Origin of the sequence: Sphingomonas sp. BK580, from assembly GCF_014194975.1 — a bacterium.
In the GTDB taxonomy this organism is placed as follows: domain Bacteria; phylum Pseudomonadota; class Alphaproteobacteria; order Sphingomonadales; family Sphingomonadaceae; genus Sphingomonas.
Genome location: NZ_JACIAY010000016.1, coordinates 1 through 55,811 on the forward strand (window position 1 = coordinate 1; position 55,811 = coordinate 55,811).

The window sequence follows — 55,811 nt, forward strand, 5'->3', positions numbered from 1 at the left end:
GTGCTCAGCCGCGCGATCCTGGCGGGTGCCTCGGGGCAGCTGCGCAACAAGGCCTCGACCGCGGGCAACCTGCTCCAGCGGACGCGCTGTCCGTACTTCTACGACACCAACATGGCGTGCAACAAGCGCAAGCCGGGCGACGGCTGCGCCGCGATCGGCGGCTATTCGCGCCAGCTCGGCGTCATCGGCGTGAGCTCGTCGTGCATCGCCACCTTCCCCGGCGACATGGCCGTGGCGATGCGCGTGCTCGACGCGGTGGTGGAGACGGTCGACGCGAACGGGCAGCGCCGCAGCATCCCGATCGCCGACTTCTACCGGCTGTGGGGCGACCATCCCGAGCAGGACACCACGCTGCGCCCCGGCGAGCTGATCACCGCGGTGGTGCTGCCCAGGCCGCTCGGGGGCCAGCATTTCTACGAGAAGGTGCGCGACCGTGCCTCCTACGCCTACGCGCTGGTGTCGGTTGCGGCGGTGATCCAGCGCGACGGCGGCGGGCGGGTGGCGTTCGGCGGCGTGGCGCCCAAGCCGTGGCGGGTCGAGGAAGCGGAGGCGCTGCTGCCGCAGGGGGCCGAAGCGGTGACCGCGCGCGCCTTCCAGGGCGCCACGCCGACCAAGGACAATGCGTTCAAGCTGCCACTGGCGACGCGCGCGCTCGCCGCGGTCCTCGCCCAGGCGGGCACGCCGGCGCGGAAGAAAGGGTGAGGCCATGAAGTTCGACACGCCAGCCGGTACCAACCCGATCGACGCGATGAAGATCGTCGGCCGCGCGCATGACCGCGTCGACGGCCCGCTCAAGACCAGTGGCCGTGCGCGCTACGCCTATGAACATCACGAGGTCGCCGCCAACCAGGCCTATGGCTATGTCGTCGGGGCGGCGGTGGCCAAGGGCCGCATCCGCACGCTCGACATCGCCGCCGCCAAGGCGGCGCCGGGCGTGATCGCGGTGGTGACCGCCGCCGACGCGGGCAAGCTCGGGAAGGGCAAGTACAACACGGTCAAGCTGTTCGGCGGCCCCGATGTCGACCATTATCACCAGGCGATCGCGCTGGTGGTGGCGGAGACGTTCGAGCAGGCGCGCGCCGCCGCCGCGCTGGTGCGCGTCGACTACGCGCGCGCGAAAGGCCGGTTCGACCTCGACAGCGCGCTGAAGACCGCGCCGCTCACCGGCGGCGACAGCGACGAGGGCAGCGGCGCCCCGCCGGTCGACCGCACCGGCGCGTTCGAGCAGGCCTTCGCCGCCGCGCCGGTCAGGCTCGACCAGCGCTATACCACGCCCGATCACAGCCACGCCATGATGGAGCCCTTCGCGTCGCTGGCGATGTGGCAGGGCGATGAGCTGACGGTGTGGACCTCCAACCAGATGATCGACTGGGGTCGCGGCGATCTCGCCACCACGCTCAACATGCCCAAGGAGAAGGTGCGGCTGATCTCGCCGTATGTCGGCGGCGGGTTCGGCGGGAAGCTGTTCCTGCGCGCCGACGCGGTGCTGGCGGCGCTCGGCGCGCGCGCGGCGGGGCGTCCGGTCAAGGTCACGCTCACCCGCCCGCAGATGGCGAACAACGCCACCCATCGCCCCGCGACGCGGCAGCGCATCCGCATCGGTGCCACCCCGGATGGCACGATCACCGCGATCGCGCACGAGAGCGGCTCGGGCGACCAGCCCGGCGGCAGCCCCGAGACCGCGGTCAACCAGACCAAGTTGCTGTACGCCGGCAAGAACCGGCTCACCGCGATGCGGCTGGCGGTGCTCGACCTGCCCGAGGGCAACGCGATGCGCGCGCCGGGCGAGGCGCCGGGCATGATGGCGCTGGAGATCGCGATCGACGAGATGGCCGAGCAGCTCAGGCTTGACCCCGTCGACTTCCGCGTCCGCAACGACACGATGGTCGACCCCGAGAAGCCCGAGCGGCGCTTCTCCGAGCGCCAGCTCGTGCGCTGCCTGCGCGAGGGCGCCGAGCGCTTCGGCTGGTCGCGGCGCAGCGCGACGCCGGCGCAGGTACGCGACGGGCGTTGGCTGGTGGGCATGGGCGTGGCCTCTGCGTTCCGCAACCACATCAACTATCCCTCGGGCGCGCGCGTGCGGCTCGGGCGCGACGGACGCGTGACGGTCGAGACCGACATGACCGATATCGGCACGGGCAGCTACACGATCATCGCGCAGACCGCGGCCGAGATGATGGGCGTGCCGATGGAGCAGGTCAGCGTGAAGCTCGGCGACTCTGCCTTCCCGGTCTCCGCCGGGTCGGGCGGCCAGTTCGGCGCGGCCAATGCCACCGCCGGCGTCTATGCCGCCTGCGTGAAGCTGCGCGAGGCGGTGGCGCAGCGCGTCGGCGTCAACTCGGCCGACGCGCGCTTCGCCGGCGGCAGGGTGGTCTCCGGCAACCGCTCGGTACCGCTCGCCGAGGCGGCGGCGCAGGGTGAGCTGACCGGCGAGGATCGGATCGAATATGGCGGGCTCGACAAGACCTGGCAGCTCTCCACCTTCGGCGCGCATTTCGTCGAGGTCGGCGTCGACGCGTACACCGGCGCGACGCGGCTGCGTCGCATGCTCGCGGTGTGCGCGGCCGGCCGGATCATCAACCCGAAGTCGGCGCGCAGCCAAGTGATCGGAGCGATGACGATGGGGGTCGGCTCGGCACTGATGGAGGAGTTGGCGGTCGACACGCGCTTCGGTTTGTTCGTCAACCACGACCTCGCCACCTATGAGGTACCGGTCCACGCGGACATACCACACCAGGACGTGGTCTTCCTCGACGAGGCGGACGACAAGGCCAACCCGATGAAGGCCAAGGGGGTCGGCGAGCTCGGCCTGTGCGGGGTCGGCGCCGCGGTGGCCAACGCGATCTACAACGCCACCGGCGTCCGCGTGCGTGACTATCCGGTCACACTCGACAAACATCTGTCACAATTGCCGGCGCTCGCCTGAGCCGCTCCGCCGCGCACGTGGCACGCGTCCGTTCGAGAGAGCGGGCGCGTCCTCGCGTCTGGCGTGTGCCGTGGGAGGAGCGCCCGATCGCAAGTGCCTGTAACTCCTTCTCCTTGCGCGGGCAGAGCATGAAAACGGCCGACATCGATAAAGATGAATAAAGAAATTCGCTGAATTAATTAGCTGCTCAAGTCTATGTTGTCCGATCAATACGGGCTGAGATTATACCGCAGGCTCGGTTGACAGGCCCGCTCTACTTGATAGCGTTATCACATCTGGCGACCTCACAGAGGCGCTGGTGGTGCCAGCGGTAGGGTTCCGTGGCAGCGCACTATGGGGGGGATGATGAAGCGCCTTAACGTCTTGTCGAAGCTTGCTCTGTCCACGTCGCTCGGGGCGCTGGCGATCGCCGCCGCGCCCGCGTTCGCGCAGGCCACCGGCGGCGAGCCGTCGGCCACCAACGCGCAGCCCGGTGGCGGCCAGGCCGTCGACAGCGACACCGCGCGGTCGGGCTCCGTCGCGGATCAGGAGAATGGCGCGGTCGACGACATCGTCGTCACCGGCGTCCGCGCCAGCCTCGATCGCGCCATCGCGATCAAGCGCGACTCACCGGGTGTGGTCGACGCGATCTCGGCCGAGGATATCGGCAAGTTCCCCGACACCAACCTCGCCGAGTCGCTGCAGCGTATCACCGGCGTGTCGATCAACCGCGTCAACGGCGAGGGTTCGCAGGTCTCGGTCCGCGGCTTCTCGGGCGGCTTCAACCTCGTCACGATCAACGGCCGCCAGCTGCCGGCGACCAACATCGACACCAGCGGCGGCAACCTGTTCGCGCGCGGCGCGGGTCGCTCGTTCGACTTCCAGAACATCGCCTCGGAGGGTGTCAGCGCGCTCGAGGTCTACAAGACCGGGCGCGCCGCGGTGCCCACCGGCGGCATCGGCGCGACGATCAACATCAACACGCGCAAGCCGCTCGACTCGCGCGAGACAGGTGTGACCGGCTCGATCGGAGCCAAGGCGCTGTACGACACGTCGGTGGAGAAGGCGGTCGGCGACAAGCACCGCGTCACCCCCGAGGTCTCGGGCCTGCTCAACTACAAGAACGAGGAGGGCACGTTCGGCGCCGCGGTGTTCGGCAGCTATCAGCTGCGCTACTCGGCCTCGGCACAGTCGAACCCGAACTATTGGAACGTCATCCCGACGGCCGACTTCTTCACTCCGGGCACGTTCGTCAACTCGACCACGGTGCTGGACGGCAATCGGCCGACCGCGCCCTACGTGCTGGTGCCGAACGACAGCCGCTATCAGTTCTCCGAGAACCGCCGCGAGCGCATCAACTTCCAGGGCGTCCTGCAATTCCGCCCGACCGACACGCTCGAGTTCACGGTCGACAGCCTGTTCGCGCAGAACCGCCTGCGCGAGCAGCGCAGTGAGCAGACCAACTGGTTCAACCGCCCGTTCAGCGAAGTCCGCTTCGACGACAACCCGAACATGGCGACCGCGATCTTCCTGCGCGACTATCTGCCCAACGGCCCCAAGGACGAGGGCTTCGAGCAGCAGCTGGCGGCGACCAAGGCGCGACTGGCCTCGGTGGGCCTGAACGCCAAGTGGGATTTCGCTCCTAACCTGACGCTGACCCTCGATGGGCATCACTCGGTGTCGACCTCGTCTCCGGACAATCCCAACGGTACCACTGCGACGACCGTCGCGCTCGGCGCCCCGGTGATCCAGGGACACTCGCTCGACTTCAGCACCGGCTTCCCGCAGCAGGCGCAGATCATCAACGACTGCTACGTTTCGAAGCCGGGCGCCACGCCGACGGGCAATTGCAACGGCGTGCTCGACATCGGTGATCTCGGTGCCGCGCCGGCGCGCACGATCGTCTCGCGCCAGCGGCAGCAGATCGATCAGGTGCAGGCACGTCTCGGCTGGGATCTCGGCGGCGGAAGCCGCTTCGATGCCGGCGGTTCGTACACGGTGTCGAAGATGCGCTCGACCCAGACTCAGACGCAGCAGACGCTGGGTGACTGGGGTCTGCAGAACCCAGGTATTATCCAGCAGCTGGCGCCTGACCTCGTCCAGCAATATTGCCTGACCTGCAAGTTCGATCACTTCAACCCGGCCTCCGAGGGTTCGTCGCTGATCGCCTTCCGAGGTAACGCGATCGACCTCTACGACGTACTCAGCCCCTACTACTCTCAGCGCGGCGCGCCGCCGGCGCCTTCGGCCCCGGCCGATGACACGGTGCGCGAGAAGATCTGGGCGGTGTTCGGGCAATTCACCTGGAATGGCGAGGTCGCGGACCGGCCTGCCAACCTCGTGATCGGCGCGCGCTACGAGCAGACGCGTGTCCAGTCCGACGCGGTGCAAACCTACAACAATATCGTCTGGACCGCCGACAACGACTTCCGCGGCGACTCGAGCGGTGTGTTCACCACCCGTCGCCAGCGTGGCAACTATGAGAATCTGCTGCCGGCTGTCGACTTCAGCATCGAGCCGATCACCAACGTGAAGGCGCGTGTTTCCTTCAGCCGAACGCTGGCGCGCCCCGATTACGGCAATCTGTTCGCGACTGAGTCGGCGGGTGCACCGGGCCGTCCGACGGCGCTGGGCGGTATCCCGACCGGCAGCAAGGGCAACGCGAACCTGCTACCGCTGTTGTCGGATAACTTCGACGTCTCGCTGGAATGGTATTACAAGCCGTCCAGCTTTGTCTCGGTCGGCTTCTTCGACAAGCGCGTGGCCAACTTCCTTGGCACGGGCGTGATCAACCAGAACCTGTTCGGTCTGCGCGATCCCAGCTCGGGTGCGGCCGGATCGCGATCGGGAACGGCCGCGGCCTACCTCCGCTCCGCGGGGCGTGATCTCAGCGACGTGAACCTGTTCAGCTACACCGCGCTGCTGATCCAAAACAACGGCAATCAGGCCGCTGCGACCTCGCAGTTCGAAGCGAATTACGTCACCAATCCCAACGGCGGCGGGGCGCTCAATCAGGCCTTTGTCAATACGCTGCTGGCGGACGTTGACATCTCGTCCGACGCCAACGATCCGCTGTTCAACTTCTCCGTGTCGCAGCCGATCAACAACCGCGAGGGCAAGATCCACGGCTTCGAGCTGGCCTGGACCAACTTCTTCGGCAACACGGGCTTCGGCTTCGCCGGTTCGTTCACCAAGGTGAGCGGCGACGTGAACGTCGATCCTTATGCCGACCCGACGGTTAACATCTTCGCGCTGACCGGCCTGGGCAACAGCGCCAACGCCACCGCGATCTACGACAAGAACGGCATCTCGGCCCGTGTCGCCTACAACTGGCGTGACAAGTACCTCGTCGCGACCAACCAGGGTGGCAACCGCAACCCGCTGTTCGTCGCGCCGTTCGGCACGGTCGACGTCAACATCAGCTACGACCTCAACGACACGATCGCGGTGACGCTGGAAGGGATCAACCTGACCAGCGAGAGCGTCAAGACCTACGGCCGCACCGAGCGGAACCTGGTGCTGGCGCAGGAACTGAAGCCGCGCTTCCTGCTGGGCGCGCGCTACAAGTTCTGAGGATGAGGGCAGGGGGCTGCCGAGCGGCGGCCCCTTCGCTTCGCTTGCTCGGAACATGAGCCTTCCCCTGTTTCCCGTCATCCCGAACGTGTCGCAGGATCCACCGAGATGCGAGAGCCGCACCTGCGAGTGGGCGGCACGGTGGATCCCGAGACGAGTTCGGGATGGCGTCGTTTCCACTTCGGCGTGATGGTGCAAATCGTCGCTTCCGTGCTGAGAGGCTCTGGTGCACAACCGCCCCGGAGAGGGCGGCGACGCCGCGTCGAGAGAGTCGCATGAATCGAGTCCTGCTCAACAACGTCGACCATGCCGAGCTGCGCGTGGCGCCGCGCGTCGGTGCCGAGTTCGGTGACCGCGCCAACCAGATGCCGATCTACCCGGGCGAGTTCGAACAGGCACAGCGCGACTTCCCGATCCTGTTCCGCCGCGACGGAGCCGCGATCGACGCGGTCGTGCTGCTCGGCCTCGACTCGGACGAGAATCTCTTCCTCGGCGAGCAGGGCTGGACCAGCCGCTACGTCCCCGCGATGCAGCGCCGCGGTCCCTTCTCGATCGCGCTGGCGGCTGATACCGGCGGCGAGGCGGGCGAGCCGATGGTCCACGTCGATCTCGACGACCCGCGCGTCGGTGACGACTCCGGCCTGCCGCTGTTCCTGCCGCACGGTGGCGACGCGCCCTATCTCCAGCATGTCTCGGCGGCGCTGCGCACGATCTACGAGGGATCGCAGCAGGCCCGGGCGATCAATGCCGAGCTCGCCGCGGCGGGGCTGCTGCGCGACGTGGTGCTCGAGATCGATCTCGGCGACGAGGGCGGCTACAACGTGCCCGGCGTCCTCGCGGTCGACGAGGGCGCGCTCGCCGCGCTGCCCGACGGGGAGGTGGTGCGGCTTCACCGCGCCGGGCTGTTGCGGCTCGCGACCATGGCGGCGGCGTCGTTGGCGAACGTGTCGCGCCTGATCGAGCTCAAGAACAAGCGGCGGGCGGTGGCGTGACCGCGCCGATCACCGGCCGGCGCGCGCGTGAGATCGCGGCGGACGATCCCGCCGCGCACGACCTCGCCGCGCTGGTCGCCGCGGGCGAGCCGGTGGTGGTACGCGGGCTGGTCGCGGACTGGCCGCTGGTCGCGGCGGGACGCGAGGGACCGCGCGCGCTCGCCGACTATCTCCTCGAGTTCTACAACGGTCACCCGGTGGTGGGCTATACCGCGCGCGCCGAGCTGGGCGGGCGGTACTTCTACGATGCCGAGGTGACCCGGCTCGACTTCGAGGGCGAGCGCGTGCGCCTCGACGACTATCTCGCGCGCCTGCTCGCCGCGATGGACCGCGACGACGCCGAGTCCTTCTACGTCGGCTCGACCGACCTCGACCTCTTCTTCCCGGGCCTGACGGAGGCCAACCCGCTGCCGGAGGCCGGCTTCGACCGCGCGCTGCGCAGCATCTGGATCGGCAACCGCACCACCGCGGTGGCACACCACGACATGTCGAACAACGTCGCGGTGGTCGGTGCCGGGCGCCGCCGCTTCACCTTGTTCCCGCCCGATCAGGTCGCGAACCTCTACCCCGGCCCGCTGGCGCCCACGCCGGGCGGGCAGGTGGTCTCGATGGTGGACTTCCGCGATCCCGATCTCGACCGTTACCCGCGCTTCGCCGAGGCGGTCGTGGCGGCGCAGGTGGCCGAGCTCGAGCCGGGCGACGCGGTGGTCTATCCCGCGCTCTGGTGGCATCAGGTTGAGGCGCTGGGAGAGCTCAACGTCCTCGTCAACTACTGGTGGAACGAGGCGCCGGCCTTCATGGACACGCCGATGAACACGCTGCTGCACGCGCTGCTCAGCCTGCGCGACCGGCCGCCGGGCGAGAAGGCGGCGTGGCGCGCGATGTTCGACTATTACGTCTTCGGCGACCCCGAGCGCCCAGCGGCGCATCTGCCCGCGCAGGCGCGCGGCGCGCTGGCGCGGCTGGACGAACTCGGCGCGCGGCGGCTGCGCGCCGAGCTGCTGCGGAAGCTCAACCGGTGAGGCCGGTCCGCCGCGTCGTCGTCGCCGGGGGCGGCACCGCGGGCTGGCTCGCCGCCGCGATCCTGACGCGCCAGCTCGGCGCGCTGATCGAGGTGACCTTGGTCGAATCGGAGGAGATCGGCACGGTCGGGGTCGGCGAATCGACGATCCCGACGGTGCGCGCCTTCCACCAGCTGATCGGCATCGACGAGCAGGAGTTCGTCCGCGCCACCGGCGCCAGCTACAAGCTCGGCATCTCGTTCGAGGGCTGGTCGCGACCGGACGAGCGCTACCTCCACTCCTTCGGTACGCTGGGCCGATCGACCTGGATGGCGGACTTCCACCATTTCTGGCTGGAAGCGCGCGCGCAGGGCGTCGCCGAGGAGATCGGCGCCTATTGCGTCGAGCATGAGGCCGCGCGCGCCGGGCGCTTCGCCGGACCGCCGGCGGCCTCGCTCAACTACGCCTTCCACTTCGATGCCGCGCGCTATGCCCGCTACCTGCGCGAGCGCTGCGAGAGCGACGGCCTCGTCCGCGTCGAGGGGCGGATCGAGCGCGCCGAGCGCGACGCCGGCGGTGACATCGCCGCGCTGGTGATGGCCGACGGCCGCCGCGTCGAGGGCGACTTCTTCCTCGACTGTACCGGCTTCCGCGCGCTGCTGATCGGCGAGACGCTCGGGGTCGGCTACGAGGATTGGACCGACTGGCTGCCGACCGACCGCGCCATCGCGGTGCAGACCGCCGCGACCGGACCCGCGGTCCCCTACACGCGCGCGATCGCACACGACGCCGGATGGCAGTGGCGGATCCCGCTGCAGCACCGCCTCGGCAACGGCATCGTCTACAGCAGCGCCTATCTCTCCGACGACGCGGCGCGCGCGCGGCTGCTCGACACGGTGGAGGGCGAGGTGCTGATCGAGCCGCGGCTGATCCGCTTCCGCACCGGCCGCCGCGAGCGCGCGTGGGAGCGCAACTGCGTCGCGCTGAGTCTCGCCGGCGGCTTCGTCGAGCCGCTCGAGTCGACCAGCATCCACCTGATCATGATCGCGCTGACCCGACTGCTCCAGCTCTTCCCCTACGACGGGGTGACCGAGTCGCTGGCGGGGCGCTTCAACGACATGGCGCGGCGCGAGATCGAGGGCGTGCGCGACTTCATCATCCTTCACTATCACGTCAACCAGCGCGACGAGCCGTTCTGGCAGCGGCTGCGCGACATGCCGCTGCCCGAGAGCCTGGCGGCGCGGCTCGCGCTGTTCCGCGACGGCGCGCAGGCCTTCCAGGCGAGCGACGAGCTGTTCACGGTGACGTCCTGGGTGCAGGTGCTGCTCGGCCAGCGGCTCATGCCCGAGGCGCACAATCGCGTCGCGCGCATGATGCCGCCCGGCCGCCTGGCCGCCACTCTCGCGGAACTCGGTCGCGATGTGACGCGACAGGTGGCCGCGCTGCCGACACACCAGCAGTACCTCGACCGGCTCGTCGCACCGTTGCCGGCGATGAGCGTGCGCGCGGGCGGCGCGCGCTGAGCGAGGCGATCCCTCCCGGCACCGGTGGGTGACAGGAGAGACGGGCGCGGGCACAGCGGTGGCATGTCGCGCCTCGTCCCCGATCGCACGTGATCCCGCGTGCGCTACGCCGCTCGCCCGCGTGGTCGCGCTGGCTCGGCGCGCGCGTGCGCTCGATCGAGTTGCTGTTCGTGCTGGTCGCGGTGGTGGTCGGCATGGGTGCGGGGCTGCTCACGGTGCTTCAGGGTACGCTGGCACGGGCGCTGCAGCACCTGCTCTACCGCCTGCCAGATGACCTGCGGCTCAGCGGCGCGCCCGCGCTCGACGGGTGGCAGCTGCTGGTACTGCCACTCGGCGGCGCGGTGCTTGTGGCCTTCAATCGGATCGTCGGTGCGCGGCGCCGCTCGCTCGTCGACGCGGTCGAGGCCAATGCGCTGCACGGCGGTCAGCTCTCCGTCCGCGACAGCGCCATCGTCTCCGGCCAGACGATCCTGTCGAACGGCTTCGGTGCCTCGGTCGGACTGGAAGCGGCTTACGCGCAGCTCGGCGGGCTGATCGCCTCGGCGAGCGGGCGCTGGCTGGCCCTGCGCCGTATCGACGTCCGCACGCTGGTGGGAGCGGGGGCGGGCGCCGCGATCGCCGCCGCGTTCGGCGCGCCGTTGGCAGGCGCCTTCTACGCCTTCGAGGTGGTGATCGGCGCTTATACCCCGGCCGCGATCGCGCCCGTCGTCGCCGCCGCGCTGGCGGGATCGCAGGTGGCGCAGCGGCTCGGCACCGCGCCCTATATCGTCGCGGTCGAACGCGGGCCGGCGATCCATAGCTTCGGATACCTCGTCTACGGCGTGCTCGGCGTGCTGTGCGCGCTGGTCGGCATCGCGATCATGCGCTCGGTCGGCGTGGTCGAGGCGCAGACGCGCGCCCGCCTGCCCGCGTGGAGCCGGCCGGTGATCGGCGGCGCGCTGTTGGCGGCGCTGGCAGCGGTCTCGCCCCAGGTTCTGTCCGCAGGGCACAGCGCGCTCCACCTCGACATCACGGCGGCGGTGCCGCTCGCCTTCGTGGCGACGATCCTGTTGACCAAGGCACTGGCGTCGGTCGTCTCGCTCGGTTTCGGGTTCCGCGGCGGGCTCTTCTTTGCCTCGCTGTTCCTGGGTACGCTGGTGGGCCACCTCTACGCCGGCGCGCTCGGCTGGGTGGCCGGGGAGTCGATCCTCAACCCGGGCAATGCCGCGATGGTGGGCATGGCGGCGCTCGCGGTGGCGGTGATCGGCGCGCCCTTCACGATGACGATGCTGGTGCTCGAGGCGACGGGCAATTTCAGCCTCACGGGCGCGGTGCTGGCGGCGAGCCTGGTGTCGTCGACGATCGTTCGCCAGTTCTTCGGCTATTCCTTCTCGACCTGGCGCCTCCACCTGCGCGGCGAGACGATCCGCAGCGCGCGCGACGTCGGCTGGGTCAAGGCGCTCACCGCCGGGCGGATGATGCGGCGCCAGCCCAACATGGTCGCGGGCAGCACCGGCGTCGCCGAGTTTCGCCGGCGTTTCCCGCTCGGCTCGACCAAGCGCGTGATCGTGCTCGACGACGGCGACCGCTACGCCGGGATCGTCGATCCCGTCGCGGCGCACGATGGCGCGGTCGACGACGGCATGCCGGTGCTCGCGTTGGCCCAGGGCCTCGGCGAGATGCTGCGCCCCGAGATGGACATTCGCGCGGTGATGGCGCGCTTCGATGCGGCGCAGCGCGAGGAGCTGGCGGTGGTGGACGAGGACGGCAGGGTACTCGGCCTGCTCACCGAGGCGCACGTGCGGCGGCGTTACGGCGAGGAGCTGGAGAAGAGCCAGCGCGAGCTGTTCGGCGAGGTGTGATCGGGCTCGGCCAACCGCGTCGTCGCCGCGAATCCCTGATCGCTGGCCCGCTCACCGCGAACATCGGGGGCGGCTCAGTCGGGCAGCCGCGCGAAATGCCACCGCGCAGCAGAGGCTTGCCGCGGCGCTTCGACTATCTCGAAGGGCTCGATGGTCAGCGTGCCATCACGCTGCTCGTTCGTGCGGCTGCGCGCGACGCACATGTACCGCATCGAACGAAGCGGCGCTCGCACATCCGCCGGTCGCACGATGCGACGCTGGTGACCCCTACGGGACTCGAACCCGTGTTTTCGCCGTGAGAGGGCGACGTCCTAGACCGCTAGACGAAGGGGCCGTGCGCGGTGTGGAGGCGCGCTGTTAGGAGGCGGTGAAAGCGCCGTCAAGCGACTTTCGCCGCATCGCACCCGGGGCCGCACGCTTTTCTCGCGCGACCCCGTGGAGCGCCTGTCACGCCGCCTTGCGCCGCTCCGCCATCTCGGCGTTGAGCATCTCGGCCAGCAGGAAGGCCAGCTCGAGGCTCTGCCCGGCGTTGAGCCGCGGGTCGCAGTGCGTGTGATAGCGGTCGGCGAGGCTCTGCTCGGTCACGTCGATCGCGCCGCCGGTGCACTCGGTGACGTTCTGCCCCGTCATCTCGGCGTGGATGCCGCCGGCGTGCGTGCCCTCGGCGCGGTGGACCGCGAAGAAGCCGCGCACCTCGGCGAGGATGCGGTCGAACGGCCGAGTCTTGTAGCCGCTCGCCGCCTTGACGGTGTTGCCGTGCATCGGGTCGCAGCTCCACACCACCGGATGACCCTCGCGCGTCACCGCGCGCACCAGCCGCGGCAGATGCGCCTCGATCTTGTCGTAGCCGTAGCGCGTGATCAGCGTCATGCGCCCGGGCACGCGACGCGGGTTGAGCGTGTCGAGCATGCGCAGCAGCGCGTCCGGCTCGAGCGACGGCCCGCACTTGACCCCGATCGGGTTGCCGATGCCGCGCAGGAACTCGACGTGCGCCGAGCCTTCGAAGCGGGTGCGGTCGCCGATCCAGAGGAAATGCGCCGACGTGTCGTACCAGTCGCCGGTGAGCGAGTCCTGCCGCGCCAGCGCCTGCTCGAACGGGAGCAGCAGCGCCTCGTGGCTGGTGTAGAAGGTGGTCTGCGACAGCTGCGGCACCGTATCGGGGCTGATGCCGCACGCCTCCATGAAGTCGAGCGCCTCGCCGATCCGGTCGGCGGTCTCGGCGTATTTCTTCGCCCAGGGGCTGCGGCCCATGAAGTCGTGGGTCCAGCGATGCACCTGGTGAAGGTTGGCGTAGCCGCCCTGCGCGAAGGCGCGCAGCAGGTTGAGCGTCGCCGCCGACTGGGCGTAGGCGCGGACCATCCGCTCGGGATCCGGCAGGCGCGACTCGGGCGTGAAGGCGATGTCGTTGACGTTGTCGCCGCGGTAGCTCGGCAGCTCGACGCCGTCGATCACCTCGGTCGCGGTCGAGCGCGGCTTGGCGAACTGGCCCGCCATCCGGCCGACCTTCACCACCGGCAGCTTCGAGGCGAAGGTGAGCACCACCGCCATCTGCAGGATGACGCGGAACGTGTCGCGGATGTTGTTGGGGTGGAACTCGGCGAAGCTCTCGGCGCAGTCGCCGCCCTGAAGCAGGAAGGCCTTGCCCTCGGCGACCTTGGCGAGATCGGCGGTGAGGTTGCGCGCCTCACCCGCGAAGACGAGCGGCGGGAAGGTGGCGAGCCGATGCGTCGCGGCGTCCAGCGCGGCGGCGTCGGGATAGTCAGGGAGCTGGCGCGCCTCGGCCTTGGTCCAGCTGTCGGGGGCCCATGACATGGCCATCGGTAATCTTCCTTCCATTTCGCCGCGCGCCTTGAACGAAACGTGCGCGACTCGCAACGTTCATCGGTCTCGATCCGGCCTCACAAGATACCAGGATAGGCACCGCCGTCGATCAAGAGGCTCTGCCCCGTGATATAGCCCGCCTTAGCGGAGCAGAGGAAGGCGCAGGCGGCGCCGAACTCGGCGGGATCGCCGTAGCGGTGCGCGGGTATGCGCGCCGCGCCGCGTCGCGCCGCCTCGGCGACGTCCACGCCCTGCGTCTCTGCCGCTGCCGCGTGGACGCTGTCGAGCCGGCGCGTCGCGAACTGGCCGGGGAGGAGGAAGTTGATCGTGACGTCGGCGTGCGCCACCTGCCGCGCGACGCCCGCGAGGAAGCCGGTCAGCCCCGCGCGCGCGCCGCTCGACAGGTCGAGCCCGGCGAGCGGTGCCTTCACCGAGGCGGAGGTGATGCAGACGATCCGACCGAAGCCGCGCTCGACCATGCCGTCGATCACGCGCTGGGTGAGGCGGATCGGCGTGATCATGTTGGCCTCGACGCCGGCGCGCAGCGCGTCGCGGTCGATCGCGCGGAAGTCGCGCAGCGGCGGGCCGCCGTTGTTGTTGACGAGGATGTCGGGCGCGCCGCCCGCGGCGTCGACCAGCGCGGCCTGTAGCAGCTCGTCGGCGACGTCGCCGGCGACCGTCTCGACCGCGACGCCGTGCGCGGCGCGGATCGCATCGGCGGTGGCGGCGAGCGCGTCGGCGTCGCGCCCGTTGAGCACCAGCGCGCAGCCCGCGGCGGCGAGCGCCTCGGCACAGGCGCGGCCGAGCCCCTGGCTCGACGCGCAGACGATGGCGCGACGTCCCTCGATCCCGAGTTGCATGTGGCGATTCCTCCTGATGTGAGAGGTGAGGCGGCTTCACCTTCCTGCTGCTCCCCGGCGAAGGCCGGGGCGCAGTTGGGAAAGCCGTAGTGGAAGCTACCAACGTTCCCCAATTGGGCCCCGGCCTGCGCCGGGGCACAGGGAACGGACAAAGACCTATATCGTGATCTTCCAGTCCCAGCCCAGCGGATCGCCGTCCATCACCTCGACCCCCGCCGCGGCGAGTTGGTCGCGGATCGAGTCCGAGCGAGCGAAGTCCTTCTCCGCGCGCGCGGCGCGGCGGCGCTCGAGTGCCGCGGTGATGTCGGCCTCGTCGATCGTCGCGCTGGCGGGGCGGACGCGCAGCGCCTCGCGCGTCAGCGTCGACAGCCCCAGCCCGAGCAGCGCGTCGATCTCGTCGAGCAGCGCCAGGCGATCCGCCGCCGAGACCCGCTTGTCGGCGAGCAGCGAGTCCACCACCGGCAGCGCGCGGGGCGTGTTGAGGTCGTCGCTCAACGCGGCGTCGAGCTGGTCGCGATAGGTCGAGGGCGCGCCCTTGGCGACGCCGGGATCGCGCGCGCGCAGCGCCGCGACCGCGTGGACCAGCCGCTTCAAGCGCACCTGCGCCGCCGCCAGATTCTCCCAGGAGAAGTCGAGCTCGCTGCGATAATGCGCCTGCAGGCACATCAGCCGGTAGGCGAGCGGGTGGAAGCCGCGCTCGACCAGCCGATCGAGCGTCATGAACTCGCCGGACGACTTGCTCATCTTGCCGCCGCGGTCGACGACGAAATTGTTGTGCATCCAGATCTGCGCGCCGGTGTCGGCGCAGTCGCAATAGGCCTGGTTCTGCGCGATCTCGTTGGGGTGGTGGATCTCGCGATGGTCGATCCCGCCGGTGTGGATGTCGAAGGCCGCGCCGAGATAGCGCCGGCTCATCACTGAGCATTCGAGATGCCAGCCCGGCGCGCCGCGGCCCCAGGGCGAGTCCCACTCCATCTGTCGGGTCTCGCCCGGCGGAGTGCGGCGCCAGATCGCGAAGTCCTGCGGGTGGCGCTTGCCCGCCACCGCCTCGATCCGCGCGTGCGCGGCATCGTCCTGCCCGCCGGCGAGCCGACCGTAGTCGGGCACCGTGCTGGTGTCGAAGTAGAGGCCGTCGTCGAGCCCGTAGCAGTGGCGCTCGGCGATCGTCTCGCCCCAGGCGATCATCTCGGCGACGTGATCGGTGGCGCGCGGCAGATGCGTCGGCGGCACGATGTTGAGCTCGGCGAGGTTGCGCTCGAACGCCTCGGTGTAATGGCGCGCGATCGCCCAGATGTCGCGGCCGGAGGCGCGCGCGGCGGCCTCCATCTTGTCGTCGCCCGCGTCGGCGTCGGAGGTGAGGTGGCCGACGTCGGTGATGTTGATGACATGGGTGAGCGGCCACCCCTTCCAGCGGATCACGCGCGCGAGCGTGTCGGTGAAGACATAGGCGCGCAGGTTCCCGATGTGGGCATAGTGATAGACCGTCGGCCCGCACGAGTAGACGCGCACGTTCGCCGGGTCGAGCGGGCGGAAGGTCTCCGGCTCGCGGGTCAGGCTGTTGTAGAGGATCAGGGGCGCGCCGGTCATGGCGCGCCTCTTAGCTGTGCCGGCTCAGCGCGCCAAGCCGATCACCGCGGAGGCGGCATAGCCGGCGCTCGCCGTGCCGGTGAAGGCCGGCGTCATCTGCGTGTTCTGCGCGGTGGTGTTGTCGCCGAAGACGTTGTCGCTCGACAGCGCGACGCGCGCGAAGTTGCTCGCGCTCGACGGATAGGTGGCGGTGTCGGCGTAGACGGTCGCGCAGGTCGCGGACGGCAGCGCCAGCTGCGAGGTGAGCGTCGCGTACCGGCCGCCGAGCGCATTGGCCAGGCTGGAGAAGACCTCGAAGTGGATGTGCGGCCAGCGGCCGTCGTAGCAGCCGGGGAAGATCGTGGTGAAGGTCACCTGACCGTTGCTGTCGGTGACCTGCACGCCGCGAAGGTAGCTCTCCGCGGGCGCGGTGTAGAGCGAGTAATGCCCCTCGCGATCGCAGTGCCACAGGTAGATGGCATAGCCGGCGAGCGGTGCGCACGACTGGTTGACGTCGACCAGCGTGAGCGTGAGCGTCACCTGCACGCCGGTGGCCAAGGTGGTGCTGCTGAGGAAACTGGCGCGGACGTCGCTGCGCACGATCCCGGTCGCGGTGAGCACGTTCGCGGTCGAGCCGCTCGACGCGTTGGTGCCATCGGCGGGGTAGGGGCCGCCGGTCTCACTCGCGTTGAGGACGCAGCCGGTGGTCGCGTTGCCGCCGCCGCTGGCGGAGGGCGTGGGGGTCGGGGTGGGCGTCGGCGTGGGCGTGGGGCTCGGCGTCGTCGTGGTCGCGACATCCGTCTCGGCGTCGCCCGAGCCGCCGCAGCCCGCCACCAGCGCGAGCGTGCCCGCGCCGGCGAACCATCGGAGTGCGCGGCGGCGCTGTACCATCCGCCCCATCACCTGGAGGTCGTGGGCGAGGCCGCGGTCGTGGTCGTGGTCGTCGTGGTGCATGCGGGTCCCTTTCGCTGTCCGGGCTTCGCCCTCCGCCTCGTCGTCTCCTGGCCTTGCGCCGGGCTCCATGCCGCCGCGCGCACCCTGTTGGTGGTGCGCGCGGACGATGGATGCCGGCGAGGGTCCTGGCATGACGGGACGAAGGCGACTCCCGAACGTCGCGACCCTACTGCCGGCCGTGCCGCATGCCGCGATGTCGGCGTGCGACCGCGAGGTTGCCGCTTGTTTCAGCGTGCCAGCGGCAGTGTCACCGTCGCCACGGCGCCCGTCGTGTCCTCGCGGTTGGCGAGCAGGGCAGTGCCGCCGTGGCGCGCGGCGATCGAGCGCACGATCGCCAGTCCCAGCCCGGTGCCGCCGGTCGAGCGATTGCGCGACGGGTCCCCGCGCACGAACGGCTCGAACAAGCGCTCGGCCTGCGCCGGATCGATGCCGGGGCCCTGGTCTGCGACCGTGACGGTGACACGCCCGTCCTCGATCCGCCAGGCGAGTTCGGCGGAATCGCCGTAGCGCAGCGCGTTGCCGATCAGGTTCGCGAACAGGCGGCGCAGCCCGCTTGGGTCGCCGCTCACCACCGCGCGTGGACCCGCCGCGACCGCCACCGCGGCGCCGCCGACCGCCATGTCCTCGGCCAGGCTGTCGAGCAGGCTCGACAGCTCGACCAGCGTCTCCTCGCGCCGGCCGACGTCGTGGCGCGCGAAGCGGAGCACCTCGGCGATCATCGCGCGCATCTCGTCGATGTCGGCGACGGCGCGGTCACGCGCGCCGTCGGGCAACTGCTCGACCCAGAACGCAAGTCGCGACAGCGGCGTGCCGAGATCGTGCGCGATCGCGGCCAGCATGGCGGTGCGCGACTCGGCGTGGCCGGCCAGCCGGGCGTGCATGGTCGAGACCGCGTGCGCCAGTTCGCGCACCTCGCGCCCGCCCTCGGGCAAGGGCGGCAGCGGCGCGCCGGTGCCGGCGCGGTCGGCCGCGGCGGCGAGCCGCGCCAGCGGGCGCGAGATCGCGCGCGACAGCATCCACGCCGGGATCGACAGCGCTACGATGGCGACCAGCATCGCGATCAATGTGTTGAGATGCCAGCGCGTGAACAGTGGCAGCGCCGGGCTGCGCACGACGCGCCAGCCGTGCGGCAGGTGCCAGGCGACGGTGAACGAGCCGAACAGTTCGCGCCCGCCGCCGCGCGGGCTCAGCTCGGTGAAGGCGAGCACGCTGCGTGGCGTGACGTGGAGCAGCGCGGCGATCCGCGCCTGGGTCAGCGCGTCGGGCTTCTCGCGCCAGCGCGGCGCGGGCGGGGCGGCCGCGGTGAGCGTCTCCAGCGGCTCGATCCGCCACGTGCGGAAGCGGCCGGGCGGGCGAAAGCGTCGGAACTCGGGCGGTAGCGGTGGCGCCGGCAACCCTCGCAGCGCCGCGGTGATCGCCTCGAGCGGGCGCGGCGGTACGCGCGGCGGCGGCCCGCTGAAAGTCACGAAGAATAGGATCGCGGTGGCGGCGATCACCGAGGCGATCACCAGCGCGAAGATCGGCTGCGCGATCGAGCGAGCTTGCCGGTAAGGGCGAGTCATAGCCGGCGCCTCAGCGCCGCTCGACGTCGCTGGTGAACATATAGCCTTCGTTGCGCACGGTGCGGATCAGTTCCTCTCCGACCGGCGCGTCCTCGCGAGTCAGCTTGCGCCGCAACCGGCTGACCTGGACATCGATCGCGCGGTCGAAATGCTCGGCGTTGAGCCCGCGCGAGAGGTCGAGCAGCTGGTCGCGGGTGAGCACGCGCCGCGGGTGCTCGGCGAAGGCGAGCAGCAGGCGGAACTCGCCGTCGGAGAGGTTGATGACGACCTGATCGGGGTCGAACAGCTGGCGCCCGACCGGATCGAGTCGCCAGCCCGCGAAGCGCAGGTAGGGCCGTCCCGCGCTCGGCGTCGCGCTGGCCGCGGCCTGGTTGCGGCGCAGCACCGAGCGGATCCGTGCCAGCAGCTCGCGCGGGTTGGCGGGCTTGGCGACATAATCGTCCGCGCCCATCTCGAGCCCGACGATGCGGTCGACTTCCTCGCTGATCACCGACATGATGATCACCGCCGGGCTGGTCGAGCGGTCGAGCGAGCGCAAGATCGAGAGGCCGTCCTCGCCGGGCATCATCACGTCGAGCACGATCAGCGCGTAACTCTCGCGCGTGAGCCGATCGCGCATCTCGACGCCGTCGGCCGCGACGTCCACGACATAGCCGTGGCCGGCGAGGAAGGCGGCGGTGAGCTCGCGGATGCCGGGATCGTCGTCGACGATGAGGATGCGGGTGGCGAGGTCCACGGCGGTGTCCGGGGCGAGAGCGAGCGAGAGGTCGGGCATGGCAACCCGACTGGTGACCACGCGTATCGCGCGGATGACGCCGCTGCAACAAAGCGCGTTCGCACACGCCCTGTGTCGCGCGTGCAACACTTGCGCGGCGAACCGCGTTGCTCTTGGGGAGCGGGCGAGGAGTAAGGTTTGACCAGGATCGCGGTTGTCCAGACCACCAGCGGGATCGATCCCGCGCGCAACGCGGCGGCGCTGGCCGCGGCGATCGAGGAGGCGGGCGCGAACGGCGCCGAGATGGTCTTCACGCCCGAGATGTCGGGCGTGCTCGACCGCGACCGTGGGCGCGCGGCGCAGGCGATCGTGCGCGAGGGCGAGGATCAGGTACTGGTCGCGGTGCGCGAGGCGGCGACGCGCGCGGGCGTGTGGGTGCAGCTCGGCTCGCTGGCGCTGCGCCGCCACGACGCGCGCTTCGCCAATCGCAGCTTCGTCATCGACTCGCAGGGCAACATCCGAGCGCGCTACGACAAGATGCACCTGTTCGACGTCGACCTGCCCAGCGGCGAGAGCTGGCGTGAATCCGCCGCGTATGCCGCGGGCGATCGGCCAGTGTTGGTAGCGACGCCGCTCGGGCGGATGGGGCTGTCGATCTGCTACGACATGCGCTTCCCCGATCTGTACCGCGCGCTGTCGGACGGCGGCGCCACGATCCTGTCGGTGCCCGCGTCCTTCACTCGGCCGACCGGCGCGGCGCATTGGCACGTGCTGCTGCGCGCGCGCGCGATCGAGGCCGCGTGCTACGTCGTGGCGGCGGCGCAGAGCGGGGTTCACGAGGACGGGCGCGCCACGTACGGCCACTCGCTGGTGGTCGATCCCTGGGGCGAGGTGCTGCTCGACATGGGCGAGGCGCCCGGCATCGGATATGCCGAGATCGACGCGGAGGCGCAGCGTGACGTGCGCGCCCGTGTGCCCGCGTTGCAGCACCGCCGTGTCATCCCCGCGCCGATGGTGATCGGCTGAGCCGCGGTGCTTGCGGGGGCGGGCCCATGCTGCTAGAGGCGGTGTGTTCGGCGCGGGCCCCGTCCGCTGCCGCTTTAGCCGTTTGATCCGGAGTTTATCGGTTTTATGCAGATCATCGTTCGCGACAACAACGTCGACCAGGCCCTTCGCGCGCTCAAGAAGAAGCTGCAGCGCGAAGGCGTGTATCGCGAGATGAAGCTGCGTCGCCATTACGAGAAGCCGTCGGAGAAGCGTGCGCGCGAGCGCGCGGCCGCGGTTCGTCGTGCCCGCAAGCTGGAGCGCAAGCGCGCCGAGCGCGACGGCGCGCGGTGAGCGGCTTCGATCCCCGCGCTCTCGGGTGCGGGGATGAGAGGCGGGCGCGTGTCGTCCGCCTGACGGGCGCGAGCTGCCTGTCGTACGTGATCGCCGCCGGTGGCGGCGCAACCGGGGTGTCCTGAACCGATGTCGACCGTCACCGCCGTCCCGCTCCAGCCCGTCAAGCGCGCTTACGTGCTCTGGCTGGTCGCCGGCCTGCTGATCGCGCTCGTCGCCGGCGTCGCGCTGGCGCGCGCGGGCGACACCGGGATCATCACCACTCCGTCAGGGCTTCGCTACAAGGTGCTCAAGGCGGGCGACGTGAAGTCGCCGAGCCCGACCAACGCGGACGTCACGCTGGTGAACTACGAGGGGCGGCTGCTCGACGGTACCGTCTTCGACAAGTCGCAGCAGCCGACCCCGCTGCCGGTGTCGGGCGTGGTGCCGGGCTTCTCCGAGGGGCTCAAGCTGATGCACAAGGGCGGCAAGTACCGCCTCTGGATCAAGCCCGAGCTGGGTTATGGCGAGCGCTCGACCGGGCCGATCCCGCCCAACTCGACCTTGGTGTTCGACGTCGAGCTACAGGACTTCATCCCCGAGGCGACGTTGCGTCAGCTGCAGATGCAGCAGCAGATGATGGGCGGTATGCCCGGCGGCGGCATGCCCGGGATGCCGGGTGGAGCACCCGGCGGTCGCTGAGCAGGCTGACGACCGTGAGCTGAGACGGGGAGGGGCGGCCGAGAGGTCGCCCTTTCTCGTCGCGGTCGCCGGTGAACGGCGGACGCTCTGCTCGACCGGCGCCACAAAGACCACCTAGGCCTGGCGCGGGTGACGTGATCATCGACGAACGTCCGTAGCCGCCGCCAGCCCCTTGCTCAGCGCTGACCCTGGTTGATCTAGGCACGGCACGTACGGGCGCAGGCCCCGGCTCGCACGGCAGAACGACCAGGCCGTCGGCGCGTCGTGGCCACGGCTTCGGTCAGCACACCGTCGGACGCGGACAAAAAAATAGCGGCCCGAAGGCCGCTATCTCTTACTCCCGAGGGAGCGTGGTCAGCTCAGTTGCTGTCCGCGCTGTCATCCTCGTCGGCGACGACGACGATACCCGCGACCACCGCGGCGGCCGCCAGGACCGCGACGATGATGCCACCGCCAGCGACGTCGCTCTTCTTGGCCGAGGCCGAGCCGGCGCGAGCCGACTTGGCGACCGACAGGCTCGCCGCCGGGTTCGCCGGGGCCGCAACCGCCGGAGCAACCGCCATCGTGGCGGCGGCAGCAGCGAGCATGTACTTGGCAAGACGCATGTCAAACTCCCTTTGCATTCCGCCTGTCCCTTACCGAGGCGAAGATGAAAAGCAAGGGGGCGAGTGCGCGATTATGCTGAGCCTATGGTAAATAGGTCACGGCGGCTTCAGGTCTGCACGATCCAGCTGTCGCTGCCGTCGAGCGCTAATGCACTGAGTCGCCCGCTGGCATAGGCGCCGGTATCGACGCCGATCCGGTTCGCGCGCCTATCGACGTCCTCGGTGATCGTGTGGCCGTGGACGACCATCTTGGGATGCGGGCGGCGATAGTCGAGGAAGCTGCCGCGGATCCAGCGCAGGTCGGCGGCCAGCTGTTCCTCGAGCGGAACCTCGGGCCGTATGCCGGCGTGGACGAAGGCGTAATCGCCGGAGACGATGAGATCCTCGAAGCCGTCGAGAAAGGCGCGATGGGTCGCCGGCACCAGGTCGGGCAGGCGCTCCGCCAGCTCATCGTAGTCGAGCGCATCGTAGTCCTCGCGCGCGAGGCCGTAGCTCATCAGCGTCTCGCGACCGCCGACGCGGCAGAACAGTCGCAGCGCCTCGCGATCGCCGCCGAGCGCGAGGAGGAACACCTCCTCGTGATTCCCCTTGAGAAAGCGGGTCGCCGGGCGCTCGCGCGCGAGATCGAGCAGTCGCGCCACGACGCCGGCGGAGTCGGGTCCGCGATCGACGAGGTCGCCGAGGAAGATCAGCGACGTGCGCGCCGGCGACCGGCTGGCGTCGTCGGCGTCGATCAGGGCGAGCAGCCGCTCGAGCTCGTCGCGACAGCCGTGGACGTCGCCGATGGCGTACAGGCGCTCGCCCGGCGCGACGGACAGGCTCGCGGCGGGCGCGGGGCGGGAGGGGCGAAGGAACTTGGACAGCATGGTCGCGGACGGCCGGCACGGGAGCGGGGACGCGGCGCCATAGGCGCGGCGCGGGCGCGGGGCAACCGCGCCTTCGCGTGCCATAGAGCCCGGATTTGGTGCGGCGCAACACGAATCGGCTCGCGGCGTGATTACGCGCACGCTAACGGTTTGCCGCGAACCGCGACGGCCGGTACACAGCCGCCGCCATCAGGAGGACCGAATGACCATCAAGCCCGTGCGCAAGGCCATCTTCCCCGTCGCCGGACTGGGGACGCGTTTCCTCCCCGCGACCAAGGCGATGCCCAAGGAGATGCTGACGGTCGTCGACAAGCCGCTGATCCAATATGCGGTCGAGGAAGCGCTCGAGGCTGGCATCGAGCAGCTGATCTTCGTCACCGGTCGCGGCAAGGGTGCGCTGGAGGACCATTTCGACGTCTCCTTCGAACTCGAGACGACGATGCGCGCGCGCGGCAAGAGCCTGGCGGTGATCGAGACGATCCGCCAGCAGCCGGGCTCGCCGGTCTATGTCCGCCAGCAGGAGCCGCTCGGCCTCGGCCATGCGGTGTGGTGCGCGCGCGAGATCGTCGGCGACGAGCCCTTCGCGGTGCTGCTGCCGGACGAGCTGATGGTAGGCTCGCCCAACTTCCTCAAGCAGATGGTCGATGCCTACCAGCAGGTCGGCGGCAACGTGATCGGCGCGCTCGAGGTCGCCCCCGAGGAGACCAACAAGTACGGCATCATCTCGCCGGGCCAGCGCGACGGTGCGCTGACCGAGGTGACCGCGCTGGTCGAGAAGCCGGCGGCTGGTTCGGCCCCGTCCAACCTGATGATCCCCGGCCGCTACATCCTCCAGCCCGAGGTGATGCAGATCCTCGACGCCAAGGAGACGGGCGCCGGGGGCGAGATCCAGCTGACCGACGCGATGGCCAAGCTGATCGGACGCCAGCCGTTCCACGGCTTCACCTTCAATGGCGAGCGCTTCGACTGCGGCGACAAGACCGGCTTCATTATGGCGAACCTGGCGCTCGCGCTCGCGCGCGACGACATCGGCCCGGCGGTGCGCGCCTTCGCGCAGCAGCGGCTCGCGTAGACGGGCGGCACGTTCCGCCGCATCGCCTCGTCGTCCCGGCCGTGGCCGGGATGACGATGTCGGCTCAGCGACAAGCCTCTTCGAACGGTGTTCGCTGCGCGGCGACGGCGCCGCTCAGCCGGCGTCCGTCCCGCAGGCTGGGCAGCCCGGGTCCTTCGGTAGCGAGAGCGTGCGGAAGCGCAGGGCGAGCAGGTCGATCAGCACCAGCTTGCCCGCGCTGTCGTCGCCGAACGGCGCCAGCTGGCGGATGACCTCGAGCGCGGCGAGGCTGCCGACCACGCCGGTCACCGGCCCGAGCACGCCTTCCTCCGCGCAGGTGAGTCCGTCGCGCTGCGGCGCTCCGCCGACGAAACAGCGGTAGCACGGGCGATCCCGCTCCCAGCCCCGGAAGACGCCGATCTGTCCCTCGAAGCGCCCGACCGCGGCGGAGATCAGGGGCACCCGCAGCGCCAGTGCCGCGTCGGCGACCGCGAGGCGCGTGTCGAAATTGTCGCTGCCGTCGATCACCGCGTCGGCACCGTCCAGCAGGGACGCGGCGTTGGCGGCGCCGATGCGCCGCATCAGCGGTCGCACGCTCACGTGGGGGTTCAGCCGCGCCACGGCCGCGGCGGCCGCGGCCGCCTTGTACGTGCCGAGGTCGGCGGTGGTGTAGAGTGTCTGGCGCTGCAGGTTGCTGGCGTCGACGCGGTCGTCGTCGACCACGTCGAGATGCCCCACGCCCGCGGCGCCGAGATAGTGCAGCACCGGCGAGCCGATCCCACCCGCACCGATCACCACGACGCGCGCGCGGCGCAGCCGCAGCTGGCCGGCGCCGCCGACCTCCGGCAGCACGATATGGCGCGCGTAACGCGCGAGCTCGTCCGCGGTCAGCGTCACGGCCAGTCGAAGGTGATCGAGCTGCGGTACCAGCCCGCGGCAGGCACGTCGGCGACATTGCCGCGCAGCGCGCGCAGCGTCAGGCCCGAGGCATATTGCTCCACCGTGGGGCAATCGATCGCGCGCGGCACGATCCGGCGCACCTGGCCCTCGCTGCCGAGATAGACGACGAGATCGACGGTGATGCGCTTGGTGTCGGGAGTCCCGCAGCGTCCCGCGCGCACCTCGTCGCGCACGAAGGCGGTGATCTGGTCGCCCGGCTCCCAGCGATGCAGCAGCGGCACCTGCTGGAGCGCGCTCCAGTCGATCGGCGGTGCGAGCGGCGACGCCTGCAGCCACAGCGCGAGCGCGACGATCACCGGCCGGTCACCGCGCGGGACAGGCGTGCTTCGGTCTTCTGCCCGTTCGGCCGGACGAGGTCGCGACCGCGGCGCTGGTACACGTCGCCATCGATCATCGAGACTGTCCGTCCGGGCTCCCTTCACTCGCTCGCGGGCGACCGCGCCGCGATGCTACCGTAGCCGGTCGAGCCGAACCCGCCAAGGCCACGGCCCGTTTCGGACGAGAATGCCTCCACCACGCGCAGCGCGGGCCGCAGGATCGGGACGAAGACGAGCTGCGCGATACGATCGCCCGGCGCGATCACCAGCGGCTCGGAGCCGGGCGGGGTGCGCAACCACGCGCTGATGTAGATCTGGTCGGCATAGTCCGCGTCGATCAGCCCGACCGATTGACCGAGGATCAGGCCCTTCTTGTGGCCGAGGCCGGACCGCGCGAGCAGCACCGCGGCCATATAGGGGTCGTTCATCAGCAGCGCGATGCCCGAGGGGATCAGTACCGCAGGCGCCTGCGGCTGAAGCGTCAGCGGCGCGTCGATGCACGCGTGGAGGTCGATCCCTGCCGCCATGTCGGTCTGATAGCGTGGCAGCCCCCAATCGTGCAGCCGCTCGTCGATGACACGCAGTTCCACGTCGCGCGCCGCTTCCCGGTCCGTCATCGGCCCCCCTGGTCCTCCGTCTCTCTCAGCGTGCCTTAGCGCGTCGGCCGCGACGCTGCCACCGCGGCCGCGGCGGAGGGTGGAGCGGCTTGCACGCCAGGCTCACGGCGCCTCGACGAACGGTCCGATCACGGTGCCGACGAAGCCGCCAGCCCGCTGCGTGCTGAGGAAGGTCACGTCGAGACGGTCACCCAGCGTCCGCCGCTCGCCGCCGGCGGTATAGTCGAACGCCATCGTGCCGCCGTCGGCGCGGATCGTCAGCGTCACCGCGCCGCTCGCCTCGATCGGCGCGGAGGCCACGAGCGTGTCACTGTCCGCGAGGTCGCGCTTGTACAGCGCCACCACCGCGCGGCCGTCCACCCGGGTGACCGCGAACTCGAGCAGCGAGCGGTCGCTCTGCACCGCCGCCAGCCCGGCGCGCGCGCCGTCGTGCTCGGGCGCGAAGCGCAGCACGGTCGATACCGTGGCGACATGGTGCTGCTGACGCCGGCCGAGGAAAGCGGGGGTGCCGCTCAGGTCGCCGAAGCGGCCTGCGGCGTGCAGCTCGAGCGTCCCGCCGGCCAAGCGATAGAAAGGCTGGCGCGGCGTGCGGATCCCGATCCACTGCATGGCGAGTGTGGTGTCGTCGAACTCGTCGACATAGCCGAAGTCGCCGCTCGTCGGGAGCGCGCGCGGGGGGCTCGCCGGCAGCCGAGGCCGCGCCGCGACGAAGGGGATCGCGCGCCCGCGCTCGAGGATGTGCGGCCAACCGTCGCGCCACGTCACCGGCAGCAGGAAGGTCTCGCGGCCGATGGTGTAATGGCCGTCGGCATAGGGCCGCGTCGCCAGGAAGGTCGCCCACCAGTCGCCGTTCTGCGTCTCTACCAGCTTGGCGTGGCCCGCCGAGGTGACCGGGTGCGCGCGGTCCGCCGGCAGGTCCCACTGCGTCAGGATCGGATTGCCGGCATAGGGGACGAACGGCCCGCGCAGCGCGCGCGAGCGGAACACGACCTGCGAGTGATGGTCGCCGGTGCCGCCCTCCGCCGCGGTGAGATAGTAGAAGCCGTCCCTCTTGAGCAGGTGCGGCCCCTCGATCCATACCGGCTTGGTGGTGAGATCGACGCCGCCGTTGACGAGCTGCGTGCTCACGCCGACCATCTTGCCCGCGCGCCAGTCATATTCCTGTACCCACAGCGCGCGGTGGCCGTCGTAGCGCGGCGGCTCGGCGGGCGCGCGGTTGTTGACGATATAGGCGCGATCGCCTTCCCAGTAGATCGACGGATCGATCCCCTCGAACGGCAGCGAGATCGGCTTGGACCAGGGGCCGGCAGGGTCGCGCGCAGTGATGATGAAATTGCCGCCGCACGAGACACAGGTGTTGGCGATGTAGAAGATTCCGGCGTGATAGGAGATGTCGGGCGCGAACACCGCCTCCGAGACGCGCCGCCCGGTGAAGTCGAGCTGGTCGGGGCGGTCGATCGCGTTGCCGATCTGGGTCCAGTCGACCAGGTTCCTGGAGTGGAACACCGGCAGCCCTGGGAAGTGCGCGAAGGACGAGTTGACGAGATAGTAGTCGTCGCCGACTCGAGTAACCGAGGGGTCGGGGTAGTAGCCGCTGAGGATCGGGTTGCGATACTGTCCGCGAGCCAGCGGCGCCTGCTCCTGCGCGCGACCCTCGTAGGTGAAGCGCTCGAAGCGGGCCACCTGTGCGGTGGCGGCGGCGCTCGCCACGGTGAGCAGCACGCCCAGTCCCGCGCCGACATGACTCGTCGTTCGCCGCATCTCACCTCTCCTCACCGCCCGCGGTCGTGAGCCGCGATCGTAGGGGTTACCGCTAACATGACAAGCCACGCGTCCTCGGCACCGCTCGGGGAGCGCTCAGGAGGCGGGCGCCGCGGTCGACTCGCGCTCGATCAGGACGTGATCGAGCACGCGCGCCGCGCAGCGCACGCTCTTGCCCCGCGCCGCGCGCATCTCGTCGATCAGCAGCCGCAGCGCCTCGCCCGCCAGCTCCTGCACGGGCTGGCGGATCGTCGTCAGCGGCGGCCAAAGCGTGGTCGCGGCGATACTGTCGTCCATCCCGGCGACGGTCAGATCGCGCGGCACGTCGAGATGGCGACGGTGCGCCACCGAGACGACCGCCGCGGCCATGTCGTCGTTGCTGGCGAAGATCGCGCTCGGCGGTGCGGGCGCGTCGAGCAGTCGCTCGCCCGCGACCAGGCCCGAGGCGTAGCTGAAATCCCCCTGCGCGACGCAGGTCTCGACGCCCGCCTCGTGCGCGGCATCGGTGAAGCCGACGAGCCGCTCGGCGCTGGCGGACTGGTCGGGGTTCCCGACGATGAAGCCGATGCGGCGATGGCCGAGCGCGATCAGGTGGCGGGTCATGTCGTACGCGGCGCGGCGATCGTCGATGCCGACCGAGATGGCGTCGGCGACCCGCCCCGCGACGACCGCCATCGGCAGCCCGGCATCGCGCAGGATCCGCCGCACCGTCCCTGACTCGCCCAAGGGCGGCGTCAGGATCACGCCACCGATCCCGGAGCCGATCAGCTGCTCGATCTCGGCGTGGCTCGGCACGCCGCCGTGCTTGCCCTTCAGCAGGATCAGCTGTGCCGCGCGCGCCGACGCCTCCTCGAACACGCCGGCGAGGAAGCCGCTCATGAAGGCGGCGCTCGGGTTCGCGTAGATCACGCCGATGCGCAGCTCGCGCGAGGTGACGAGGCTGCGCGCCGAGAGGTTGGGGGTGTAGTTGAGCTCGCGGATCGTGGCATTGACCAGCTCGCGCGTCTGCTCGCGCACGCCCGGATCGCCGTTGATCACGCGCGAGACCGTCATCGGCGACACGCCGGCCTGTTTGGCGACGTCGATGATCGTCACGCCGCGGCGACGTCCTCTCGGCTCGGGCACGTCGGTCCTTGTCCTCGCGCCGTCGACCGCCGTCGGCGCCTCTCGCGCACCGACCTGCCTCGCGGCGGGAGGGCGCGTCAATGGCGCCGGCGCCGCCGCGATCTGCTAGCGAGCGCTTGTCAGCCGCGGGTGCAACCGCGTACGACGCTACTGGTAACGTTACCGAGGAGGGCGGGTGGCGCGGTTCCCCTATGTGCGCTGGACGATCATCGCGCTGTTCGTCGGCGCGATGGTGATCAACTATCTCGCGCGCAGCGTCCTCGGCGTCGCCGCACCCGCGATCATGGCCGAGCAGTCGATCTCTTCGGCGCAATATTCCTGGATCACCGGCGCGTTCCAGATCGGCATCATGTTCCAGCCGGTGGCGGGCTATCTGCTCGACGTGATCGGGCTCAAGATCGGCTTCACCTTGTTCGTGGCGGTGTGGTCGCTGATCACCGTCGGCCACGGGCTGGCGACCGGCTGGCTCGGGTTCGCCGGCCTGCGCGGCGCGCTCGGGCTGGTCGAGGGCTCGGCCCAGCCCGCCGGCATGAAGGTGGTGGCGGAGTGGTTCCCCGCGCGCGAGCGCGGCGTCGCGGGCGGGATCTACCAGATCGGCGCCTCGTTCGGCGCGGTGTTCGCGCCGCCGCTGGTCGCCTGGGCGGTCTTCCACCACAGCTGGCGCGCCGCCTTCTTCGTCGCCGGCGGCCTCGGGCTGCTGTGGGTCGTCGCCTGGCTGCTGTGGTACGCGCCGCCCGCGCGCCACGGGCTGATCTCGGCGGGCGAACGACAGCTGATCGCGGACGGGCAGGAGGCGGCGCTGGCGCGGCACCGCCGCCGGCCGCCGCTGGGCGAGCTGCTGCGCCGGCGCAACCTGTGGGCGATCGCCGGCGCGCGCTTCCTCGCCGATCCGGTGTGGGGCATGCTGTCGCTGTGGATGCCGCTGTACCTTGTCCAGGCGCGCCACTTCGACCTCAAGCAGATCGCGCTGTTCGCCTGGCTGCCCTTCCTCGCCGCCGACCTCGGCTGCCTGTTCGGCCCGGCGGTGGTCGCCTGGCTGCAGCGCCGCGGGATCAACCTGATCGACGCGCGGCGCGGCGCCTTTACGCTCGGCGCGGTGCTGATGACGGGCATGATCTTCGTCGGCACGGTGACCAGCCCGGTCGCGGCGGTGGCGCTGCTGTGCCTGGGCGGCTTCGCGCACCAGACGCTGTCGGTCACCGTGATCACGATGGTGTCCGACCTGTTCCCGCAGGACCAGGTGGCGACGGCGACCGGGATCTCGGGCACCGCGGCGAATCTCGGCGTGCTGATCTTCACGCTGGTGCTGGGCTCGCTGGTCGACCAGGTCGGTTACCAACCCTTCTTCATCCTGCTCGGCCTGCTCGACCTCGTCGGTGCGGCGCTGCTCTGGTCGAACATCCGAAAGCCGTCATGACCATCCGCAATCCCATCCTGCGCGGGTTCAACCCCGACCCCTCGATCGTCCGCGTCGGCGCGGACTATTATCTCGCCACCTCGACCTTCGAGTGGTTTCCCGGCGTGCAGATCCACCATTCGCGCGACCTCGCCGATTGGCGATTGGCCGCGCGACCGCTGCACCGCCCCGGCCAACTCGACCTGCGCGGCGACCCGGACTCCTGTGGTGTCTGGGCCGCCGACCTCAGCCACGCCGACGGCCGCTTCCACCTCGTCTACACCGACGTGAAACGCTATGGGCGCACCACCGTGGGCGGTGCGGCGGGCGTGTCGCTGCGCGACTTCCACAACTACTGGGTGTGGAGCGACCGGGTCGACGGTGACTGGTCCGATCCCGTTCACCTCAACAGCAGCGGCTTCGACCCCGCACTGTTCCACGACGACGACGGGCGCAGCTGGCTGCTCAACATGCTGTGGGACCATCGCCCCGGCCGCGGCCGCTTCGGCGGGATCGTGGTGCAAGAGCTCGACCGCGCCGCCGGCCAGCTGATCGGCGAGCGCCGTGTCATCTTCCACGGTACCGCACTGGGCTTCACCGAGGGACCGCACCTCTACAAGCGCGACGGCTGGTATCATCTCCTCGTCGCCGAGGGCGGCACCGAGCGCAACCACGCGGTGGTGATGGCGCGCTCGCGCACGCTGTTCGGCCCGTACGAGCCGCACCCCGATGGACCGGTGCTCACCGCCAAGGACCGGCCGGACGCGCCCTTGCAGCGGACCGGCCACGGCGATCTGGTCGATGCGCCCGACGGCACCACCTGGCTCACCTATCTGTGCGGGCGCCCGCTACCGGCGAGCGACCGCTGCGTGCTGGGGCGCGAGACCGCGATCCAGCCGATGCGCTGGGGCGAGGACGGCTGGCTGCGCACGCTGAACGGCGATGCGCTTCCCGTCGCCAGTGTCGGCACGGCCGGCGGCGCGCGGCCACGGGTGTGCGAGCGCGACGACTTCGCCGGCTCGGTGCTGCCGCCCGCCTTCCAGTGGCTGCGGACGCCCTTTCCCGAGCAGATCTTCAGCCTGACGGCACGGCCGGGCTGGCTGCGGCTGCACGGGCGCGAGACGATCGGGAGCCACTTCACGCAGGCGCTGGTCGCGCGGCGCCCGCTCGCCTTCCACTACGCCGCGGAGACGCTGCTCGACTACGCTCCCGCCCATTTCCAGCAGGCCGCGGGATTGGTCTGCTATTACAACGCGACCAAGTTCCACTTCCTCCATCTCACCGTGGGCGACCGAGGCGAGCGGCTGGCACAGGTACTCTCCGTGCTGCCGCTCGACGAGGGCGTCAGCACGGTGAGCGCCCCGGTCGCTGTCGGCGCGGGGCCGGTGGCGCTGCGCGCGGAGGTCGACCACGAGCGGCTGCGCTTCGCGGTGCGTGCCGAGGACGAGGAGGAGTGGACGTGGCTGCCCGAGACGTTCGCCGCCGACCTGCTCTCCGACGAGGCCACCTTGCCCGGCCTGCCCAATTTCACGGGAACGTTCATCGGCATGGCGTGCCAGGACATGTCGGGCACCGGGCGGCCGGCCGACTTCCGCTATTTCCACTATCTCGAGGAGTGACGCCGGCGGGACGTCAGAGATAGTTCGGCTCACTTCCCCCGATCGTCGATGGCGAGATGCCGCGCTCAGCTCGTCAGCGCGGCGGCGATCCGCTCCGCCAGCCGCGCCGCGACGGACGTCTTGGGCAGTCGCTCCCAGGTCTCCACCCCCTCCGCGGTGACGAGCTGCACCGTGTTGGCGTCCCCGCCCATCACGTCGCCCGAGACGTCGTTGGCGACGATCCAGTCGACGCCCTTGCGCGCGCGCTTGGCGGTGGCGTGCGCGACGATCTGCTCGGTCTCCGCGGCGAACCCGACCAGCAGGCGCGGCCGGCGCGGGTCGGTCGCGAGCCCGGCGAGGATGTCGGGGTTGGCGACCAGCGCCAGCGGCGCCGGCGCGGTGCCGTCCTTCTTCAGCTTCTGCGGCGCCGCCTGCTCGACGCGCCAGTCGGCCACCGCGGCCACCATCACCGCGGCGTCGGCGGGGAGCGCGGCGTCGACCGCCGCCGCCATCTCGGCCGCGGTCGCGACGTCCACCCGGTCGACCCCGGCCGGGGTGGCGAGCGCCACCGGGCCCGCCACCAAGGTGACGCGCGCGCCGAGCTCGGCGAGCGCCGCGGCGAGGGCGAACCCCTGCTTCCCCGAGGAGCGGTTGGCGATGTAGCGTACCGGGTCGATCGGCTCGTGCGTCGGCCCCGCCGCGACGAGTATGTGCCGCCCCGCCAGCGCGCCCCCGGCACGCGGGGCGAGCGCGCGCTCGATCCGGTCGGCGATCGCGAGCGGCTCGGGCAGCCGACCGGGGCCGAACTCGCCGCACGCCATCGCGCCCTCGTCGGGCTCCATCACCGTGACGCCGTCGGCCCGCAGCCGAGCGACGTTGCGCTGGGTCGCGGGGTGAAGCCACATGCGCACGTTCATCGCCGGCGCGGCGAGCACCGGCTTGTCGGTGGCGAGCAGCAGCGTGGTGGCGAGATCGTTCGCCAGTCCCGCCGCCATGCGCGCGAGCAGGTCGGCGGTGGCGGGCGCGACGACGACGAGATCGGCCTCGCGGCTGAGCTGGATATGCCCCATCTCGGCCTCGTCCTTGAGGTCCCACAGGTCGGTGTAGACCTTGTCCTCGCTCAGCGCGGCGAGCGTCATCGCGGTGACGAAATGCGCGCCTCCCTCGGTCAGCACGCAGCGCACCCGATGGCCGCGGCGACGCAGCGTGCGCACCAGCTCGCACGACTTGTAGGCGGCGATTCCACCCCCGACGATCAGCAGGATGCGGCTCATCGCGTCACCCTCGTCACCGTGATGCGACGGCGCCCCGGCGCGCGCCGCAGCAGGTCGGCGATCGCGTCGGGCGCGAACGCGAGCCCGGGCGCGACCAGCGCGGCAGCGAGCGTGGCGCTGTGCAGCCCGGCGACCCGCCCATCGGCGGCGACCCCCGCCAGCACGAGCGCGACCACGCGCGGGCCGAGCGCGCGCGGCAGGGTCGCCCAGCCGAGCAGCGCGAGCATCAGCAGCACGGCCGCCAGCCCAGGGGCGGCACCGGGCAAGCCGGCGCCGAGCAGCCGCGCCAGCGCGCTCGGCGGCGCGATCGACAGGAGGACGGCCTCCGGCGCGGGCGGCGCCACCGCGTCGATCGCCCACAGGTGGCAGCCCAGCACCGCGCCGCCCACCGCGAGCGCGGCGAGCCAGCCGAGCGCCTCACGCGCGGTGCCGTCGTGGAGCGCCAGCGCGGCCATCACCGCTGGCACGAGCAGCGCGGCGGGATCGATCACCGCGGCGGCGCAGCCGAGCGCGGCGGCGGTGCCCCACCGCTCGGCGCGGCGCAGCAGCACGGCGTAAGCGGCAAGCAGCGCGCCCCAGCCAGCATGCGGCGCCTGCTCCCAGAGCAGCGCGACCGCGGCGGTGCCGGCGACAAGCAGCAGTGCGGCGAGCACCTGCCCCGCGACGCCGGCGAACAGCGGGGTGAGCCGCTGCACTCCGACCGCGACCAGCCCCGCGAGCGCGGCCCCGACCAGCAGCAGCATCGCCCAGTTCGGCATCGCGGCGCTCACCGCGGCGAGCGTCGGCGGCAGCGTGCGCGCGTCGCCGGCGTCAGGCGCGGTGCGCGCCAGGTCGCGGAAGGTCTCGTAGTAGCGGCCGCCGTGCCGCATCGCCGCCACGATCGAGTCGTGCAGCAGCTCGGCGGCGGGCCGCGCGCTCGCCTCGGACAGGCCGGCGGCGGCGATCAGGCCGAGCAGCAGCGCCGCGCACCACCACCGCGCCGCGCCGCGCTCGATCCGGCCGAGGCGGGTCGGCGCGACGAGCAGCAGCGGCGCGGGCGTCACCACGGCGCCGCCAGCAGCATCGCGCCCGCGCCGGCGGCGAGGCCGAGCGCGCCGACCAGCGCGTAGCGCCAGCCGCCACCGACCCGCACCACCTGGATCTCCTTGAGGGGCGGGCGCGGCGGCGCGCCGCCCGGCGCCGGGAAGCGTGCCTCGATGCGCCGCACCAGCTCCGGGAGTCGCGCCAGCGTGCGCACGTCGGCGACGAGCCGGTCGGCGATCGCCGCCTCGGGGCCGAGCTCGGTGCGGATCCAGTCCTCGACCAGCGGCGCGGCGGTGATCCAGAGGTTGATGTCGGGGTCGAGCGCGGTGGCGACGCCCTCCACCATCACCATCGTCTTCTGCAGCAGCAGCAGGTGCGGTTGGGTGACCATGTCGAAGTCGCGCGTGATGCCGAACAGCCCGTCGAGCATCATGCCGATCGACATGTCCTTGACCGGCAGGCCGCGCATCGGCTCGCCCACGGCGCGCAGCGCGGTGGCGAATTCCTCGACGCTGTGGTGCGCCGGGACATATTGCGCCTCGAAGTGGATCTCGGCGACGCGGCGATAATTGCCGGTGATCAGGCCGTAGAGGATCTCGGCCAGCCACACCCGCGCGCGCCGGTCGATCCGCCCCATGATGCCGAAGTCGATCGCCGCGACCTGGTCGCCGGGCAGCGCGAACAGATTGCCCTGGTGCAGGTCGGCGTGGAAGAAGCCGTCGGCGATCGCCTGGCGCAGGAAGGCGTGGACCAGCACGCGCGCCAGCTCGGGCAGGTCGTAGCCGGCCTCGATCAGCGCCGCGCGATCGGACAGTTTGATGCCGTCGATCCACTCGATCGTCAGCACCTTGCCCGTGGTGCGTGCCCAGTCGACCGCGGGGACGACGAATTTGGGCTCGGCCGTCATCGTCTCGGCCAGCTCGGACGCCGAGGCCGCCTCGCGCGTGAAGTTGAGCTCGCGCGCGGTCCAGCGTTTGAACGTCTCGATCACCAGCCGCGGCTGGAGCCGGGCGATCTCGCCGCCCATCGGCTCGATCTGCGCCGCCGCCCATTCATAAGTGTCGATCGCGCGCGCGAAATCCTCCTCGACGCCGGGACGCAGCACCTTGACCGCGACGCGGCGGCCGTCGGTGGTGACGGCGCGGTGGACCTGCGCGATCGAGGCCGAGCCGACCGGCACCTCCTCGATCTCGCGGAACAAGGTGTCGAGCGGGCGGCCGAAGCTGGTCCGCATCACCTGCGAGATCGCGGCATAGGGCACCGGCGGGATCGAGTCCTGCAGCCGCAGCAGGTCGTGCGCTGCCTCCTCGCCGACCAGGTCGGGGCGGGTGGCGAGCGTCTGGCCGAACTTGATCGCCGCCGGCCCGAGCGCCTCGAAGGCGTCGGCGTAGCGCGGCGTCGCGGGCACGCGGGCGCCGAGCCGCGCCAGCCGCAGCAGCCGGCGCAGCCGCGGCGGCGTGTTGAGGTCGCGCTCGAGCCCGCGCAGCGCGCCGTGCCGCGCCAGCGTGCGCCCCCAGGTGAGCAGCCGCCAGGTGTGGACGATCGGTGAGGTCACATCTTCCAGCCGCTGTGGATCGCCACCAGCCCGCCCAGCACCGCCTCGACGCGGGTCTGCACGAAGCCGGCCTCGGCGATCATCCGCTCGAACGCGGGCATGTCGGGGAAGCGGCGGATCGACTCGATGAGATAGCGGTAGCTGTCCGAGTCGCCGGCGAGCAGCTGGCCGAGCTTGGGTACCATGCGGTGCGAATAGGCGTCGTACACTTCCGCGAAGCCGGGCCATTGCGTGGTGGAGAATTCGAGGCAGTAGAAGCGGCCGCCCCGGCGCAGCACGCGATGCGCCTCACGCAGCGCGGCGGGAATATCGGTGACGTTGCGGATGCCGAAGGCGATCGTATAGGCGTCGAAGAAGCGGTCGGGGAAGGTCAGCGTCTCGGCATTGGCCTCGGTCCACACCAGTCCGTCGATGCCGCGCTGCTGCGCGCGGCGCATGCCGACCTCGAGCATCTCGGGGTTGATGTCGGCGACGGTCACCGCGGCGCCGTGCTGCGCCAGCCGGAACGCGATGTCGCCGGTGCCGCCCGCCATGTCGAGGATCTGCTCGCCCGCGCGCGGCTTCACGCGGCGGACGAAGCGGTCCTTCCACAGCCGGTGCATGCCCCCCGACATGGCGTCATTCATCAGGTCGTAGCGGCCCGCCACGTTGGAGAAGACGCCGCGGACGCGTGCGGTCTTCTCGACCGGGGTGACGTCCTCGTAACCGAAGGAGACCACGCGCTCGCTGGCGGCGCTGCCGGGGGTATCGCTCATGCTCGCCGCTCTAGGGCGTGCGCCGGGGCGAGGGAAGGGGGCGAGCGCGGCCACGCCGGCGATCGCGCGGTCTAGCCGTGCCGGTGCGCGATGCCTAAGTCACCACCATGCCCGAACTTCCCGAGGTCGAGACCACCGTGCGCGGGCTCACGCCCGTGCTGCTCGACGCCACGCTGGCGCGCGTCGAGCCGCGCCGCGGCGACCTGCGCCGGCCGTTCCCGCCCGAGCTGCGCCAGCGGCTCACCGGCGCGCGGATCATCGCTTTGTCGCGCCGCGCCAAATACGGTCTGATCGGCACCGATCGCGGTGACACGCTGATCTTCCACCTCGGCATGTCGGGGCGCTGGCGAGTCGATCCCGCCGAGCTGCTGGCGCACGATCATCTGCTGATCGAGACGTCAGCGGGTCGGCAGCTCGCGCTCAACGATCCGCGGCGCTTCGGCTCGGTCGACCTGTGGCGCACTGACGAGCTGGTCGGCTTCCCTGCGTTCGCGGCGCTCGGCCCCGAGCCGCTCGGCCCCGCCTTCACCGCCGACTATCTGCGCGGCGCGCTGGTGGGCAAGACGACGTCGATCAAGCTCGCGCTGCTCGACCAGCGGGTGGTCGCCGGACTGGGCAATATCTACGTCTGTGAGGCGCTGTACCACGCGCGGATCAACCCCCGCCGGTCGGCGGGGCGGATCGCGCGGTCGCGGCTCGGACGACTGATCGAGGCGGTCCACGCGGTGCTCGAGTCGGCCGTCGCGGCGGGGGGGTCGAGCCTGCGCGACTATGCCCGGCCGGACGGCGAGCTCGGCTATTTCTCCAAGCAGTTCGCGGTCTACGGCCGCGCGGGCGAGCCGTGCGGCTGCGGCGGGACGGTGCACCGCTATGCCGAGGGCGGGCGCTCGACCTTCTGGTGCCCGGCCTGCCAGCGCGGTTGACGCTGCGCGCTACCCGCGCTATGGGCCGCGCCTTCGAGGGTGACGGTGTTGCCGGCCGCCCTGCTTTCCATCGATTCGAAACAGTCAGAGGACGTTCATGGCGAACACGCCGCAAGCCAAGAAGCGTATCCGTCGCAACGAGCGCCGGGCCGAAGTCAACGGTAACCGCGTCGGCCGGATCCGCACCTTCGTGAAGAAGGTCGAGGCAGCGCTCGCGGCCGGCGACAAGGCCGGTGCGGCGACCGCACTGCAGGCGGCACAGCCCGAGATCGCGCGTGGCGTGGCCAAGGGCGTACTCCACAAGAACACGGCGGCGCGGAAGTTCTCGCGCCTGACCAAGCGCGTGGCCGGGCTCGCCTAAGCCAACGCCTTCTCAGCGCTTCGAAAACGCCCGTCGGGACGCTCCCGGCGGGCGTTTTCGTATGCGTTTTCGGTGATCCCCAGGGCGGGTCGACGCTTCTTTCCAAAAGCCTCGGGAATCCTGCGATTCGCACCCGATACGATCGGCAGGTCGCCGATAAAGTGCAGTGTTTACAGTGGGTTGTGCGAAATTCGACGCATTTGCGCGGCTGGTGGCGAGTCAACCTGCTTTATTTCGATTTTGTGTCCGCGACCGGTCTTGATCGACTCAGCCGGCTGTTCCTAATCCTGTCGAACCGCACCGGCGATCGTCCGGCGCGGCACAGAGACACCGTCTGATAGCCGACGCGCGAGGGGCCGCGGGCAGGGGGACGTTTGACTTTGCGGATGAAGGATCCGCGAACGCACGCGTTCGCGGCAACGGGAGAGCTGTGCGTGGCGCAAGTGGCGGAGCGAGTGGACGGGATGAGCGACGTGGCACGGGCCTGGACCCGGGTGCGCGCCAACCTGCGCCAGTCCGCCGGGGCGCGGCTGTTCGACCAGTGGCTCGCGCCGATCGCGCTGGCCGACGCGACCGACCCGCTCGACGTCCGCCTGACCCTGCCGTCGCCGTTCATGACCAACTGGGTGCGCAGCCACTATGCCGAGCGGCTGGTGCACGAGTTCCGCGCGGTGCTGCCGGGCGTGCGCAGCGTCGAGGTCGAGACCGCGTCGCGCGCACCGGTCGCCGCCGTGCTGACCGCACCCGTCGCGATCGCGGCGCCCGTCGAGCCGGTCGCCGACAACGCTGGCGAGGCCGGCGAGCGCCCGCAGCTCGATCCAAGACTCACCTTCGATCGTTTCGTGGTGGACGAGTCGAACCTGGTCGCGGTCAACGCCGCGCGCGCACTGGCCGAGCCCGGCCCGGTGCGCTTCAGCCCCCTCTTCCTCCACGGCGCGACCGGACAGGGCAAGACCCACCTGATGAACGCGGTCGCGCATGCCTTCCTGGCGGCGCACCCGGGCGCGCGCGTGATGCTGATGTCGGCGGAGCGCTTCATGTTCGAGTTCGTCGCCGCGGTGCGCGCGCGCGACACGTTCGCGTTCAAGATGAAGTTGCGCGGGCTCGACCTGCTGCTGATCGACGACCTCCAGTTCATCGCCGGGAAGGACTCGACCCAGGAGGAGTTCTTCCACACCGTCAACGAGATCATGGCCGCAGGCAAGCGCCTGGTGATCGCCGCCGACCGCGCGCCGCAGGCGCTCGAGGGGATCGAGCCGCGCATCCTCGGCCGGCTCGCCGCGGGGCTGGTCGCCGATATCCGCCCGTCGACGCTGGCGCTCCGCCGCGAGGTGCTCGAGCGGCGCGTGGCGGACATGCCCGACGTGCGCGTGCCCGCCGCGGTGCTCGACCTGCTCGCGACCCGGATCACCGCGAGCATCCGCGAGCTGGAGGGCGCGCTCACCCGGGTCACGGCTTATGCGATGCTGACCGGGGCGGCGATCGACCTCGACTTCGCGACGCAGACGCTCGGCGACATGCTGCGCGGCCATCAGCGTCGCGTGACGATCGACCAGATCCAGAAGCTCGTGTCGGACCATTTCGAGCTCAAGCCGCTCGACCTGATCTCGGCGCGGCGCGCGCGCGCGGTGGCGCGGCCGCGACAGATCGCGATGTACCTCGCCAAGCGCCTGACCACGCGCTCGCTGCCCGAGATCGGCCGCAAGTTCGGCGGGCGCGATCACTCGACCGTGATCCACGCCGTCAAGCGGATCGAAGCGCTGCGCGACAGCGACCGCGAGGTCGACGGCGCGGTGCGGCTGCTGCTCGGCCAGCTCGGCGCCTGAGCACCGCTCACGCCGCGCGGCGCAGTGGCTCCTCCTCGCTCGGCGCGGGCGCGGTGGGGAGCGTGGTGATCTCGGCGGTGGCCGGCGCGCGCCGCCGATCGGGGAAGAGCAGCCGGCTGGCCAGCACGATCACGCCCAGCGCGGCATAGGTCGCCAGCACCGCCTCGAGGCTGAACAGCAGCGCGCCCGCGAAGGCGGCGCGCAGCCACAGCGGATTGACGCCCAGGTCCTCCCCGACGGCGGCGCAGACGCCGAAGAGGTTGTCGCGCGGGGCGGGCGGGGTGGTGGTCTCGGTCATGCGCTCTCTCGCTCTCTCGGGCGGCGGTCGCCGCGGCTCACGAAGTGATCAGCAAGAGTGATGCCAGATCATTACTCCCCCTCTTAAGGGGAGGGCTGGGGTGTGGCGTTGCCGCGAGCGCTGCGCCCGAGGCGACGCCCCATCCCCGCTCCCTCCCCGAAGGGGAGGGGAGAAGCGCCATTATTTGGCGCCGCGCGCCGACACCGATCCGCAGCTTACGCCAACAACCCCATCGCGCGCTGCGCCTGGCGCAGCGTCGGTGCCGCCAGCGCGCGCGCCTTCTCCGCGCCCCGCTCCAGGATCGAGTCGATCGCGGCGCGATCGTCGAGCAGCCGCACCATCTCGTCGCGGATCGGCGCGAGCGTGGCCACCGCCAGGTCCGCCAGCGCCGGCTTGAACGCGCCGAACCCCTTGCCGGCGAAGTCGCTCAGCACGTCCTGCGGCGTGCGGTCGGCGAGCGCGGCGAAGATCGTCAGCAGGTTGCGTGCCTCGGGCCGGCCCTCCAGCTCCTCCACCGTCGCGGGCAGCAGGTCGGGGTCGGTCTTCGCCTTGCGGAACTTGTCCGCGATCACCTCGTCGCTGTCGATCAGCTTCACCAGCGACTGTTCCGACGGGTTGGACTTGCTCATCTTCGCCGCGGCGTCGCGCAGCGACATGATCCGGGGCGCGGCGGCGCTGATCAGCGGTTCGGGCAAGGTGAACAGCGCGCTGTCATAGTCGGTGTTGAACTTGGTCGCGATGTCGCGCGCCAGCTCGAGATGCTGCTTCTGGTCCTCGCCGACCGGAACGTGTGTGCCGTTGTAGAGCAGCACGTCCGCCGCCATCAGCACCGGATAATCGTAGAGCCCGACGCTGGCGCCCTCGCGGTTCTTCCCGGCCTTGTCCTTGAACTGGGTCATGCGGTTGAGCCAGCCGACGCGCGCGACGTTGTTCAGCAGCCAGGCGAGCTCGCTGTGCGCGGGCACGCGCGCCTGATTGAACAGGATCGACCGCTCGGGATCGATCCCGGCGGCAACCAGCGTGGCAGTCATCTCGATCGTGTTGGCGGTCAGCTCGGCGGGCGCGATGAACTCCGTGAGGCCGTGCAGGTCGGCGATGAAGTACATCGTCTCGCCGCCCTGCGCCTGGATCTGCTGCTGCATCGCGACCCACTGCTTCACCGCCCCCAGATAGTTGCCGAGGTGGAGGTTGCCGGTGGGCTTGATACCGGAGACGACGCGCATCTTGGTCATCGGGACGAGGCTCTGCGACGGAGGAGGGAACGGAGGTCGGCGGCGCGGAACGCGCCGGTGGCGAAACAGGCGAGCGCGTAGATCGCGACGCCCGCGCCGACCAGTACCGCCAGCGCGACGCCGCGCACGACGAGGCCGCCGGTGAGGTACGGGTCGACCAGCGGCGTCACCAGCAGCAGCGCGCCGCCCATCAGCAGCGCCGCGAGTGCGAGCCGCGGCACCTTGCGCTTGAGCTGCGGATCCAGCGCGAAATGACCGCGCCGCGCCAGCACGACGTAGAGCGAGGCGACGTTGACGGTCGACGCCAGCGCAGTGGCGAGCGGCGGGCCGATCTGGCCGATGTCCCAGTGCGCCAGCGTCGGGATCAGCACGAGATTGCCGACGAGGTTGAGCGCGACCGAGTAGAGCGCCAGCCGCACCGGTGTCCGCGTGTCGGCACGCGCGTAGAAGCCGGGGGTGAGCACCTTGACCAGCACGTAGCTCGGCAGCCCGAGCGAGAAGGCGGCGAGCGCCTGTGCCGAGCGCGCGCTGTCCGCGCCGGTGAAGGCGCCGTGCTGGAACAGCCCGCGCACGATCGGCTCGGCGGCGAAGACGAAGGCGGCGGTGGCGGGCAGGGTGAGGAACAGCGCGAGCTCCAGCCCGCGGTTCTGCGTCTCCATCGCCTCGGTCTCGCGCCCCTCGCTCAGCAGCCGCGACACGACTGGCAGCAGGATCGTGCCGAGCCCGATGCCGATCATCCCGAGCGGCAGCTGGTTGAGCCGGTCGGCGTAGTAGATCGCGGAGATCGATCCCGCCGGCAGCAGCCAGCCAGCGAGCGCGGTGGAGATGGCGAGATTCACCTGCGCCGCGCCCGCACCTGCCGCGGCGGGGACGATCAGCGTGAGCAGCCGCTTCACGTCGTCGTCGACGCGCGGCCGGCGCAGCCTGAGCGAGACCCCCGCGCGACCGCACGCCCACCACAGCCAGGCGAGCTGGAACGCGCCGCCGACGGTGACCGAGATCGCCTGCACCCGCGCGGTCGCGTAGGGGTCCGCGCCGTGAAAGAAGACCAGCGCGCCCACCATCGCGACGTTGAGCAGGATCGGCGCCGCGGCATTGACCCAGAAGCGATCGAGCGAGTTGAGGATGCCGCCCAGCAGCGAGACCAGCGAGATCAGCATCAGGTAGGGGATGGTGAAACGCGACAGCGTCACCGCGAAGGCGAACTGCTCGGGCGTGGGCTGCTGGCGATCGAACCCGCCCGAGAGCGCCAGCGTGATCGGCCATGCCGCGATCAGCATCGCCGCGGTGAACACGAGCAGGACCGGGAACAGCACCGCCAGCGCGCGCTCGGCGAAATCGACCCCGGCGGGGGTGCCGCCACCCTCGGCCACCTTGCGGTTGAACAAGGGGATGAAGGCGGCGGAGAAGGCACCCTCCGCGAACAGGGCGCGGAACATGTTGGGCAGGCGGAAGGCGACGAAGAAAGCGTCGGAGGCGAAGCCCGCGCCGACATAGCTCGCCTGCAGCGTGTCGCGCACCAGCGCGAGCACACGGCTGGCGAGCGTCAGCCCGCCGACCGACCCGAGCGCTTTGGCGAGGTTCATAGCGTCAACGGCCACCCGTGTTCCCGCGGACGCGGGAACCCAGAGCCACGGGAGCCGCGCCCGCCGCCCTGGGCTCCCGCGTGCGCAGGAGCACCGTACGCGACCTCAGGCCTGGCTGACCTCGCCGCCGAACGAGACGCCCTGCGCCTGTGCCTGCTGGAGGAACAGCGCGTTGAAGTCGATCGGCTCGAGCAGCAGCGGCGGGAAGCCGCCGTCGCGGATCGCGTCGGCGACCACGCGGCGCGCGAACGGGAACAGCAGCCGCGGACCCTCGCCGAGCAGGAAGGGCTGGACATGCTCGGCCGGCACGTTGCGCAGCCCGAACAGGCCGGCGTAGGAGAGCTCGGCGATGAAGGCGGTCTTGCCGCCGGTGGTGGCGCGCACCTCGATCTTCAGCGTCACCTCGTGGACTTCCTCGCCCACCTGCGCCGCTCCGATGTCGAACTGGACGTTGATCTCGGGCGGGTTGGGCTCCTGGTAGACCGCCGGCGCGTTCGGGTTCTCGAACGACAGGTCCTTGACGTACTGCGAGATCAGCCCCGCCGCCGGGCCCGTGTCCGCGCCGTTGGCGAGCGGTTCGCCGCCGAGATTGTCCTGGCTGTCCATCGTCCGTCCCTTCACCGATTCCTGTGTCGCGCGCGCCGGCGTTCCCCGGGGCGCAGCAGTCAGCGGCGGTTAGCAGCGCGGTCGACGGGATACAATCGCCGCCCCGGCGATTTGACCTAGGGCAGTTTGATGTTCGGCGCCGTCATGCCTATGTACGACGTCCAGTTTTCGCAGACCAGCCGTCTGGAGTTGCCGTGTTCTACGTAGTCCTGCTCGCCATGGTCGCCGGCTTTCTCGCCCTGCGGCTCTACTCGGTCCTCGGCAAGCGCTCAGGCCACGAGCAGCCGCTGCCCAAGCCCGCCGAGGAGAGAGTCGGTGCGACGGCGCTACCGCGCACCGTGGACGTCACGCCTGAGGTGCGCGAGCCGGTGATGCGGCCGTTCGACAGCGGCACCGAGCCGGGCCTGCGCGCGCTCGTCGCGGCCGAGCCGCAGTTCGACGTGAACCGCTTCATCGAGGGCGCGAAATCCGCCTATCGCATGATCCTAGAGGCATATTGGCGGGGTGACGTCGAGGCGCTGCGCGGGCTCGTCGCGCCCGACGTGCTCGCCGCGTTCCAGGAGGCGATCGAGGCCCGTCAGGCGGCGGGCCACGTGCTCGATAACCGCCTGATCTCGGTCGAGCGCGCGAGCATCGCTTCCGCCTCGGTGGGTGGCGGTGAGGCGCGCGTGACGGTGCGCTTCGACGCCGACATCGCCGCGGTGACCCGCGACGGTGAGGGCCAGGTGGTCGCGGGTTCGACCAGCGACGCGGTCGAGACCCACGACGTGTGGACCTTCGTGCGCCAGGTGAAGACCGCTGACCCGAACTGGATCCTCGCGGACACCGACGAGGCATAAGACGCCGCGGACGACGGCGTGACAGGGAAAGGGGTGGAATGCGGATAAGGGGGGCGCTCGCGGTGGCGAGCGCGATGGCGATCGCGGCGTGCGTCGGGCCCGGCGAGCGACCGACACCGCCGCGCAGCGGCGCGAGCCGCCCGGCCGTCGCCCCGTCCGCCGCGCGCCCGCCGCGCGCGGCGGCACAGACTTCCTACCCGCTCGACCGGCCGGCGCGGCAGCCGGTCGCGTCGACGCCGCTCCCGCCGATGCCGGGCATCGCCGTGCCGGGTGCGGTCAGCGCCTCGGCCAACGGCATCGTGCGCGGTCCCGCGGTCAGCGCGCTCCCACTCGAGCGCGACCAGGCCGGCGCCGCGCTCGCCGCGTTCCGGTTAAGCTGCCCTAGCCTTGTCCGCCGCACCGACACGAGCGGCCTGACGCTCGGCACCGACTGGCAGGCGGCCTGTACCGCGGCATCGACCGCCGCCGACCGCGACGCCGCCTCCTTCTTCCAGCGCTGGTTCGAGGCGGTGCAGGTCGGCGATGGCCGCGCTTTCGCCACCGGCTATTTCATCCCCGAGATCGCCGGCTCGCGCGAGCCGCGCCCCGGCTACGCCCCGATCTACGCGCGCCCGAGCGACCTGATCGACGTCGACCTCGGCAGCTTCGTCGACACGCTCGCGGGAAAGAAGATCCGGGGTCGGGTCGATGGTAGCCGGCTGGTGCCCTATTACGACCGCACCGCGATCGAGCAGGGGGCACTGGAGGGCCGCGCGCGCGTGCTCGGCTATGCCGTCGATCCGGTCGAGCTGTTCTTCCTCCAGGTGCAGGGCTCGGGGCTGGTGCGGATGCGCGACGGCGGGGTGCTGCGCATCGGCTATGAGACGCAGAACGGCCGCGAGTACACCGGGATCGGCGCGCTGATGAAGAGCCGCGGGCTGCTCGGCCCGGGCCAGTCGTCGATGCAGGGGATCGTCGCCTGGCTCCACGCGCATCCCGAGGAGGGGCGCGCGATCATGCGCGAGAACAAGAGCTACGTCTTCTTCCGCGAGCTCGACGGGCCGCCGCTCGGCGCGCTGGGGCTGCCCGTCACCGGCGGCGTCACCGTCGCCGCCGACCCGCGCTTCGTGCCGCTCGGCGCGCCGATCTTCCTCTCGATGGATCGCACCGACGCCAACGGCGTGTGGATCGCGCAGGACACCGGCGGCGCGATCAAGGGCGCCAACCGCGTCGACACCTTCTGGGGCGCGGGCGAGGCGGCGCGCGCCACCGCGGGCGGCATGAGCGCGCGCGGCACCGCTTTCCTGCTGCTGCCGGTCGGCAGCTACGACCGCTGGGTAGCGCGCCGCGCCGCGGGAGGCGTGGGTGGCGGGACGACGCCTCGGCGCTGACGAGGAGGCGCTGTGGGCGCGCGTGCGCGCCACGGTTCGCGCGCTGCCCGGGCGGCGGGCCGAACCTCTCGTCGCCGCGCCGCCGCTGGCCGAGCCCGTCGCGCCCGCGCGTGCGCTGGCGGTGACCCCGGTCAGCGCGCCGGTGCGGCCCGCGCCGCGCGGGCTCGGCGAGACGCTCGACCGCGGCTGGGACCGGCGGCTCGCCACCGGCCATGTCGCGCCCGAGCGGACGATCGACCTGCACGGCCACACGCTCGCCTCCGCGCACAGCGCGCTCGACGTCGGCCTCGGCGCGGCGATCGCGCGTGGGGAGCGCGTGGTGCTGCTCGTCACGGGCAAGCCGCCGCGGCCCGAGAGCCAGCGCCCGCACGCGCGCGGCGCGATCCGCGCCTCGGTGCTCGACTGGCTCCAGCTCTCGCGCCACGCCGGCGCGATCGCCACGATCCGCAACGCCCACCCGCGGCACGGCGGCGCGGGGGCGCTGTACGTGATCCTGCGGCGGAAGCGGTGACGGATCGTGTCGCGGCGGAGGGCTGTCGAAGCTCGTACCGTCAGCGTCCGTTACCCTGGGGCTATGAGGCGGGATCCATATCTCAGCGCGAGCATCGGCTGCGTCCCCGGTACCACCTATCTCGGCTCACGCCTGTCCTGAGCGACGCCGCAGCCAGGGGGCGAAGGGTCCGGTCACGGCAATCTCTAGCTTCTGTCTGACACAAAAGGGGACTCTGGCCTCACCCCGCGAGCGCCAGCTCGATCACCCGCTCGTAGATGTCAGTCAGCCGCGCCAGAGCGTCGAGCGCCACCGCCTCGTCGGGCTTGTGCATCGTCGCGTTGAGCAGGCCGAACTCCACCACCGGGCAGAGCGCGCGCAGGAAACGCGCGTCCGACGTGCCGCCGGTGGTCGACAGCTCGGGCGTCCGCCCCGTGACCTCGAGGATCGCGGTCGAGACCAGAGCGGAGAGCGCCCCCGGCGCGGTGAGGAATGCCTCACCCGAGACTCGCGCCAGCACCTGCGCCGCGGGGGCGTGCGCGCGGACGATCGCCTCCACCCGCGCGGCCAGCTCGTCGCCGCGGTGCAGGTCGTTGAAGCGGATGCTCAGCCGCGCGCTGGCGTGCGCGGGGATGACGTTGGTCGCGGGATTGCCGACCGTGACGTCGGTGATCTCGAGGTTGGAAGGCTGGAACCACTCGCTCCCGGTGTCCAGCACCAGCGCGTCGAGCTCGGCCAGCGCGGCGATCAGCGGCGGGATCGGGTTATCGGCTAGGTGCGGGTAAGCGACATGGCCCTGCCGCCCCGGCACGTCGATCCAGACGTTGACCGAGCCGCGCCGCCCGATCTTGACCATGTCGCCGAGCGCCACGACCGAGGTCGGCTCACCGACCAGACACATGTCGGGCAGCAGGCGGCGCGCGCGCATCCGCTCGATCAGCGCGACGGTGCCGTAGGTGGCGGGTCCCTCCTCGTCGCCGGTGATGATCAGCGTCAGCTGCCCGGCGTCGGACGGGACGCGCGCCGCCGCGGCGACGAAGGCGGCCACCGCGCCCTTCATGTCGACCGCGCCGCGCCCGCGCAGCAGGCCGTCGGCGATCACCGGCTCGAACGCGCCCGCGCTCCAGCCCGGCCCCGGCGGCACGACGTCGACATGGCCAGCGAAGGCGAGGTGACGCCCGCTGCCGCGGGTCGCCAGCAGGTTCTCGACCGGCCCGTCGGGCGCCGCGCCGGCGACGAAGCGCTCGACCGCGAAGCCGAGCGGCAGCAGCGCCGCCTCTAGCACGTCGAACACCGCGCCGCGCGCCGGCGTCACGCTCTCCGCAGCGATCAGCGCGCCCGCGAGTTGAACCACGTCGATCACGCGAGGAGTTCCTTATGCCCAAGGTCGATATCGAGCGCCTGCCGTCGCACGAGGGGAGCGACTATCCCGAGCCGTTTCAGGCGGCCGCGTCGGACCGCGCGGTGCGCGTGCTGTCCGAGGCGATGGGACTGAGCGACTTCGTCGCCACGCACGTCACCGTGCCGCCGGGCGGCTGGTCGTCGCAACGCCACTGGCACGAGAGCGAGGACGAGGTGGTGGTCGTGCTCAGCGGTGAGGCGGTGCTGGTCGACGACGTCGGTCGTCACCCGCTGCGCGCCGGGGACATCGCCACGTTCCGCAAGGGCGAGGCGAACGCACACCATCTCCGCAACTACAGCGACTCGCCCTGCGTGCTGTTCGCGGTGAGCCTGCCCGAGGCGTCGACCGTCCATTATCCCGACATCGCGATGCGCTGGCACCCGCGGCACGGCTATGAGGCCGAGCCGGCGGGGAGCGGCGAGGAGGCGCACTAGGCGACCGGCTGCTCGAACTTCTCGATCACCCATTCCTCCTCCTGCGCGCCGGCGATCCAGTCCTGCAGGAAGGGATGGCGCAGCACCGCACCGATGTAAGCGGCGGCGAAGCGCGGGGCGGGGAGCGAGTAGGTGACGATACGCGTGCATACCGGCGCGAACATGATGTCGGCCGCGCCGAACGCGCCGAACAGGAAGTCGCCCTCGCCGGCCCCCCCGAAGCGCGCGCGCGTCTGCGCCCAGAGCTCGAAGATCCGCGTGAGGTCGGCCGCGACGTCGTCGTCGATCGGGCTGGGCGGGTAGATCTGGCGAACGTTCATGCCGTGCTTGCGGCGCAGTGCCGCGAAGCTGGAGTGCATCTCCGCCGCCATCGATCTGGCCATCGCGCGCGCCGCCTCGTCCTCGGGCCAGAAGCGCGCGCGGCCGACCTTGTCGGCGAGATAGTCGACGATGGCGAGGCTGTCCCACACCACCGCCTCGCCGTCCCACAGGATCGGCACCTTGCCAGAGGAGGGAGCGAACTCGTCGCCCTCGCGGCGCTTGTCCCACGCCTCGTCGTAGAGCGGCACCACCACCTCCTCGAAGGCGAGGCCCGACTGGCGGCAGGCGAGCCAGCCGCGCAGCGACCAGGAGGAATAGGCCTTGTTGCCGATGATCAGCTTCATCCCCGCTGGTTAGGCGCCCGCGGCAAGGAGGGCAATCGTGCGTGTCGTCGCGGGGTATGCGCCGGGTTAACCGCGCTCGTAGAGCCTGCCGCAGTGATGCTCGGCGCAGGCTCACGGTCGGCCATTCCCGGCCGGAGGGTAACGTCGATGACCTTGGACCCGCTCGCCACGCCGCTCTGCACCGCCGATCTCTCGGCGCGCGCGCCCGCCTTCGTCGAGGCGCCGCGGCTGGTGTTCCGCTCGCCCGTCGCCGCGCTTAGCCGCTCCGAACTGCTGCGCCGCCAGATCGCAGCGGCGCGGGAACGCGCGCTGGCGCACTGAGGGGGACGAAGGTGGCGCGGGCACGGATGCCGCGTAGACGCGAACTACCGCGATGGGCGGCGGTGATGTTACGTCCTGGTGGGGGCGAGCGCAGGCCGCCGTGCCCGCACCCTTCCGTCATCCCCGCGAAGGCGGGGATCCAGACGCGCGGCCGTCTCGACTCGATCGCTCACGTCAGCGTGTATGGATTCCTGCCTTCGCAGGAATGACGGGGGGAAGGGTACCGGATGTTTCGGCCGTGCTCACCCACACGCCTGCGCTGCGACCCAGTTGTCAGACCGCCCCGGTCAACCGCCTACGCCTAGCCGATCGACTCGATCACCGCCGCGCGCAGCTCGGCGATCCCCATCCCGGTCTCGCTCGACGTCTGCAGGATCTGCGGGTGCGCGGCGGGGCGTTTGCGCGCTTCCTCCTCGGTGCGCGCGAGCACCTCGGCGAGATCCGTCGCCTTCACCTTGTCCGCCTTGGTCAGCACCAAGCGGTAGCTCACCGCGGCCTTGTCGAGCATCGCGAGCACCTCGCGGTCGACCTCCTTGATGCCGTGGCGGCTGTCGATCAGCACCAGCGCGCGCTTCAGCGCCTGGCGCCCGCGCAGATAGTCGTTCACCAGGAAGCGCCACTTCTTGACCACGTCCTTGGGCGCCTTGGCGAAGCCGTAGCCCGGCATGTCGACGAGCCGGAACACCGCCGGTTCGCCGACGTCGAAGAAGTTGAGCTCCTGCGTGCGCCCCGGCGTCACCGAGGTGCGCGCCAGTGCCTTGCGGCCGACCAGCGCGTTGAGCAGCGACGACTTGCCGACGTTCGAGCGCCCGGCGAACGCCACCTCGGGCATCTCGGCCGGCGGCAGATACTCGAGCGCGGGCGCCGACTTCAGGAACTCCACGGGGCCGGCGAAGCGCTTGCGCGCCGCCTCGATCAGCTCCTCGTCGAATGCGGCGCCGTCATCGCTCACTTGGCCGGCGCCTGCTTCAGCTGTGGATGGCGGCTGTAGAGCCACTTCTGCTGCAGGATCGAGATGCAGTTGGTGGTGATCCAGTAGATCTGCAGCCCGACCGCGAAGGGCGCCATCACGAACATCAGCACCCAGGGAAGGATCGCGAACACCTGCTTCTGCGCGTCGTCCATCGGCGCCGGGTTGAGCCGGAACTGGAAGAACATCGAGATGCCCAGCAGCACCGGCACCACGCCGATGGCGAGGAAATGCGGCAGCGTGATCGGGATATAGCCGAACAGGTTGAGGATCGTCGCCGGGTCGGGCGCGGAGAGGTCCTTGATCCACAGCGCGAACGGCTGGTGGCGCATCTCGATCGTCAGCAGCAGCGCCTTGTACAGCGCGTAGAAGATCGGGATCTGGATCACGGTCGGCAGGCAGCCCGCCAGCGGGTTCACCTTCTCCGCCTTGTAGAGCGCCATGATCTCCTGCTGCTGGCGCTGCTTGTCGTCCTTGTAGCGCTCCTGGATCGCCTTCATCTTGGGCTGGAGCGCGCGCATCGCCGCCATGCTGGCGAACTGGCGCTGCGCGATCGGGAAGACGAGCAGCCGGATCGTCAGCGTCAGGATGATGATCGCCACGCCGAAATTGCCGATCAGGCGGAACAGCAGGTCGAGGTAGTAGAAGATCGGCTTCTCGACGAGGCGGAACCAGCCCCAGTCGATCGCATAGTCCAGCTTCGTCACCGCGCCCGTGTCGGTGTAGCGATCGAGCAGCTTCACCTCCTTGGCGCCGGCGAACAGCTTGGCGGTCTGGCTGACCTGGCGGCCGGGCGGCAGCAGCTGCGGCGCAGTGGTGAAATCGGCCTGGTAGCTCTGGTTCGGTCCGGCGCGGAACTGGCCGTCGAACGCGCGGCCCTGGTCGGGCACCATCGCGGCGAGCCAGTATTTGTCGGTGAAGCCGAGCCAGCCGCCGGTGCTGGTGAAGCGCGCCGGGCCCGAGGCGAGGTCCTTGAAGTTCGGATTATAATGCGCGGCGCCGTTGTTGACCGACATGGGCCCCGTGTGGATCGTCCAGCTGTCGGGGTCCTTGGACACGCCGATGCGGTTGACGAGGCCATAGGCCGCGACCGGCACCGCGCCGCCGCCCGCGTTGGCGACGGTCTGCTTGACCGTGAAGAGGTAGTCGTTGTCGACCGCCAGCTCGATCGCGAAGCGCTGGCCCTGCGCGTTGCTGGCGGTGAGCGTCACCGGCTTGCCCGGGGTGAGCAGCGGCGCCGAGGCGGTCCACACGGCGTCGGCGGCCGGCGGGCGCAGCCCCTCGTCGCGCCAGCCGAAGGCGGCGAAATAGGCGTCCTGCGTGCCGGCCGGCGAGAACAGGCGGATCGGCGGTGAGTCCTTGGCGACCGTCTCGTTGTACCGGGTCAGCACCAGATCATCGATCCGCGCGCCCTTGAGGTTGATCGAGCCCCGGAGTGCGGGCGTCTCGATGCGGACGCGCGGGCTCTCCGCCAGCACCTGCGTGCGATCGCGCAGCGCGGCGGGCGAGTCGGCGGTGGGGTCGGCGCCGGGCTGCGGCAGCGCGCGCGACTTGCCCTTCTCGACCTTGGACGCGGGCGGGTTCGCCGTCGGGAAGAAGCGGTTCTGCACCAGCGGCCATCCGAACAGGATGAGCGCGGCGATCACCGCGAACAGCACGAAGTTCTTGCTCTCGTCCTTCACAGGCGTCCCAAGCTTTCCTTATGGCACCGGATCATGGCCGTGCCCGCCCCAAGGGTGACAGCGCGCGATCCGCCGCACCGCCAGCCACCCGCCCCTGACCGCGCCATAGCGGCCAAGCGCCTCGATTGCATAGGCGGAACATGATGGTTGGAAGCGGCACGAGGGCGGCAGCACCAGCGACGGCCCCAGCTGCCAGGCGCGCGCCACCCAGATCAGCGCGCGCGCGATCATTTGCGTGTCTTCGCCAGCGCGCGGGTGAGATCGGCGCCGAGCTGCGCCCAGTCACGGTCCTTCGCCGCCAGCCGGCCGATCAGGACGTGGTCGGCGCCGACTGTCCCGTGCTGAGGCAGGACCTCACGCGCCAGCGCGCGGAAGCGCCGCTTGATGCGGTTACGCACCACGGCATTGCCGACCTTCTTGGTGACGGTGATGCCGAGCCGCATGCTGGTGTCGCCGTCGTGGCGCGCCTTCACCAGAAGCACGAAGCCGGGCATCGGCGCGCGACGCCCGGCGTTGGCGGCCAGGTAATCCGACCGTTTCGTCATCCGGCCCACAGCCATCCTTGGCTCCGGGCCGGCGGAGCGCTCGATTACGCCGACAGCTTCTTGCGGCCGCGCGCGCGGCGCGCCCGGATCACCGACCGGCCGCCGACCGTGGCCATCCGCGCGCGGAAGCCGTGACGGCGGGCGCGCACCAGATTGCTCGGCTGAAAGGTCCGCTTCATGAGTCATTTCCCGAATTCGAATGGCAAAGGGCCGCCACGCGGACGGCCCGAACGATCCGGGCCGCTAAGCGAACGGCGCGCGAAAGTCAACGCGCGCGGGGCAGGGCGACGCGATCGGCCACGCCGGGTCAGCAGGGGCGCGGCCGTCACGTTGACAAGCCGGAGCCCGGCGCGGTCTGCGTCGGCTTCATGGTCGCGATCGTCTCCACGCTGGCGTATCTGGGGCTCGAGGCGCGCGCCGTCGAGGTGCAGGTGCAGCTCATCCCCGGGCTACCCGCCTTCAACCTCGTCGGCCTCGCCGACAAAGCGGTGGGCGAGAGCCGCGAGCGCGTGCGCGGCGCGATCGCCGCGATGGGCCTGTCGCTCCCGCCCAAGCGCATCGCGGTCAACCTCTCGCCCGCCGACCTCCCCAAGGAGGGCTCGCATTTCGACCTGCCGATCGCGCTGGCGCTGCTGGCCGCGATGGGGCTGGTCGATGCCGCGGCGCTGGAACGCTACGTCGTCGTGGGCGAACTCGGGCTCGACGGGCGGCTGGCGCCGTCGCCGGGCGTGCTGCTCGCCGCGCTCCACGCCGGCGCCGCGGGTAGAGGGCTGATCTGCCCCGCGGCGCAGGGCAGCGAGGCGGCGTGGGCGGGCCGGATCGAGGTGATCGCCGCGCCCGATCTCATCGCGCTGCTCAACCATCTCAAAGGTCGCCAGCTGCTCGCGGCGCCGCGCCCGGGCGAGGTGATCGAGCGGCGCGACGGCCCCGACCTGCGCCAGGTGCGCGGGCAGGAGAGTGCCAAGCGCGCGCTCGAGGTCGCCGCGGCGGGCGCGCACAACCTGCTGATTATTGGGAAGCCAGTTTGGGGAAACGAATGTAGAACAGAGGCAATAAGGGTGGATAACTGCCCGTCCGCTTTCGGTCGGTCAGCCGGGCAAACCGGCCGTTTGTTCAGGCGGCAGGAGGGGGCTCGAGCGCCTGCCGGGGGAGGGGGAAGCGGCCAGTCCGCTGTCGAGCAATCATCTGAAGTAGGCGGACATTCGTTTGGCTTTTGGCGCAGCACGCTGGAAACGAAGCAACGGTGGGCCTGCCGGGGCGGGTAAGCTGACCGCAGGCCGCCAAAAGCAAGTGACCCTCGAGCGCTTGCGAGGCAGGCATGAACGTTGCCCCCCCCCGCGCGCGACCGGTGTGTCAGGAGCTTCACATTCGCCGCATCGTCGCTGTCGATCCTTGCCCAATCTGACGCTAACGTGCGGGCTATGAGCCCGACGGAAACCTCATGACGACCCTCAGCCTTCTCGCCCAGCAGGACTTCTTGGAGCGCGAGGCGAGCGGCCGCGATCCCATCAAGGCCATCTCGGAACTCGTCTGGAACGGCCTAGACGCAGACGCCATCACCGTGCGTGTCGGCTTCGAGCGCAACGCGCTCGGCGGCGTGACCGCGATCACGGTGGAAGACGACGGTACGGGCATTTCGCCGGAGCGTGCGGAGCAGGACTTCGCGAGGCTCGGCGCCTCGTGGAAGCGTGGCAAGCACCGCACGGACTCGGGACGGGCGGTCCACGGCAAGGAAGGGCGCGGCCGGCTCCGCTTCTTCTCACTTGCCCAGCGCGCGCAGTGGCACTCGACCTCCGCCACAGAGGACGGCCTCGTGTCGCAACGTTTGGAGATCCATGCCAAGTCACTGGGGCGGTGCGAGGTGATCCCCCTCGACGCCCCCACGCGCGGCGCTCCCGGCACGGTCGTTGAGCTGACGCTCCTCAAGGAGACATTCGACTGGCTCGTCACACCCGACGCGTTCCGTCAGTTCAGCACCGTCTTCGCGCCCTACATCCTCCTATATCCGAACACGAAGATCTGGTGGAACGGGTTGGACGTCGACCCCAACGTGACGATCGATCGCTGGCGTGACCTGCCGCACCGCGTCGTGCAGCTCTCGGATCGGACCATCGACGATCTTCGGGTAAAGGTGATCGAGTGGACGCAGGGAGGCGACGCCCGCCAGATCCACTTCGGAGGCGAGGATGCGATCGTGCTCGGGTCACAGCCGGCCCATGTCACCGCACCCGGGTTCGCCTTCTCCGCCTACGCCTACTCCTCATTCTTTCAGGAGATCGCCGACGACAACCTGCTCGAGCTCGACGATCTCAACGACCCAGACTTCACGACTGTGCTGGCGCACATCCGCAGCGAGCTGACCGAATACTTTCGGGAAAGGATCAGCGAGCAGTCGCTCGGCGTCATCCAAGACCTCAAGGACGAAGGCTCCTACCCATACGAGGGCGAGCCCAGGGACGAGATCGAACGGCGCGAGCGTCAGATGTTCGACATCGCGACCTACGCGGTGAACTCCTACTCGCGCGACTTCCCGAAGGCGGAGCCGTCCCTGAAGCGGATGACGCTCACGCTCCTGAAAGAGGCGATCAAGCACAACCCCGACGAGCTGACGACCATCCTGCGCGCAGTGATCGACCTTCCCAAGTCGAAGCAGGCCGAGTTATCGGCGCTGCTGAAGAAGACCGAGCTCGGCCACATTATCGGCGCCTCGAGCCTGATCGCGGACCGCGTCACCGCGCTCGGGGTTCTCAGGGGCATGGTGTTCGACAGCAGGTTCAGGAATACTGTGCGTGAGCGAGGCGAGCTCGACGCGCTGGTCCGCGAGAATACCTGGCTGTTCGGCGAGCAGTTCCACATCACGCTCGCCGAAAGCGGGCTGACGAAGGTGATGGGCCGCGTCGCCGAGGAACTCGGGAGCCGTCGGGGCAAGAGGAAGGTCACGAAGGGCGACGGGAAGACTGGCCGCGTCGACTGCTTTCTGGGACGATCGGTGCCGCACGCCAACGCCTCGAAGCTCGAGTTCCTCCTCGTCGAGTTGAAGCGGCCGTCGCTGAAGCTTGGCCGGAAGGAGCTCGATCAGGTGGAGGACTACGTGAACGCGATCCGGAACGAGCCTGAATATCTGCACACCGACACGACGTGGAACTTCTATCTCATCGCAACCGAGTTCGAGGCCGGGATCGAGCACCGCTTCCACCAGCGCGAGCGGCCCCGCGGACTATTCCTTGATGGCGACAATTTCAAGTTCTGGGTGAAGAGCTGGGCCGAGATCGTGCGCGAGAACGAGGCGCGGCTGAACTTCGTGCAGGAGAAGCTCCGTATCGAAGTCTCTGACGAGGAGATCGAAGCCCGAATCGCTGCGCTGCGTCAAATCGTCCTGCGTTGAGCAGGGCGCCCGCTCGCTCTCCGTAGGCCTCGCATCGAACGAATGGCCGCTCCGTATCTTTCAGCGCCAATTGGAGGTCGTTGCCGGGTTCGACGTCTCCTGCGATCGTCGACTGTGGCGCAGCATTCGATGCGATTACGGGCTATAATTTGGTTCACACACCGGATATGCCTTGCTGTGCAGCGCCGAAATGCATGAAACGTGCTGGTAAGATGCTCGGCCGAAATATCGAAAACGGTCGCGCGGGCGCGTTTCGCCGCTTAAAAAGGCATCTCGCCCGCACTCGCTGGATCGCGATCGTCGTTGCCTCCGTTCTGATTGAGGCGGCGCGCTGCCCGGCAGCGGGCACGTGATTGTCTGTCGGTTTCCAGGTCTTTGAGCATTTTATGTAATAGCGACCGATTTGGATGGTATGCCTAATTGACTCCCGTCCGCCGCTATGACCTTTCCAGGGCAACGATTAACATTTGCCGCTAGGGGGAAGGGCGCCGTGCGACTGGCAAGGCTCAGTATCCGCAACTTTCGCAACTTCGAGGCAGTCGACATCCCCCTTGGTGGCAACGTCGTCCTTCTCGGCGAAAACAGGGTAGGAAAGAGCAATCTCCTGTTCGCAATTCGGTTGGTGCTCGACCCAACCCTGT

52 protein-coding genes, 1 tRNA gene and 1 pseudogene (1 of these 54 running past the window's edge) are annotated in these 55,811 nt (G+C 70.4%); 25 read left to right on the top strand and 29 right to left on the bottom strand.

Annotated elements, in window-relative coordinates:
* From FHY05_RS20425 to FHY05_RS20455, 7 genes are all read left to right on the top strand, one after another.
* Positions 1 to 702, top strand: a 702-nt coding sequence (locus FHY05_RS20425) for a xanthine dehydrogenase family protein subunit M (protein WP_183946284.1), incomplete at its 5' end; no start/stop codon positions are given.
* Positions 703 to 706: 4 nt separating this feature from the next.
* Positions 707 to 2,926 carry an aldehyde oxidoreductase molybdenum-binding subunit PaoC gene (paoC, locus tag FHY05_RS20430; protein WP_183946285.1) on the top strand — a complete coding sequence of 740 codons (2,220 nt, stop codon included), beginning with the start codon at positions 707 to 709 and terminating at the stop codon, positions 2,924 to 2,926.
* A gap of 345 nt (positions 2,927 to 3,271) precedes the next feature.
* Positions 3,272 to 6,478 (top strand): TonB-dependent receptor, encoded by a 3,207-nt coding sequence (locus FHY05_RS20435; protein WP_183946286.1) that lies wholly within the window; start codon positions 3,272 to 3,274, stop codon positions 6,476 to 6,478.
* A 275-nt stretch (positions 6,479 to 6,753) separates the two neighbouring features.
* A complete protein-coding gene (locus tag FHY05_RS20440) occupies positions 6,754 to 7,470 on the top strand; it encodes a SapC family protein (RefSeq protein WP_183946287.1) in 717 nt (238 codons plus the stop codon).
* The gene (locus FHY05_RS20445; RefSeq protein ID WP_183946288.1) at positions 7,467 to 8,492 is read left to right on the top strand and encodes a cupin-like domain-containing protein; all 1,026 of its coding nucleotides are present in this window, start codon (positions 7,467 to 7,469) and stop codon (positions 8,490 to 8,492) included. Before FHY05_RS20440 ends, FHY05_RS20445 begins: the two co-directional genes overlap by 4 nt.
* On the top strand, positions 8,489 to 9,994 hold the full coding sequence (locus tag FHY05_RS20450; protein ID WP_183946289.1) for a tryptophan halogenase family protein: 1,506 nt from the start codon (positions 8,489 to 8,491) through the stop codon (positions 9,992 to 9,994). The genes FHY05_RS20445 and FHY05_RS20450 overlap by 4 nt, the downstream gene beginning before the upstream one ends.
* Before the next feature lie 89 nt (positions 9,995 to 10,083).
* Positions 10,084 to 11,835, top strand: coding sequence for a chloride channel protein (locus tag FHY05_RS20455; protein ID WP_183946290.1), 1,752 nt, complete (start codon positions 10,084 to 10,086; stop codon positions 11,833 to 11,835).
* A gap of 258 nt (positions 11,836 to 12,093) precedes the next feature.
* Here FHY05_RS20455 and FHY05_RS20460 read toward each other — a convergent pair.
* The 7 genes from FHY05_RS20460 to FHY05_RS20490 all read right to left on the bottom strand — a co-directional run bounded on the left by FHY05_RS20460 (position 12,094) and on the right by FHY05_RS20490 (position 19,373).
* Positions 12,094 to 12,169, bottom strand: a tRNA-Glu gene (locus tag FHY05_RS20460).
* A 113-nt stretch (positions 12,170 to 12,282) separates the two neighbouring features.
* Complete coding sequence (locus tag FHY05_RS20465) at positions 12,283 to 13,653, bottom strand: class II 3-deoxy-7-phosphoheptulonate synthase (protein ID WP_183946291.1); 1,371 nt, start codon at positions 13,651 to 13,653, stop codon at positions 12,283 to 12,285.
* An 80-nt stretch (positions 13,654 to 13,733) separates the two neighbouring features.
* Positions 13,734 to 14,516, bottom strand: a complete 783-nt coding sequence (locus FHY05_RS20470; protein WP_183946292.1) for an SDR family oxidoreductase — start codon at positions 14,514 to 14,516, stop codon at positions 13,734 to 13,736.
* 156 nt (positions 14,517 to 14,672) lie between these two features.
* Positions 14,673 to 16,103: a cysteine--tRNA ligase gene (gene cysS, locus FHY05_RS20475; RefSeq protein ID WP_183946293.1), complete on the bottom strand. Its 1,431-nt coding sequence runs from the start codon at positions 16,101 to 16,103 to the stop codon at positions 14,673 to 14,675.
* Between the two features lie 24 nt (positions 16,104 to 16,127).
* The gene (locus FHY05_RS20480) at positions 16,128 to 17,036 is read right to left on the bottom strand and encodes an intradiol ring-cleavage dioxygenase (RefSeq protein ID WP_183946294.1); all 909 of its coding nucleotides are present in this window, start codon (positions 17,034 to 17,036) and stop codon (positions 16,128 to 16,130) included.
* A gap of 227 nt (positions 17,037 to 17,263) precedes the next feature.
* Positions 17,264 to 18,598, bottom strand: a complete 1,335-nt coding sequence (locus FHY05_RS20485) for a cell wall metabolism sensor histidine kinase WalK (protein WP_183946295.1) — start codon at positions 18,596 to 18,598, stop codon at positions 17,264 to 17,266.
* 10 nt (positions 18,599 to 18,608) lie between these two features.
* On the bottom strand, positions 18,609 to 19,373 hold the full coding sequence (locus FHY05_RS20490) for a response regulator (RefSeq protein WP_183946296.1): 765 nt from the start codon (positions 19,371 to 19,373) through the stop codon (positions 18,609 to 18,611).
* Between the two features lie 138 nt (positions 19,374 to 19,511).
* On the opposite strand from FHY05_RS20490, the gene FHY05_RS20495 reads away from it, so the two are divergent.
* The 3 genes from FHY05_RS20495 (at position 19,512) to FHY05_RS20505 (ending at position 21,332) form a co-directional block, all read left to right on the top strand.
* Positions 19,512 to 20,339, top strand: coding sequence for a carbon-nitrogen hydrolase family protein (locus FHY05_RS20495; RefSeq protein ID WP_183946297.1), 828 nt, complete (start codon positions 19,512 to 19,514; stop codon positions 20,337 to 20,339).
* Positions 20,340 to 20,444: 105 nt separating this feature from the next.
* On the top strand, positions 20,445 to 20,651 hold the full coding sequence (rpsU, locus tag FHY05_RS20500) for a 30S ribosomal protein S21 (protein ID WP_007404630.1): 207 nt from the start codon (positions 20,445 to 20,447) through the stop codon (positions 20,649 to 20,651).
* A gap of 129 nt (positions 20,652 to 20,780) precedes the next feature.
* Positions 20,781 to 21,332, top strand: a complete 552-nt coding sequence (locus tag FHY05_RS20505) for an FKBP-type peptidyl-prolyl cis-trans isomerase (RefSeq protein WP_183946298.1) — start codon at positions 20,781 to 20,783, stop codon at positions 21,330 to 21,332.
* Between the two features lie 359 nt (positions 21,333 to 21,691).
* Here the strand turns inward: FHY05_RS20505 and FHY05_RS20510 are convergent, their stop codons facing one another.
* Together FHY05_RS20510 and FHY05_RS20515 are read right to left on the bottom strand one after the other, a co-directional pair.
* Complete coding sequence (locus FHY05_RS20510) at positions 21,692 to 21,937, bottom strand: hypothetical protein (protein ID WP_183920927.1); 246 nt, start codon at positions 21,935 to 21,937, stop codon at positions 21,692 to 21,694.
* Between the two features lie 107 nt (positions 21,938 to 22,044).
* Complete coding sequence (locus FHY05_RS20515; RefSeq protein ID WP_183946390.1) at positions 22,045 to 22,803, bottom strand: metallophosphoesterase family protein; 759 nt, start codon at positions 22,801 to 22,803, stop codon at positions 22,045 to 22,047.
* Positions 22,804 to 23,005: 202 nt separating this feature from the next.
* On the opposite strand from FHY05_RS20515, the gene galU reads away from it, so the two are divergent.
* A complete protein-coding gene (gene galU / locus FHY05_RS20520) occupies positions 23,006 to 23,875 on the top strand; it encodes a UTP--glucose-1-phosphate uridylyltransferase GalU (RefSeq protein WP_183946299.1) in 870 nt (289 codons plus the stop codon).
* Between the two features lie 114 nt (positions 23,876 to 23,989).
* On the opposite strand, the gene FHY05_RS20525 is transcribed toward galU, so the two are convergent.
* From FHY05_RS20525 to FHY05_RS20545, 5 genes are all read right to left on the bottom strand, one after another.
* Positions 23,990 to 24,751, bottom strand: a complete 762-nt coding sequence (locus tag FHY05_RS20525; RefSeq protein WP_183946300.1) for a molybdopterin-synthase adenylyltransferase MoeB — start codon at positions 24,749 to 24,751, stop codon at positions 23,990 to 23,992.
* On the bottom strand, positions 24,748 to 25,110 hold the full coding sequence (locus FHY05_RS20530) for a hypothetical protein (protein ID WP_183946301.1): 363 nt from the start codon (positions 25,108 to 25,110) through the stop codon (positions 24,748 to 24,750). Before FHY05_RS20530 ends, FHY05_RS20525 begins: the two co-directional genes overlap by 4 nt.
* Before the next feature lie 122 nt (positions 25,111 to 25,232).
* Positions 25,233 to 25,748 (bottom strand): dUTP diphosphatase, encoded by a 516-nt coding sequence (dut, locus tag FHY05_RS20535; protein ID WP_183946302.1) that lies wholly within the window; start codon positions 25,746 to 25,748, stop codon positions 25,233 to 25,235.
* A gap of 102 nt (positions 25,749 to 25,850) precedes the next feature.
* Positions 25,851 to 27,509, bottom strand: a complete 1,659-nt coding sequence (locus FHY05_RS20540) for a glycoside hydrolase family 43 protein (protein WP_183946303.1) — start codon at positions 27,507 to 27,509, stop codon at positions 25,851 to 25,853.
* Between the two features lie 96 nt (positions 27,510 to 27,605).
* Positions 27,606 to 28,634: a LacI family DNA-binding transcriptional regulator gene (locus tag FHY05_RS20545; RefSeq protein WP_311732545.1), complete on the bottom strand. Its 1,029-nt coding sequence runs from the start codon at positions 28,632 to 28,634 to the stop codon at positions 27,606 to 27,608.
* Between the two features lie 175 nt (positions 28,635 to 28,809).
* On the opposite strand from FHY05_RS20545, the gene FHY05_RS20550 reads away from it, so the two are divergent.
* Complete coding sequence (locus tag FHY05_RS20550; protein ID WP_311732546.1) at positions 28,810 to 30,051, top strand: MFS transporter; 1,242 nt, start codon at positions 28,810 to 28,812, stop codon at positions 30,049 to 30,051.
* Positions 30,048 to 31,649: a glycoside hydrolase family 43 protein gene (locus FHY05_RS20555; RefSeq protein ID WP_183946304.1), complete on the top strand. Its 1,602-nt coding sequence runs from the start codon at positions 30,048 to 30,050 to the stop codon at positions 31,647 to 31,649. Before FHY05_RS20550 ends, FHY05_RS20555 begins: the two co-directional genes overlap by 4 nt.
* Before the next feature lie 65 nt (positions 31,650 to 31,714).
* Here the strand turns inward: FHY05_RS20555 and coaBC are convergent, their stop codons facing one another.
* From coaBC to FHY05_RS20575, 4 genes are read right to left on the bottom strand one after another with little or no spacing between them, the layout of a single operon-like run.
* Positions 31,715 to 32,902 carry a bifunctional phosphopantothenoylcysteine decarboxylase/phosphopantothenate--cysteine ligase CoaBC gene (coaBC, locus tag FHY05_RS20560; protein WP_183946305.1) on the bottom strand — a complete coding sequence of 396 codons (1,188 nt, stop codon included), beginning with the start codon at positions 32,900 to 32,902 and terminating at the stop codon, positions 31,715 to 31,717.
* A complete protein-coding gene (locus FHY05_RS20565; RefSeq protein ID WP_183946306.1) occupies positions 32,899 to 33,948 on the bottom strand; it encodes a hypothetical protein in 1,050 nt (349 codons plus the stop codon). Before FHY05_RS20565 ends, coaBC begins: the two co-directional genes overlap by 4 nt.
* Entirely contained in the window at positions 33,942 to 35,480 is a 1,539-nt protein-coding gene (gene ubiB, locus FHY05_RS20570; RefSeq protein ID WP_183946307.1) for a 2-polyprenylphenol 6-hydroxylase, read from the bottom strand. Before ubiB ends, FHY05_RS20565 begins: the two co-directional genes overlap by 7 nt.
* Positions 35,477 to 36,235, bottom strand: a complete 759-nt coding sequence (locus FHY05_RS20575; RefSeq protein ID WP_183946308.1) for a class I SAM-dependent methyltransferase — start codon at positions 36,233 to 36,235, stop codon at positions 35,477 to 35,479. The genes ubiB and FHY05_RS20575 overlap by 4 nt, the downstream gene beginning before the upstream one ends.
* A gap of 107 nt (positions 36,236 to 36,342) precedes the next feature.
* On the opposite strand from FHY05_RS20575, the gene mutM reads away from it, so the two are divergent.
* From mutM to dnaA, 3 genes are all read left to right on the top strand, one after another.
* Entirely contained in the window at positions 36,343 to 37,158 is an 816-nt protein-coding gene (gene mutM / locus FHY05_RS20580; protein ID WP_183946309.1) for a bifunctional DNA-formamidopyrimidine glycosylase/DNA-(apurinic or apyrimidinic site) lyase, read from the top strand.
* 97 nt (positions 37,159 to 37,255) lie between these two features.
* Positions 37,256 to 37,519 carry a 30S ribosomal protein S20 gene (rpsT, locus tag FHY05_RS20585; RefSeq protein ID WP_132909366.1) on the top strand — a complete coding sequence of 88 codons (264 nt, stop codon included), beginning with the start codon at positions 37,256 to 37,258 and terminating at the stop codon, positions 37,517 to 37,519.
* Between the two features lie 464 nt (positions 37,520 to 37,983).
* The gene (gene dnaA / locus FHY05_RS20590; RefSeq protein WP_183946393.1) at positions 37,984 to 39,345 is read left to right on the top strand and encodes a chromosomal replication initiator protein DnaA; all 1,362 of its coding nucleotides are present in this window, start codon (positions 37,984 to 37,986) and stop codon (positions 39,343 to 39,345) included.
* A 7-nt stretch (positions 39,346 to 39,352) separates the two neighbouring features.
* On the opposite strand, the gene FHY05_RS20595 is transcribed toward dnaA, so the two are convergent.
* From FHY05_RS20595 to secB, 4 genes are all read right to left on the bottom strand, one after another.
* Positions 39,353 to 39,643, bottom strand: a complete 291-nt coding sequence (locus FHY05_RS20595; protein ID WP_183946310.1) for a PspC domain-containing protein — start codon at positions 39,641 to 39,643, stop codon at positions 39,353 to 39,355.
* Positions 39,644 to 39,858: 215 nt separating this feature from the next.
* On the bottom strand, positions 39,859 to 40,866 hold the full coding sequence (trpS, locus tag FHY05_RS20600) for a tryptophan--tRNA ligase (RefSeq protein WP_183946394.1): 1,008 nt from the start codon (positions 40,864 to 40,866) through the stop codon (positions 39,859 to 39,861).
* A gap of 5 nt (positions 40,867 to 40,871) precedes the next feature.
* Complete coding sequence (murJ, locus tag FHY05_RS20605) at positions 40,872 to 42,461, bottom strand: murein biosynthesis integral membrane protein MurJ (protein ID WP_183946311.1); 1,590 nt, start codon at positions 42,459 to 42,461, stop codon at positions 40,872 to 40,874.
* A gap of 105 nt (positions 42,462 to 42,566) precedes the next feature.
* Positions 42,567 to 43,067 carry a protein-export chaperone SecB gene (gene secB / locus FHY05_RS20610; RefSeq protein ID WP_183946312.1) on the bottom strand — a complete coding sequence of 167 codons (501 nt, stop codon included), beginning with the start codon at positions 43,065 to 43,067 and terminating at the stop codon, positions 42,567 to 42,569.
* Between the two features lie 194 nt (positions 43,068 to 43,261).
* Here secB and FHY05_RS20615 point away from each other — a divergent pair, with 194 nt between their 5' ends.
* From FHY05_RS20615 to FHY05_RS20625, 3 genes are read left to right on the top strand one after another with little or no spacing between them, the layout of a single operon-like run.
* Positions 43,262 to 43,906: a Tim44/TimA family putative adaptor protein gene (locus FHY05_RS20615; protein WP_183946313.1), complete on the top strand. Its 645-nt coding sequence runs from the start codon at positions 43,262 to 43,264 to the stop codon at positions 43,904 to 43,906.
* Between the two features lie 38 nt (positions 43,907 to 43,944).
* The gene (locus tag FHY05_RS20620; RefSeq protein WP_183946314.1) at positions 43,945 to 45,276 is read left to right on the top strand and encodes a murein transglycosylase A; all 1,332 of its coding nucleotides are present in this window, start codon (positions 43,945 to 43,947) and stop codon (positions 45,274 to 45,276) included.
* On the top strand, positions 45,251 to 45,787 hold the full coding sequence (locus tag FHY05_RS20625) for a Smr/MutS family protein (protein ID WP_183946316.1): 537 nt from the start codon (positions 45,251 to 45,253) through the stop codon (positions 45,785 to 45,787). Before FHY05_RS20620 ends, FHY05_RS20625 begins: the two co-directional genes overlap by 26 nt.
* A 220-nt stretch (positions 45,788 to 46,007) precedes the next feature.
* Here the strand turns inward: FHY05_RS20625 and dapE are convergent, their stop codons facing one another.
* Positions 46,008 to 47,129: a succinyl-diaminopimelate desuccinylase gene (gene dapE, locus FHY05_RS20630; protein WP_183946318.1), complete on the bottom strand. Its 1,122-nt coding sequence runs from the start codon at positions 47,127 to 47,129 to the stop codon at positions 46,008 to 46,010.
* Positions 47,130 to 47,143: 14 nt separating this feature from the next.
* On the opposite strand from dapE, the gene FHY05_RS20635 reads away from it, so the two are divergent.
* Positions 47,144 to 47,602: a cupin domain-containing protein gene (locus FHY05_RS20635; RefSeq protein ID WP_183946319.1), complete on the top strand. Its 459-nt coding sequence runs from the start codon at positions 47,144 to 47,146 to the stop codon at positions 47,600 to 47,602.
* Here the strand turns inward: FHY05_RS20635 and FHY05_RS20640 are convergent.
* Positions 47,599 to 48,267: a glutathione S-transferase family protein gene (locus FHY05_RS20640; protein ID WP_183946320.1), complete on the bottom strand. Its 669-nt coding sequence runs from the start codon at positions 48,265 to 48,267 to the stop codon at positions 47,599 to 47,601. The two genes, FHY05_RS20635 and FHY05_RS20640, sit on opposite strands and share 4 nt — an antisense overlap.
* Positions 48,268 to 48,414: 147 nt before the next feature.
* Between FHY05_RS20640 and FHY05_RS20645 the strand changes: the two genes are divergently transcribed.
* Entirely contained in the window at positions 48,415 to 48,588 is a 174-nt protein-coding gene (locus FHY05_RS20645) for a hypothetical protein (RefSeq protein WP_183946321.1), read from the top strand.
* A 301-nt stretch (positions 48,589 to 48,889) separates the two neighbouring features.
* Here the strand turns inward: FHY05_RS20645 and yihA are convergent, their stop codons facing one another.
* Genes yihA through rpmH form a run of 5 tightly spaced genes read right to left on the bottom strand, consistent with a single transcriptional unit; the run spans position 48,890 to position 51,964 of the window.
* The gene (gene yihA, locus FHY05_RS20650) at positions 48,890 to 49,540 is read right to left on the bottom strand and encodes a ribosome biogenesis GTP-binding protein YihA/YsxC (protein WP_183946322.1); all 651 of its coding nucleotides are present in this window, start codon (positions 49,538 to 49,540) and stop codon (positions 48,890 to 48,892) included.
* A complete protein-coding gene (gene yidC, locus FHY05_RS20655; protein WP_183946323.1) occupies positions 49,537 to 51,240 on the bottom strand; it encodes a membrane protein insertase YidC in 1,704 nt (567 codons plus the stop codon). Before yidC ends, yihA begins: the two co-directional genes overlap by 4 nt.
* Before the next feature lie 18 nt (positions 51,241 to 51,258).
* Positions 51,259 to 51,471: a membrane protein insertion efficiency factor YidD gene (gene yidD, locus FHY05_RS20660; protein ID WP_183946324.1), complete on the bottom strand. Its 213-nt coding sequence runs from the start codon at positions 51,469 to 51,471 to the stop codon at positions 51,259 to 51,261.
* Positions 51,468 to 51,800 (bottom strand): ribonuclease P protein component, encoded by a 333-nt coding sequence (gene rnpA, locus FHY05_RS20665; RefSeq protein WP_260181748.1) that lies wholly within the window; start codon positions 51,798 to 51,800, stop codon positions 51,468 to 51,470. The genes yidD and rnpA overlap by 4 nt, the downstream gene beginning before the upstream one ends.
* 29 nt (positions 51,801 to 51,829) lie before the next feature.
* Positions 51,830 to 51,964 carry a 50S ribosomal protein L34 gene (gene rpmH / locus FHY05_RS20670; protein WP_076743215.1) on the bottom strand — a complete coding sequence of 45 codons (135 nt, stop codon included), beginning with the start codon at positions 51,962 to 51,964 and terminating at the stop codon, positions 51,830 to 51,832.
* 189 nt (positions 51,965 to 52,153) lie between these two features.
* Here rpmH and FHY05_RS20675 point away from each other — a divergent pair.
* The 4 genes and pseudogenes from FHY05_RS20675 to FHY05_RS20690 form a co-directional block, all read left to right on the top strand.
* Positions 52,154 to 52,807 (top strand): annotated as a pseudogene (locus tag FHY05_RS20675) (magnesium chelatase domain-containing protein); the annotation flags it as partial.
* Positions 52,808 to 53,226: 419 nt separating this feature from the next.
* The gene (locus FHY05_RS20680) at positions 53,227 to 55,170 is read left to right on the top strand and encodes an ATP-binding protein (protein WP_183946325.1); all 1,944 of its coding nucleotides are present in this window, start codon (positions 53,227 to 53,229) and stop codon (positions 55,168 to 55,170) included.
* Between the two features lie 194 nt (positions 55,171 to 55,364).
* A complete protein-coding gene (locus FHY05_RS20685; RefSeq protein WP_183946326.1) occupies positions 55,365 to 55,523 on the top strand; it encodes a hypothetical protein in 159 nt (52 codons plus the stop codon).
* A 137-nt stretch (positions 55,524 to 55,660) separates the two neighbouring features.
* Positions 55,661 to 55,811 carry the start of an AAA family ATPase gene (locus tag FHY05_RS20690; RefSeq protein ID WP_183946327.1) on the top strand. 1,631 nt of this gene lie beyond the right edge of the window, so the window shows 151 of its 1,782 coding nt (coding positions 1-151); the start codon lies at positions 55,661 to 55,663; the stop codon falls past the right edge of the window.

What these genes read in the sequence shown, in the direction of transcription:
- FHY05_RS20640 (WP_183946320.1), bottom strand. Translation starts at nt 48,267, where the DNA reads ATGAAGCTGATCATCGGCAACAAGGCCTATTCCTCCTGGTCGCTGCGC.
- trpS (WP_183946394.1), bottom strand. Translation starts at nt 40,866, where the DNA reads ATGCGCGTCGTCTCCGGTATCAAGCCCACCGGCAACCTCCACCTCGGC.
- rpmH (WP_076743215.1), bottom strand. Translation starts at nt 51,964, where the DNA reads ATGAAGCGGACCTTTCAGCCGAGCAATCTGGTGCGCGCCCGCCGTCAC.
- rnpA (WP_260181748.1), bottom strand. Translation starts at nt 51,800, where the DNA reads ATGGCTGTGGGCCGGATGACGAAACGGTCGGATTACCTGGCCGCCAAC.
- cysS (WP_183946293.1), bottom strand. Translation starts at nt 16,103, where the DNA reads ATGACCGGCGCGCCCCTGATCCTCTACAACAGCCTGACCCGCGAGCCG.
- paoC (WP_183946285.1), top strand. Translation starts at nt 707, where the DNA reads ATGAAGTTCGACACGCCAGCCGGTACCAACCCGATCGACGCGATGAAG.
- FHY05_RS20515 (WP_183946390.1), bottom strand. Translation starts at nt 22,803, where the DNA reads ATGCTGTCCAAGTTCCTTCGCCCCTCCCGCCCCGCGCCCGCCGCGAGC.
- yidD (WP_183946324.1), bottom strand. Translation starts at nt 51,471, where the DNA reads ATGATCGCGCGCGCGCTGATCTGGGTGGCGCGCGCCTGGCAGCTGGGG.
- FHY05_RS20490 (WP_183946296.1), bottom strand. Translation starts at nt 19,373, where the DNA reads ATGCCCGACCTCTCGCTCGCTCTCGCCCCGGACACCGCCGTGGACCTC.
- FHY05_RS20620 (WP_183946314.1), top strand. Translation starts at nt 43,945, where the DNA reads ATGCGGATAAGGGGGGCGCTCGCGGTGGCGAGCGCGATGGCGATCGCG.
- dut (WP_183946302.1), bottom strand. Translation starts at nt 25,748, where the DNA reads ATGACGGACCGGGAAGCGGCGCGCGACGTGGAACTGCGTGTCATCGAC.
- FHY05_RS20485 (WP_183946295.1), bottom strand. Translation starts at nt 18,598, where the DNA reads ATGACTCGCCCTTACCGGCAAGCTCGCTCGATCGCGCAGCCGATCTTC.
- FHY05_RS20510 (WP_183920927.1), bottom strand. Translation starts at nt 21,937, where the DNA reads ATGCGTCTTGCCAAGTACATGCTCGCTGCTGCCGCCGCCACGATGGCG.
- FHY05_RS20680 (WP_183946325.1), top strand. Translation starts at nt 53,227, where the DNA reads ATGACGACCCTCAGCCTTCTCGCCCAGCAGGACTTCTTGGAGCGCGAG.
- FHY05_RS20555 (WP_183946304.1), top strand. Translation starts at nt 30,048, where the DNA reads ATGACCATCCGCAATCCCATCCTGCGCGGGTTCAACCCCGACCCCTCG.
- mutM (WP_183946309.1), top strand. Translation starts at nt 36,343, where the DNA reads ATGCCCGAACTTCCCGAGGTCGAGACCACCGTGCGCGGGCTCACGCCC.
- FHY05_RS20685 (WP_183946326.1), top strand. Translation starts at nt 55,365, where the DNA reads ATGAAACGTGCTGGTAAGATGCTCGGCCGAAATATCGAAAACGGTCGC.
- FHY05_RS20505 (WP_183946298.1), top strand. Translation starts at nt 20,781, where the DNA reads ATGTCGACCGTCACCGCCGTCCCGCTCCAGCCCGTCAAGCGCGCTTAC.
- FHY05_RS20540 (WP_183946303.1), bottom strand. Translation starts at nt 27,509, where the DNA reads ATGCGGCGAACGACGAGTCATGTCGGCGCGGGACTGGGCGTGCTGCTC.
- FHY05_RS20435 (WP_183946286.1), top strand. Translation starts at nt 3,272, where the DNA reads ATGAAGCGCCTTAACGTCTTGTCGAAGCTTGCTCTGTCCACGTCGCTC.
- FHY05_RS20465 (WP_183946291.1), bottom strand. Translation starts at nt 13,653, where the DNA reads ATGGCCATGTCATGGGCCCCCGACAGCTGGACCAAGGCCGAGGCGCGC.
- galU (WP_183946299.1), top strand. Translation starts at nt 23,006, where the DNA reads ATGACCATCAAGCCCGTGCGCAAGGCCATCTTCCCCGTCGCCGGACTG.
- FHY05_RS20645 (WP_183946321.1), top strand. Translation starts at nt 48,415, where the DNA reads ATGACCTTGGACCCGCTCGCCACGCCGCTCTGCACCGCCGATCTCTCG.
- rpsU (WP_007404630.1), top strand. Translation starts at nt 20,445, where the DNA reads ATGCAGATCATCGTTCGCGACAACAACGTCGACCAGGCCCTTCGCGCG.
- murJ (WP_183946311.1), bottom strand. Translation starts at nt 42,461, where the DNA reads ATGAACCTCGCCAAAGCGCTCGGGTCGGTCGGCGGGCTGACGCTCGCC.
- dnaA (WP_183946393.1), top strand. Translation starts at nt 37,984, where the DNA reads ATGAGCGACGTGGCACGGGCCTGGACCCGGGTGCGCGCCAACCTGCGC.
- secB (WP_183946312.1), bottom strand. Translation starts at nt 43,067, where the DNA reads ATGGACAGCCAGGACAATCTCGGCGGCGAACCGCTCGCCAACGGCGCG.
- FHY05_RS20575 (WP_183946308.1), bottom strand. Translation starts at nt 36,235, where the DNA reads ATGAGCGATACCCCCGGCAGCGCCGCCAGCGAGCGCGTGGTCTCCTTC.
- coaBC (WP_183946305.1), bottom strand. Translation starts at nt 32,902, where the DNA reads ATGAGCCGCATCCTGCTGATCGTCGGGGGTGGAATCGCCGCCTACAAG.
- rpsT (WP_132909366.1), top strand. Translation starts at nt 37,256, where the DNA reads ATGGCGAACACGCCGCAAGCCAAGAAGCGTATCCGTCGCAACGAGCGC.
- FHY05_RS20635 (WP_183946319.1), top strand. Translation starts at nt 47,144, where the DNA reads ATGCCCAAGGTCGATATCGAGCGCCTGCCGTCGCACGAGGGGAGCGAC.
- FHY05_RS20480 (WP_183946294.1), bottom strand. Translation starts at nt 17,036, where the DNA reads ATGCACCACGACGACCACGACCACGACCGCGGCCTCGCCCACGACCTC.
- FHY05_RS20470 (WP_183946292.1), bottom strand. Translation starts at nt 14,516, where the DNA reads ATGCAACTCGGGATCGAGGGACGTCGCGCCATCGTCTGCGCGTCGAGC.
- FHY05_RS20440 (WP_183946287.1), top strand. Translation starts at nt 6,754, where the DNA reads ATGAATCGAGTCCTGCTCAACAACGTCGACCATGCCGAGCTGCGCGTG.
- FHY05_RS20595 (WP_183946310.1), bottom strand. Translation starts at nt 39,643, where the DNA reads ATGACCGAGACCACCACCCCGCCCGCCCCGCGCGACAACCTCTTCGGC.